Below are 57,671 nucleotides of genomic sequence, written 5' to 3' on the forward strand. Positions count from 1 at the left end.
GAATGGGGTTTTTTGTTTTTTATCTCTTCGAAGGCTTCGCAAAATATAGCATCAATCGCTTCAATCCCAAAACCTATGGGCAGCCATAATTAGGCGAATTACTGTGTTACCCGAGTCTAGTCTGCTACTAAATTCCAATCTTTATAGACGACCTGCCCAGTTTCTTCAATGAACCACCTTCTGCGTGGGATATGAAGATCTACTTGGTGTGCGCGAATTGAAAAATCTTGAACGGCTATTTCATCAAAAAATCCTTTAGGGCTTAATTTATTTGTAGATACTCTTTAGGAATCGAATTAATTTCTTTTAAACACAAATGAAGTTTTTCTTCTGCTTTTTTATAAGAAGTCAAATCAAAATAATCCACAATAATCTCTGGTATTACTATTTTGATAAGTTCGCTATACGAATCTTGCATGCGTTTTATTTTAAAATGCAAAGGCCGAAATTTAATATTTCCCTATAACTTTTTGTCTTGATTCGTTTTTTTGCCATTGTAGTCAAACATAATCGAATGTAGAATTCCTATTTTAAGCCAAAATTTATTTTATCTACAAGCCAATTAGTCATCGGTTATTTGGTGTGGTGGCAAGTATTGCAAGCTCTTTTATAATCTTTTCGAATTTAACTTGTAGTAGAGCTAGAATTTTATACATACTACTTTTCAATTGATGATTTTTTCGTATTCTATTCGCAAAAGCCTGATCACTATTAAATTGTTTAGCAAATTTTATAGGTCTTGACTATTAAATATTTTTATTTTTTGCATGCCTCTTATAAATTTCCTTATATTATTTTCAATAGTGACTTTGGGATATTTTACATTTATAACACGCAATCGTTTTAGATTGTATTCTAGTAAAAAGTGATTATATAATTTTTTAATAATCGATATAGTAGATATTTGGGATAAGTATAATATGTTTATCGGTATAAGTACTATTTGTTTTTGCTATCAGTTAATTTTTAATCAATATTTTAGTGATTAATCAATTTAAATATATATTTTTAGATTTTAAATTTACACTCTTTTTTTTTAATTATAACCATTTTATTTGGTCACAACTTGCAGCTTATGAGGAAAAAAATACTTTTATTTTTACTATTTCATTCATTATTTAGTTTTAGTTCAAGAGCCGAGAATTTAAATATTAATGTAGTAGTCCATGATTTTGATTTGAAATTAATTTCGTGTTCTATTTCGTTGGAAACTAATATTAATCGGATAAAGAAAATTAATTATCTACAGAATTTAAAAGCAGTAGTTGCATTACCACCTCCTAATACTATCGCAGGGAGTACATGCGGTGATGGATTGAATTCAGTACAAGTTAATATTTCTGCTTTTGGATCTAATGGTACAGAAACCATTGAATGGTATACATCTCAAACGGCTGGTATACCAATTTACACGGGTAATGTTTATAGTCCTAACATCAATACCACTCGTACTTATTATGTGCAAAGTAGATTAGGGGCTGATGTTAGTATTCGCGTGCCTGTCGTCGCTTCTGTTTACGTTATTCCTCCTGATGTTACTCTGGCTGTTTCCCCTGCTCATTATGGTTCGTTGACTTTATGTCTAGGAACAGCAGTAACTTTCACTGCTACTGGTGGTGGTGATTTGTTTGAGTTTTCAGTAGACGGGGTCGTAAAACAAAGTATGTCAACAAATAAAGTGTTTGTTACTAATACATTAACAGACGGTCAAGTTGTTAGGGTAAGAACAAGATATGCTGTAAGTTTTGATGGTAATGTTACAGAAAAAGCATGGGGCACAGGGTCATTAGAAGATAATTTTCTTAGTGCTCCATTGTCTGCTGGCGCATCTACAGGATATATTAATTCATTAAAAATAAGCCCTACAGAAGATAAATTAACATTTGGTGTACTAGGGAAAGTGCTCAGTAACAGAAGAATTTTAGTCTTTTTGGATACTAAAGCTGGTGGATTTAATGTTACTGATTACGGTGATGAAAATGGGACAATACCTTTGGTTAATGCATTTAATTTCTTTAACAATACTCTTAGTTTTTTTGACTCTTATTTTCAGGCAGATTATTGTTTAGCTATTGGAACGGATTTAGGTGAAAGTAATTATACTGCAGATTTAATTGAATTAAAAACAGGTACTTCAATTAAGACTAATATAAGTACCGTTGCAACAGGAAGCCCCTCTTCAGTGATGGGAGTGAACAAAAACAACACTGGTATTAATGATTATAGTTTGGGCTTTGAAGTTGAAATTTTAAAATCTCTTATCGGTTATACCACAGGTGATATTAAATTCTTCGCTATGACTATGGCTGATCAAGATGAAACAAATTATTTGGTTACAAATTCTTTTTTAAGTCCTGAAAGAACCAGTAATTTAGATTATGGCAATGGTGCTATAGATTTTAATGTTAAAGATTCGAATCCAGTCGTAGTTGCTTCATCTGCATTAACACCTTGTTATGCTGAAGCAAATATTACTATGAGTTTTGTTGAAAACCCTTCGATTGCTACCGTTGGAGGAAATCAGTCTAAATGTATTTTAACCAGCGATTCTTTGGGAGGGAATACCCCAGCTGTTGGTACAGGTTCTTGGTCTAAAAAATCCGGTCCTGGTGACGTTACGTTTAGTGATATTACAAATGGATCTTCAACAGCAACAGTTAATGCTGAGGGTATTTATGTGTTTACTTGGACGATTTCAAATGGTCAGTGTACTCCTTCAACCGCTGATATCACTGTAGATTACAAAATAACTCTTCCCCCTGTTGTTGTTTCTATAACTCAGCCAACTTGTGCAGATAATTCAGGTAGTGTTGTATTGAATGACTTGCCTTCGGTTGGTAATTGGACAATCACTCCATCCATAGGTAGTCCTGTTACAGGATCGGGAAGTAGTTATGAATTCAGTAATTTAACAGCATCCACAACTTATACGTTTACTGTAACGGGTTTAAATAATTGCCCTTCGGTTCCATCAGCTGCTGTGACAATTAATGCGATTCCACTTCCTCCAGTAGTTCCAGCAACGGCTAGCGTAGTGCAACCAACTTGTGCAATCCCATCAGGAGGTATTTCCATCACGGCACAATCTGGAGTTGAATACAGTTTGGATGGTACAACGTATCAATCTTCGAATACTTTTTCAGGATTGGCTCCAAATAATTATACTTTGTATGTAAGAAACACAGCAGATAATACTTGTGTTACGCCTTCATCATCTGTAATTACCATTAACGCGGTTCCACTTCCTCCAATTGTTCCGATAACGGCTAGCGTAGTGCAACCAACTTGTGCGACTCCATCTGGAAGTATTTCCATCGCGACGCAAACAGGAGTAGAATATAGTTTAGATGGAACAACGTACCAATCTTCGAATACCTTTTCAGGATTGGCTCCAAATAATTATACGTTGTATGTAAGAAACACAGCGGATAATACGTGTGTTACACCTTCATCATCACTAATTACAATTAATGCGGTTCCACTTCCTCCGGTGGTTCCAACAACGGCGAGCGTAGTGCAACCAACTTGTGCAACTCCATCAGGAAGTATTTCCATCACGAAGCAATCGGGAGTAGAATACAGTTTGGATGGCACAACGTATCAATCTTCGAATACTTTTTCAGGATTGACATCAAATAATTATACTATGTATGTAAGAAACACAGCAGATAATACGTGTGTTACGCCTTCTTCATCAGTAATTACAATTAATGCGGTTCCGCTTCCTCCAGTAGTTCCGACAACGGCTAGCGTAGTGCAACCAACTTGTGCAATACCATCGGGAAGTATTTCCATCACGACACAATCGGGAGTAGAATACAGTTTGGATGGTACAACGTATCAATCTTCAAATACTTTTTCAGGATTGGCTCCAAATAATTATACTTTGTATGCAAGAAACACAGCGGATAATACGTGTGTTACACCTTCATCATCTGTAATTATAATTAATGCAGTTCCACTTCCTCCAGTTGTTCCGACAACGGCTAATGTAGTGCAACCAACTTGTGCAATACCATCGGGAAGCATTTCCATCACGACACAAACAGGAGTAGAATACAGTTTGGATGGCACAACGTATCAATCTTCGAATACTTTTTCAGGATTGGCTCCAAATAATTATACTTTGTATGTAAGAAACACAGCGGATAATACGTGTGTTACGCCTTCATCATTAGTAATTACGATTAATGCTATTCCACTTCCTCCAGTTGTTCCGACAACAGCTAGCGTAGTGCAACCAACTTGCGCGACTCCATCAGGAAGTATTTCAATTGCTACACAATCAGGAGTAGAATATAGTTTGGATGGCACAACGTATAAATCGTCGAATGCCTTTTCAGGATTGGCTCCAAATAATTATACGTTGTATGTAAGAAACACAGCAGATAATACGTGTGTTACACCTTCATCTGCTGCAATTACAATTAATGCGGTTCCACTTCCTCCAATTGTTCCGACAACGGCTAGCGTAGTGCAACCAACTTGTGCAATCCCATCAGGAAGTATTTCCATCACAACACAATCGGGAGTAGAATACAGTTTGGATGGAACAACATATCAATCTTCGAATACTTTTTCAGGATTGACACCAAATAATTATACTTTGTATGTAAGAAACACAGCAGATAATACGTGTGTTACGCCTTCTTCATCAGTAATTACAATTAATGCTATTCCGCTTCCTCCAGTTGTTCCGACAACGGCTAGCGTAGTGCAACCAACTTGTGCAATTCCATCCGGAAGTATTTCCATCACGACACAATCGGGAGTAGAATACAGTTTGGATGGAACAACATATCAATCTTCGAATACTTTTTCAGGATTGGCTCCAAATAATTATACTCTGTACGTAAGAAACACAGCAGATAATACGTGTGTTACGCCTTCGTTATCAGTAATTACCATTAATGCGGTTCCACTTCCTCCGATTGTTCCGACAACGGCGAGCGTGGTGCAACCAACTTGCGCGACTCCATCAGGAAGTATTTCCATCACAACACAATCGGGAGTAGAATACAGCTTGGATGGCACAACATATCAATCTTCGAATACATTTTCAGGATTGGCTCCAAATAATTATACTTGGTATGTGAGAAACACAGCAGATAATACGTGTGTTACGCCTTCATCAGCAGTTATCACAATTAATGCTATTTCACTTCCTCCAATTGTTCCGACAACGGCGAGCGTGGTGCAACCAACTTGTGCAACTCCATCAGGAAGTATTTCCATCACGACACAATCGGGAGTTGAATACAGTTTGGATGGCACAACATATCAATCTTCGAATACTTTTTCAGGATTGGCTCCAAATAACTATACTTTGTATGTAAGAAACACAGCGGATAATACTTGTGTTACACCTTCATCTGCTGCAATTACAATTAATGCGGTTCCACTTCCACCAATTGTTCCGACAACGGTTAGCGTAGTGCAACCAACTTGTGCGACTCCATCAGGAAGTATTTCCATCACAACACAATCGGGAGTAGAATACAGTTTGGATGGTACAACGTATCAATCTTCGAATACTTTTTCAGGATTGCCTCCAAATAATTATACTTTGTATGTAAGAAATACAGTGGATAATACGTGTGCAGCTCAATCAGTATCAACAATTACTATTAAAGCTATTCCACTTCCTCCTGTCGTACCAACAACGGTTAGCGTGGTGCAACCAACTTGCGCGACTCCATCAGGAAGTATTTCCATTTCCACACAATCGGGAGTAGAATACAGTTTGGATGGAACAACATATCAATCTTCGAATATCTTTTCAGGATTGGCTCCAAATACTTATACTTTGTATGTAAGAAACACAGCGGATAATACTTGTGTAACGCCTTCATCTGTTGCAATTACAATTAATGCTATTCCACTTCCTCCAATTGTTCCGACAACGGCTAGCGTGGTGCAACCTACTTGTGCGATTCCATCGGGAAGTATTTCCATCACGACGCAATCGGGAGTTGAATACAGTTTGGATGGTACTACGTATCAATCTTCGAATACTTTTTCAGGATTGGTTCCAAATAATTATACTTTGTATGTAAGAAACACAGCAGATAATACTTGTGTTACACCTTCATCTGCTGCAATTACAATTAATGCTATTCCACTTCCTCCAATTGTTCCGACAACGGCTAGCGTAGTGCAACCAACTTGTGCGACTCCATCAGGAAGTATTGCAATAACAACACAACTTGGCGTAGAGTACAGTTTGAACGGGGTAACGTACCAATCTTCGAATACTTTTTCAGGATTGGTTCCAAATAATTACACATTGTATGTAAGAAATACAGTGGATAATACTTGTGCAGCTCAATCGGTATCAGTAATTATTATTAATGCTATTCCACTTCTTCCTGTCGTACCAACTGCGACAACTGTGATTCAACCAACTTGTGCGATTCCTTCGGGAACTATTACCATAGTTGCTCAATCTGGAGTTGAGTATAGTTTGAATGGTTCAACCTATCAAACCTCAAATACATTTTCAGGATTAGCACCAAATAATTACCTATTGTATGTTAGAAATATTGCTGACAATACATGTTCTGTTATAAGTATGGCGGGTGTAACTGTTAATCCACTTCCGTTATTGCCGTCAACTCCAACTTTGGTACAAGTTACACAACCAACTTGCTTGGTACGTTCTGGAAGTATTACAATTAGTACACAAGCAGATGTTCAATACAGTATAGGTAGTGGTTATCAAAACAGTCCTGTTTTTAATAATTTGGCTTCAGGTAAATACATCATGAGTGTACGATTTACTGCTAGTATTGCGTGTATAACTGTCGGTTCTGAAATAACTATAAATGCGATTCCTCCACAAATACAATTTGAAACGATAGGTGACTGTGAAAATAAGGAATATATTTTAACAGCAAATCCTATGTCAAGTTCATACGATTCAAATGAGGTTTCTTATCAATGGAAAGATAAAGATGGAAATCTTGTTGGAACAAATTCAAATGTTTTAAATGTTACTGACGTCATCGCTTCAACTCCTACTGGAGAAATAGTTTTTCCTGCAGTCTATTCGCTCACAGTGACTTCTGTAGCTACAGGTTGTGAAACATCTGCGAATGTGATAGTTGAATCTGCTTATTGTAATATTCAAAAAGGAATTTCTCCAGATGGAAACGGTTCAAATGATTTCTTCGATTTAAGTTTGATGGACGTCAAAAAACTGGAAATATTTAACAGATACGGTATTAAGGTTTATAGTCAGCAGAATTATACAGACCAATGGAAAGGCCAGTCAAATAAAGGAGAAGATCTTCCAGGTGCTACTTATTATTATGTGATTGAATTTAATAGCGGCGAGCCAAAAACAGGTTGGATTTATTTGATTAGAGAAAAACAGTAATTAATGTATTTATTAGTCCACAGCAATTTTTAGTCGACTCATAAACTGAAAAATATATAGATATGAACAAAATACTATTGATGTCGCTTTTAACACTCTTCACTTGTATAGATGTAAAAGCACAACAAGATCCACATTATACTCAATATATGTATAATATGAATGTTATCAATCCAGCCTATGCAGGTTCAAAAGAGAACCTCTCTCTAGGACTTTTATATAGAAAACAATGGGTTAATATTGAAGGTTCTCCAGCTTCATTTACTTTTTCTGGCCATGCTCCAGCGGGTAAAAATGTTGGAATTGGTATCTCTTTTATTTCAGATAAAATAGGACCGGTAACTGAGCAAAACGTATTTGGAGATTTCTCCTATACATTGAAATTAGGAGATACGCAGCGATTGGCATTTGGTCTAAAAGCTGGAGTTTCTTTCCATAAAGTGGGACTTAGAGATATTCAATCGAGCTTGCCGGACCCAACAGAAGGTATCTTTGGAGAAGATATTAATGACACTTCACTGAATTTAGGGACAGGTTTGTTTTATTATACAGACAAATATTATGTGGCATTATCACTTCCTAATATGTTAAAAGCAGCGCATTTAGATTATAACGGGCGTGAATATGGCTCAGATGTATCGCATTATTTTTTAACGGCAGGTTATGTTTTTGATGTTAATTATGAACTGAAATTTAAGCCTTCATTTATGCTGAAATCAGCCTTTGATGTGACTCCCTCCTTAGACTTGTCAGCTAATTTTTTATATCAGGAAAAGTTCGAGATTGGGGCAACATACAGATTGCAAGACAGTTTTGGCGGAATGATTAATTTTGCAGTGACTCCAGAATTAAGAATCGGATACGCTTATGATCATATCGTTTCGGATTTAAAAGTTACTGCGCCTTCGTCACATGAATTCATATTGTTATATGATTTATTTGAATCGAAAAAAGTGTCCCGTTCCCCTAGATTTTTCTAAAATTTAATTACTCAACGTAATGAAAAAAAATACAATATTATTGTTTTTTGTGTTAGCGAGTTTTTCACTTTGCGCACAAAATAAAGAGACTAAGAATGCTGATAAATTATTTGAAAGCTACGATTATGTTGAAGCGGCCAAAGAATATATCGAATTAGTCGAAAAAGGGAATTCCGATGCCTATTTGAGCAAACAACTCGGCGATAGTTATTTTTATATGCAAAATACTACAGAATCTGAAAGGTGGTATGCTAAAGCGATACAATCGCAGCAAGATGCGGAAACCTATTATAGATATGCTCAAATGCTTAAATCTAACGGTAAATATGCAGAATCAAATGCACAAATGAAAGCATTTTCTAAGGTTGCGCCTAATGATCAGCGGGCAATTACGTTTAATAAAAATCCAAATTACCAAATGGATTTAAATGCTATAGAAAAACGATTTGACGTCAATAGAATTGCAGTGAATTCAGAACGGTCTGATTTTGGTGCCGTTCTTTATAGCGATGCTCTTTATTTTGCAAGTGCCAGAAATGAAAGTAACAAACTATACGGTTGGAATAACGAACCGTATTTGGATATTTACCAATCTACTTATAATGCTGATGGGAGTTACTCAGAACCAATTCCTGTTAATGAATTAAATAGTAGGTTTCATGAAGGTCCGTTGACTATGACTAAAGACGGTACAGTTGTTTACTTTTCAAGTGAAAGTTTCAAGGATAAATTATTTGAAAAAGATAAAACACATAAGCTAAAGTTTGGTCAAGTCAATCTTTATAAAGCAGTGAAAGAAAATGGGAAATGGAGCAACATAATCCCGTTACCATTCAATAGTAAAAGTTATTCTACGGGCAATCCATCGGTAGATAAAGAGGGTAAAGTCCTTTATTTTGCTTCTAATATGCCTGGCTCTTTAGGGGGAACTGACATTTGGAAAGTAATGGTGAACAATGATGGAACATTTGGAATACCAGAAAATTTGGGAAGTAAAATCAACACAATGGGTGATGAGAATTTTCCTTTTGTAACAGATGATTCTATTTTGTACTTTTCATCAAATGGACTAACGGGTTTTGGAGGTTTAGATGTTTTTTCGGTGGATTTAAATAAAGATTTGGAACCCAATAATCTTGGAAAACCAGTAAATACGGAGAAAGATGATTTCGCTTTTACTTTTAATACAGATAAAAATTTAGGATATGTTTCCAGTAACCGTTCCGGTAAAGATCATATTTATAGCGCGACTCCAATCTGTAATGCTCAAATTTTTGTTGCGGTTAAAAATGCTAAAACAGGTGAATTATTAGAAAATTCCAGAGTTGTTATTTTGGATGCCAACAAAACTATTTTAGAAACCCAAATATCTGACAGTAGTGGTGAAGTTCTATATAACGCAGAATGTAAAAAGCCGTATACGTTAGAAGTTTATAAAGACGGCTATATTACTAAATCATTTTCTACCTCAAGTATTCAGGGCAAAATGAGTATCGAAGCTACATTAGAGCCTATTGATGTTATTGTTACAGAAACAGAAATCATACTAAATCCTATTTATTTTTATTCTAATAAAAGCGATATTACAGATCGTGGTGCAGTAGAACTTGATAAATTGGTTTATGTTATGTCGCAAAACGATGCAATTAAAATTCATGTAAAAGCGCATACTGATTCCAGAGGAACGAATGAATATAATTTAGATTTATCCGAGAGAAGAGCGCAATCTACTGGTGCATATATTATTTCTAAAGGTATCAATTCGATTAGGATTTTAGGAACCGGATACGGTGAATCACTACCAAAAATTGATTGTCAAGATAAGTGCACTGAATTAGAATATGCCTTAAACAGACGATCTGAGTTTATGATTGTAAAATAATGTACTTGATTTTAAGTATACAAAAAACAGGATGCTTATTGGCATCCTGTTTTTGTTTAATGTGATATTATTTTTTTTATCTAACCGTGGATAGTTTCTTGTTTACCATAGTTTGTGATAATCGAGGTTTCAAATTCGATCCATTCCTTCCAGCGTTTGTCTACATCTATATTGTCAGCATATTTGCGTGCAAATCCCAGAAAAGTAGTGTAATGCCCCGCTTCGGAAATCATTAAATCTCTATAGAAAGTAGCCAATTCAACATCTTTTATGTTTTCTGATAAAACTTTAAATCGTTCACAGCTTCTGGCTTCAATCATTGCAGAAAACAACAATCGGTCACAAAGTGCATCTTTTCGGCTGCCATCTTTTTTCATGAATTTAAAAAGTTCATTTACATAATGATCTTTCCTTTCTCTGCCTAAGGTCAATCCTTTGCTTTTTATTAAATTATGAACCAATTGCAAATGGTCTAATTCTTCTTTTGCAATGATTAACATTTCGGTCACTAATTCCTCATGTTCCGAATTATAAGTAACTAAACTTATCGCATTAGAAGCAGCTTTTTGCTCGCACCAAGCATGATCCGTTAATATTTCTTCTATATTTGATTCAACTATATTTACCCAACGTGGGTCTGTGGCTAATTTTAATCCTAACATGATGATGAAATTTATTTGCTACAAAATTAGTGTTTTATAATCTATTTTTGGTTCTAATGACCGTATTGAACTCAAAATAGCATTATTTTGCAAATGAAATTTTATAATAATATGAATCAAGTTCAAAAGCTTTTAATTATCGGTTTTGTATGGCCAGAGCCTAATTCGTCAGCAGCAGGAGGAAGGATGATGCAACTGATTTCACTTTTTAAAGCGCAAGGTTTTAGTATTATGTTTGCCAGTCCAGCGCAAGACAGCGATTTCATGGTTGATTTAGGTGAATATGTAGTTGATAAAAAATCTATAGAACTTAATAATTCTAGTTTTGATGTTTTTATAAAAGAACTGAATCCGGATGTGGTTTTGTTTGACCGTTTTATGATGGAAGAACAATTTGGTTGGCGCGTTGCCGAAAATTGTCCTGATGCGTTACGATTATTGGATACTGAAGACTTACATTGTTTGCGTTTGGCTCGTCAGAAAGCTTTCAAAGAAAACCGTTCTTTTATTGCAACCGATTTATTTGTTGAAGACGTCGCCAAACGGGAAATTGCCAGTATTTTGCGTTGTGATTTGTCTTTGATGATTTCAGAATTTGAGATGGAACTACTAGAATCTACTTTTAAAATTGATAAATCCTTATTATATTATTTACCTTTTTTATTGGAGCCAATTGACGATACTGAAATTCAGGAATTACCAATTTTCGAAGATCGGAAAGACTTTATTTTTATCGGAAATTTTCTTCATGAGCCTAATTGGAATGCCGTTCAATATTTAAAAGATACAATTTGGCCTATGATTAAAAAACGTTTGCCAGAAGCCGTTTTGAATGTTTATGGTGCTTATCCCTCGCAAAAAGTAATGCAACTGCATAATAAGAAAGAAGGCTTTTTGATTAAGGGCCGAGCTATTGATGCGCAAGAAGTAGTTAAGCAAGCACGAGTGGTTTTGGCTCCTTTGCGTTTTGGTGCAGGGATTAAAGGAAAATTATTGGAAGCGATGCAATGCGGAACGCCAAGTGTTACGACTTTCATTGGTTCAGAATCCATGCATGGTGATTTGCCTTGGAATGGTTTTAGTACGGATGATGTAGCTGATTTTGTATATAGCGCAATACATTTGTATCAAGACAAAACAATTTGGCTTGAAGCCCAACAAAATGGATTGGAAATTATCAATCAACGCTATTTAAAAGTTTTGTTCGAGAGTAATTTTAGTGTTAAAATAGAATTTTTACGCTCTAATTTACCGCAGCATCGATTGAATAATTTTATGGGTTCCATGTTACAACACCATACTTTAAAAAGCACAAAATATATGTCGCGTTGGATTGAGGAGAAGAACAAATAAAAAATCCCGTCAAGTTTTAGAAACAAGACGGGATTTGTATTTTAAGAACCGAGTTATTATGCAAGCATCGTAACTGGGTTTTCTATAAATTGTTTCAATGTTTGTAAAAATTGAGCTCCCGTTGCGCCATCAATTGTTCTGTGGTCGCAAGCTAAAGATAACATCATTGTATTTCCTACAACAATTTGGCCATTTTTCACCACTGGTTTTTCTACAATAGCTCCTACGGATAAGATAGCAGAATTTGGTTGGTTAATGATAGAGTTGAATTCAGTAATACCAAACATTCCAAGATTAGAAACTGTAAAAGTACTTCCTTCCATTTCTGTAGGTAATAATTTTTTGTTTTTAGCTCTTCCTGCAAGATCTCTTACGCTTCCGCCAATTTGAGATAAACTCATAGCATCTGTAAAACGTAATACTGGAACTACTAATCCGTCTTCGACCGCTACAGCAACCCCAATATTCACATGATGGTTAATAAGAATTGAGTCTTCTCTCCATTGTGAATTCACTTTTGGATGTTTTTTCAAAGCCATTGCACACGCTTTGATCACCATATCGTTAAACGATACTTTTGTGTCCGGAACGCTGTTAATGATGACTCTTGATTTCATTGCTTCATCCATAGCCACTTCTATAACTAAGTTGTAATGTGGAGCTGTGAATAAAGACTCTGCTAAACGTTTGGCTATGATTTTTCGCATTTGCGAATTCTTGATTTCTTCTGTGAAAACTTCTCCTGCCGGTACAAATGGTTTTGTAGCAGCTGCAGTTTCTGTTTTCGCTGGGGCAGTTGCAGTTGCTGGTGCAGCAGCAGCAGCTTGTGGGGTAAAGTTTTCAATATCGCTTTTTACAATACGTCCGTTTTCACCAGAACCTTTTACTTGAGTCAATTGAATTCCTTTATCACTTGCAATTTTCTTTGCTAATGGTGATGCTAAAATTCGTTGACCATCAGTTGATGCTTCCTGAGCAACTGGTTCTGCTGTTTTTTCTGTCGGAGTAACTTTTTTTTCTTCCTCTTTTTCTTCCTCTTTTTCGACTTTTGGAGCTGCTTCTGGCGCTCCTCCAGTTTTATAATTTTCAGCAACTCCGCTAATATCCGTACCTGCTGGTCCGATAATTGCTAAAAGGCTGTCTACTGGTGCTGAATTTCCTTCCTCGATTCCGATATACAATAAAGATCCTTCATTGAAAGATTCGAATTCCATTGTTGCTTTGTCTGTCTCGATTTCAGCAAGGATGTCACCTTCGGCAACTGCATCGCCTACTTTTTTTAACCAGGTAGCCACGGTACCTTCGGTCATGGTGTCGCTTAAACGAGGCATAGTGACAACTATGACTCCTTCTGGTAAAGCGGCAGATTTGGGTTTTGTTTCTTGTTTTTCAGCTTCAGGAGTTGCTTCCGCTGTTTCTTCAGTATCTTTTGATTCTTCTTTTTCCTTTGGAGCAGCATCATCTGTTTTTCCAGCGATTAAAGCAGAAACATCTTCGCCTTCATCTCCTATAATTGCTAATAGAGAATCTACCGGTGCCGTGTCTCCTTCCGGAATGCCTATGTATAAGAGCGTTCCTTCATTGAAGGATTCGAATTCCATTGTAGCTTTGTCCGTTTCAATTTCGGCAAGGATATCTCCTTCGCTGATTTTATCACCTACTTTTTTAATCCAAGTTGCTACCGTCCCTTCGGTCATTGTATCGCTCAAACGAGGCATTGTAATTATTGTTGCCATAATTTATTTATAATTTATGAGGTAAAAATGGATAGTTTTCTTGATCGTATACTACATCGTAAAGTTGTTGAATTTCTGGATAATCAGATTCTTCTGCAAATTTTACACATTCTTCTACTAAACTTTTTACTCTCTTTTCTATTGCTCCAATTTCTTCATCGGTAGCGTATTCCTTCTCTTTAATTATATCTAAAACTTGCGTTATAGGATCTATTTTTTTGTATTCTTCTACTTCTTCTTTCGAACGATATAATTGTGCATCTGACATCGAGTGGCCTCTGTATCGGTACGTTTTCATCTCCAGAAAAGTAGGTCCGTCCCCACGACGAGCTCTGTCAATTGCTTCTGTCATTGCTTCAGCAACTTTTACGGGATTCATTCCATCAACTGGTCCACAAGGCATTTCGTATCCTAAACCAAGTTTCCAAATATCAGTATGATTGGCTGTTCTTTCTACAGAAGTTCCCATTGCATATCCATTGTTCTCCACAATAAACACAACTGGAAGTTTCCATAACATCGCCATGTTGAAGGCTTCATGTAATGACCCTTGTCGAGCTGCACCATCGCCAAAATACGTTAAGGTTACCCCGCCTGTTTCAAAATATTTATCTGCAAACGCTAATCCTGCACCTACGGGAATTTGTCCGCCTACAATCCCGTGACCACCATAAAAACGGTGTTCTTTTGAGAAAATATGCATTGAGCCTCCCATTCCTTTTGATGTTCCGGTAACTTTTCCTAAAAGTTCTGCCATCACACGTCTAGGATCAACCCCCATACCTATTGGCTGAACGTGATTTCTGTAAGCCGTGATCATTTTGTCTTTTGTCAAATCCATAGCGTGCAATGCACCAGCTAAAACTGCTTCTTGACCATTGTATAAATGCAAAAAACCTCTAACTTTTTGTTGAATATATAATGCTGCGAGTTTGTCCTCAAACTTTCTCCAAAGCAGCATCTCTTCATACCAATTTAAATATACTTCTTTTGTAACTTCTTTCATCTGAATTTTTCTTTTGCTAAAGTGTTATTGTATTATCAATGTGTACCTATAACGCAAAATAGTTTCCTCCCACAAATTTGCGCCCCGAAAGGGTCGGGATGCAAAAATAAGACATTCCAACTTAGAACTAAAATTTAATAGCTAGTTTTTAAATATTTTACAAATATTTTTTGTCGAACATAAAAGGGAGTAGATTTTTTAGGGATTCTGATTTGTAAATTGAACCAACTTCTCCCATGAAATAGATTTCAATTGGGAATTCTTGTCGGATTTCATATTCTGCTATAGATTGTCTGCAAGAACCACAAGGCGGTATGGGGGTTGATGTCGTATTCGTATCTGAGGCGGCGGTAATTGCCATTTTCAAAATTTTTGCATCTGGATAGACTGCGCCTGCATGGAAAACTGCTACCCGCTCTGCACAAAGTCCAGATGGATAAGCGGCATTTTCTTGGTTTGAACCTAAAACTATTTTACCGTTATCTAAAAGAAGGGCTGCGCCTACTCTGAATTTCGAATATGGTGCGTAAGCATTTTTTCTAACTTCAACAGCTTGTTCCATCAAATTCTGAATGTCAGTAGGTAAATCTTTGATCGCATCAAATGCTTGGAATTGTGTGGTAATTGATATTTCTTTCATAATTATGTAAAGGAAAAAAAATCCAAACTTCATCGCGAGCCTTCGAGATTGAAATTTGGATTGTTATTTGTGGATTTAATTTAAATTTAATATTCTTCGTATTTGTCTCCAAAATTGAAGGTCAGTGAAAAACGAAGGGTGTTTTCTAATGGGTTTTTTACTTTTGAAGCTGAGAATAAATAAGAGACATCTACTTTGACTACATTGTATTTGAAACCTGCTCCAAGAGATAAAAATTGTCTAGCCCCTTTCAACGGACTTTCGTGAAAATATCCTAAGCGCATTGCAAAAGAATCTTGGTATAAATATTCGGCACCTACCGCATACGTTACTTCTTTTACTTCTTCTCCAAATCCATCAGGCGCATCACCAAATGATTTGAAAACACCGGATGTCCAGCCAATAGAACGGTAATTATCATTGTTTTGATTGCGTTCTTCGGGCGTTACTGTGCCATCACTATTCAAATCTGGATTCTGAGGAGTTGGAACTAATAATTTATTAAATTCAACATTTAGGGAAACCTTGTTGTAATCGTCTAAAATAAAGTCAAAACCAGTTCCTACTTTTAAATTAGCGGGTAAAAAATTATTGTTAAAATCATCATTGTCATAACTAATCTTTGGACCTAGATTTTGAATGTTAAATCCAGCTCTCCATCTTCCGTTGAATTCGTTATACGCCAATTCTTCAGACTGATAAAAACCGGCTACATCTACAGCAAAAGAACTTGCAGATGTGGCGTCATTATTTTCAGAAGCAACTTTTAAATTAGAATTTATGAATCTTCCTGCAATTGCCATCGAGAATTTCTCACTTAATTTTAAGGAGTAAGAACCGTCAACAGCAAATTCATTAGGGGATACGGTAGGAAAGGCTTCTGTAGGTTCGCCTGTTTTGCGTAAAGGAATTTCGCCCCATCCAAAATAACGAATGCTTCCCGCAAAAGCACTTCGATCATTCAGTTTTTGATAATAGGTCAGTTGTGCTAATGCGATATCATTTGCCAGATCAGCAAGGTATGGCGTGTAACTTATTGAAAACCCTTGCGCATCTGTAGCAAATGCATATTTAGCCGGATTCCATTGTTGGGAAAAAGCATCTGCTGATGTGGCAACTCCCATATCTCCCATACCTGCAGCTCTTGCATCGGCAGCGACTAATAAAAATGGAACCCCAGGGTTTATGACCCTACTCTCCTGAGCCTTTGCAAAGGAAATCATTAATAAAAGAGTAAAAATCAGTATTGTTTTTTTCATTATCTCAGAAGGTTTGTTAAACAAATATAGTATTTAATTAAAGGATTACAAGTTTTTCATATTTTTCGGATTTCTTGTTGGTCAGGCTTGATTTCACAGTAAGTTTGTATATATAAACGCCTTTTCCTATTCGGTCTCCAAAATCATCTTTGCCATCCCAAGTGATTTCTTTGGATAAAAAACCATCTGTCGTGACGATTTGATTCCTTGTCCAAACTATTTTTCCTGTTATTGTCATTACCTGAACCTGTACTTCTAATGGTTCAAATGGTCTGTTGTGCGTAAACCAAAACTCCGTATAACTTACGAATGGATTGGGGTAATTTAACACATGCGTTAGTGTTATCGCATCATCACCCACCACGATAAATTGAATTTCGGTAGTTATCGGATTGTTGTATACATCCCATGCTTTGAATGTGATAGTATGCAGTCCTGGGGCTAGATTGCGCAACGGAAACCGAAGTGTTCCGCTTGTATAATCATCTAGTTTGGTCTGGTAATAGTCATTCAACACAAAAGGATTGCTAACATCCCCATCTAAAACAGCAACAATATCATGGCCTATTCCGCTGGCTGTATTTATGCCGTTTTCATCTTCAAGAAACGCAACAAGAAATGGGGATTCATTTGTTATTCCGCCAGAAACAAAAGTTTCGTCATTCATGTATAACTTCACAGTTGGACTAATATTGTCGGTGGCTGCATTTTCGTTAATTCCGCCTATTTTTATAGTGCTGTCATATCCAGTTTCGTTTTGTAATATCTCATTTTTTTTGGCATAAAAGCTAATTCTTCCGTTTGCCAAAGGGATTCTGATGTCTCGCGGAACAACAAAGCTAAATTCAAATTCGCCATTTTTAACAGATGCATTTCCTCTAAAAATGGTTTCTCCTAAAACATTAAAATTCATGACAGGACTATTTCCATCATTATTATAGGTTGCTCTTGAAATGGTTTTGTCAAATATAGTGGTAGAAACTTCACCATTATAGTTAGTCAAAGGATTGTTGTTCTCATCGGTAATTTCGCCGGTCAACTTGATTTTAGATAGTGATTTGAAATCCTCAATACTTTGAGTAACGGCAATGTCATTCACTTTTGTTAATCTAATTTTTGGTCTGGGAACCGCAAGCATTAATGCGGGATCACCAATGTAAAAGACCACGTTGGTTGCCGAGTTTGGATTGTTATTTTTGGAAATTCTAAGTGCTTCTGCAATTGTAGTGTATTGGTTTGAGCCATACGACAACAGGTTTTTAGTAAAAGTGTCATTGAAATTTTCGGCGCTAAATTGACCTATAGAGCGAATTGTTGTAATCATGGCTATTGCTCCGCCTTTTGGGTTCCAGTATGTATATTCCCCGGCAGTGGGTCTGAAGGGATTATCAAAGCGTGAAAATTCACAGGTAATAGTGATGAATAATGGATATTTGAATTGATTGCTTAAATTTTGGCCATCTGATTTTTCCCAAATTCGCTCGCTTGATAAACCATCTTCGCCGCCATGTCCTAAATAATTAAACACTAAAGCGCCTTTTTCGAAGGCATTAAAGAAATCGGTTCGTGCTTTAGGATATCTGGATCCTCCGGCTGTGGCTTCCTGAACATAGGAATCCAACAGAATTTTATTGACATTCAAAAAAGGTTTTTCAGTAGTAATGGTGTTTGCCAATGAATTTTGTCTTTTTTGCAAAGTGGCATCAGAGGCAATATCTGAATCATCGGAAATTAAAACAAAATTATTTCTCCAGCTTCCGTAGGACTTTAGATCATGGTATTCAAGCACTTTATTCACCATTTCGTCTGCCTGCTTGGCATCGTTCACGAGCATTCGGCCTACTGCAATATCGATTCCGCCAAAATAGGAAATTATATTTCCTTCAGAAGGATCCATTAATCCAAAAAAGTCATCGGAGGCAAAAGAAGATTCTCCTGTTGTGCTGCTGTTTAAGGAATGATATATTGGTACAATATTAGAATTATTGATGATTCTATTTTTAAAATCATAGGATGCATCTCCAAAAAGATTAACAAATTGTATTCTTTTTTGAGATGTTGAAGCATTTTCATAAATATATTTAATACAGTTCCTTATGGCAGCCACATCTTGTTTACCTGACGAGAATTCATGATAAATCAATTCTAAGGGAATTACTTTTACATTTAAATTAGAATAATTGCGGTGAAAAGTAGCTAGTTTTTCAGCTTGAGAAACTAAAAAAGCAGGTGAAATAATTACATAATCGATGTCCTGAAATTGACCCAAACTGTTTTTGAACAAGGTTCCTTTTATGTTTTGATTGGGTACTGTTGACTTGCTCTCTTTTAAAGGGTTGTAATAATCTGAAGCATCTACTGCAACATATTTTTTGAGTTCACCCAAACTCGCTTTAAAATTGATCGTACTCTGACGTTCATTCTCGATTTTAGTTGTGTTGTAGCTGTCGGTAACATCCCATATTTGGTTTATTCCACCTGCATTGGAAATGACATAATTGACAATTCCGGTATTTGCAATGGATTGATCGTATTGAAAATGAAACTGTTTCCCGTAACCTTGCAGTTTTCTTTTAGCAATAAGCTTAATGTTATCTAGAAAACCTTTAGAACCGGGAACGCCGTTGTTGTTGTATTTGAGTTTTATTTTGACTGATTCAGCTCCGGTGAAAGATGTGTTTTGAGGTAAAGCACCCAAAACGAATTCGGTTTCTGAATTATTGCTCAGCGCGGGAAACGAGATGTTTCCGGCTGAAATTCCATTTGCAGTCACAGTAAGTGAAGTAGGTGTAAAGGCGGCTGATGCTGCTGTCAACATAATTTTAACGGGTGATGTAGTATCAAAATTAGGGAAGGTAAAGTCAAATTCCTGCTCGTTTTTAACCTCAAATGATTCTCCAAACCATTGGCGTCCCAATCGGGCAATATTTATAAGGTCCACTTCATGGTGCTGGTGATCATCAAAGGAGGTTAAGGTCAAAGTACTGTTTCCGGCAGGTTGACTTATAGGTGTCATTCTTTTTCCATCGGCACCTTGTGTTGATATGTAGTAATACGATTTTGTATCATATAAGTTAAGGTGTGTTTTGCTTTCCTCATTCCAAGTGTCAACTCCCTCGCCATAAAAAAGAATGTAATCGTCATTGTTGAAAACGCCATCACTTTCGCCATCTATTTGAATTGCATTTTCTGTTAAATCAGTTGGATAATATACGTTGTTTGATAGCGGTACCATTCTCCCACCATTACCATAAATTTTTATTTTTCGAGGGTCAATGGCGTTAACATCAAGGCCAAGTTGTTGCAGGAAGTTTTTAGAGATTTTATAAACACCTGATTTTTCGATGTAAAAGCGAAACCATGTACCGGTCGCTAAAACAGAATTAGAAACGCTGCTAGATATCTTGCGGGATTGTGAAATTCGAGAAGTGTTGCTCTCTACTGTGTATGAAAAGGATTTGATTCGTTTAAATCCAAAAGCATCTTTAATAATAGGTGTTAGTTCAATAAATGCACTCGTAAGATCTCTCGAATTGCGAATTTGTAATGACGAATTTGGAGTTTGCGGAAGGTTAATGGCATCTAAGTCTCCAAGTTCAGACGAGGTTATCGATTCGTAAATTATATTTGTCAGTTGAATTTTTCCTTCATCAAAAGAAATAGCGGCGTTTATTTTTAAAGTAAAAAGCAACGTTTTATTGGAAGCATTATAATGAAAACTGCTTCCTGTAAAAGTGGGAATCATGACTTTGAAATCGCCGTAATACATTTCTTTTTTTTCGGTCCAATCAATGGAGACATCGCCTTTGATTTGGGCAAAAGAAACAAATGGAATCAGGGCTAAGCAAGTCAAAATGATTTTTCTCATTATTTTTTTAACGTGATTAATAGACGGTTATTATTTATCCGTAAAAATAAATCATTTCATGTAATACTAAATAATAAATATTATAAATTTGCGTTTACAGATAAGAATTAATGTTGAAATTTGTTTTTTAAAAATAGTACAAAGAACGATGTTGATTAATTGATAATTATTACATTGCGTCACTAAAATTATTACCCCTTAAAGAGTATGAAAGCAAACAGAATTATGGGTTTAAGATTGTTAATATCAATCCTGTTTATTATTGGTTTTTCAAGTTGCAGTAAAAAATCCAGTTCCAAAAACACTTCAAGAGCGACGGGTTGGAATATGGACAGTAAAAAAGGTTCAAGCAATAAAAAGCAAGAAGCGGGACCAGGTTTGGTTTTTGTGGAAGGCGGAACTTTTACCATGGGTAGAGTTCAAGACGACGTGATGCACGATTGGAATAATTCCCCAACCCAGCAACATGTTCAGTCTTTTTATATGGATGAAACGGAAGTTACCAATTCAATGTATCTTGATTATTTAGATTGGTTGAAAAATGTTTATCCGCCAACAGAAGAAAATTACAAAAATATATATGAAGGTGCTTCGCCAGACACGCTAGTTTGGAGAAACAGATTGGGATACAACGAAACAATGACCAATAATTACTTAAGACATCCTTCTTATGCAGAATATCCCGTGGTTGGGGTCAATTGGATTCAAGCGGTTGAATTTAGTTATTGGAGAACCCAACGGGTAAATGAAGCAATGTTAGAAAAGAACGGTTACCTCAAAAAAAATGCAAAAACACTGGATGTAACAGCTGACAGTAATTTTGATACAGAGACATACTTAAATTCTCCTACTTTAGCTTACGGAGGAAATGAAGATATTGTGTTAAAAGGAGGAAAAGGAGCAAGAAAAAATCCAAAAACAGCAAAAGACGGTTCAGTTGTAGAAGCCAAAAATGTTTATGCACAACGCTCTTCAGGAATTCTTCTTCCTGAATATAGACTTCCTACCGAGGCCGAATGGGAGTATGCAGCAGCAGCAGATGTAGGACAAAGAGAGTATAACATATATAAAGGGCAGAAAAAATACCCGTGGTCAGGCGGTTACACACGTTCTGGTAAAAGACAAAGCAAGGGAGATCAATTGGCCAATTTCAAGCAAGGAAATGGAGATTATGGAGGAATTGCAGGCTGGTCTGATGACGGTGCTGATATTACTAATGAAGTTAAGCAATATCCAGCTAATGATTTTGGATTGTATGACATGGCAGGAAACGTAGCAGAATGGGTTTTAGATGTCTACAGGCCAGTTATTGATAATGAAGCGAACGATTTTAATTATTTTAGAGGAAATAAATACACTAAAAATAAAATTGGTCCTGATGGTAAAGTGGCGATTGTTACTACAGACAATATGAAATTTGATACGCTGAGCAACGGAAAAATTATTGCTAGAAACTTTCCTGGACAAATAGCACAAGTGCCAGTAGACGAACAAGAGACTTATTTGAGACAAAATTTCAACAAAAGTGACAATACTAATTATAGAGACGGTGACAAACAATCAACCAGATATTATGACTTTGGAAACTCAGAAGTTGCTGATGAAGAAGGCAAACAAGATAGAAAAATGTATAATTCTCCAAAACACAATGTTACTACTGATAGTTTAGGGAATATGGTTAGAAAGTATGATAAATCCAGTAGTAGAACAACTTTGATAAATGATGATGTTAGAGTTTATAAAGGAGGGTCGTGGAGAGATAGAGCATATTGGTTAGATCCTGCACAAAGAAGGTACTTTCCACAAGATATGGCAACGGATTATATTGGTTTCAGATGCGCAATGTCAAGAGTAGGTGCAAAGGCAAATGAAAAAAGGTCAGCTAGAAATTAAAATTTTATACAAATACAAATAAAAGCCCTTTGATTAGGGCTTTTATTTTTTTAAATCGTTTCAACATGGATATTAATTACATTCATAATTTGTTTTTAAAATGCAGCTCAGTTTCAATAGATACCCGAAAAATTGAAACAAATTCGTTATTTGTTGCCATAAAAGGGGAACGTTTTGATGCTAATACATTCGCTAGAGAGGCTCTAGAAAAAGGCGCTTCCTATGTAATAATTGATGATGAATCATACTTTATTGATCAAAGAACTATTTTGGTACAGGACAGTTTAACAACGCTGCAGAATCTGGCAAAATTTCATCGTGAATATTTGAAATTGCCAATAATTGCACTTACGGGAAGTAACGGAAAAACAACAACTAAAGAACTTATCAATGTTGTTCTTTCTAAAAAATTCAATACTAAAGCTACTGTTGGAAACTTCAATAACCACATTGGTGTTCCATTGACATTGCTTTCTTTTACCTCAGAAACTGAAATTGGAATAGTTGAAATGGGAGCAAATCACAAAAAAGAAATTGAATTTCTGTGTGAATTGGCAACACCTGATTACGGATATATCACTAATTTTGGCAAAGCCCATTTAGAAGGTTTTGGTGGTGTTGAAGGAGTTATTGAGGGCAAAAGTGAAATGTATAATTTCCTTTCGGCAAATGATAAACTCGCTTTTATTAATTTAGAAGATCCAATTCAGGTTGAGAAATCAATAGCGTTCAAGAATTACTCTTTTGGAATAAATAAAACTAATGCTGATGTTACTATTACATCAGTTAAAGCAAATCCATTTGTTGAGGTACAATATTCTAATGTGACTATTTCAACGCAATTAATAGGGCTATATAATGCGAATAACATCAACGCGGCGCTGACTATAGGGAAATATTTTAATGTTGATGATGTCGCAATAAAAGAAGCTTTAGAGAGCTATGTTCCTGAAAATAACAGATCGCAGTTGTTGACAAAAGGAACTAACCAAATCATACTGGACGCCTACAACGCAAATCCGAGCAGTATGGCTGTTGCAATTGAAAATTTCCTGCAGTTAGATAATTCTAATAAAGTTATGATTTTGGGTGACATGTTTGAACTTGGAGATGAAAGTTTAACAGAGCACAAAGCAATTGTTACTATGTTATCCGAGAATGAAAATGTAATGTGTTATTTTATTGGGTTTGCATTTTATACCAATAAACTTGAAAAAAGTAACTTCTTGTTTTATAAGACATTTGAGGAATTTTCGAATAATTTTTCAAAAACTAATATAAATAATTCCTCAATTTTGATCAAGGGTTCTCGAGGAATGGCCTTAGAACGGACTTTAGAATTTATGTCGTAAATCTATTAAATTATTTTAGCTACAAATGGCATCACAATTTATTTTGATGGCATTTTTAGTTAGGTCAAATATTCATCAGAAATTCAGTCAAATTTTCTTTTTTATCATTTGGGTTTGTTTCTTTAGATGCAGATTTCTGGCTTAATTCGAAATAAATCAGGCTAACTTTTTCAAAATTAATTGTTCTTTATTTTGTTCCTAAAAATAAACTAAATTGCACCGCTATTAAATCATTATTTAATTTATCAGAAAATAAGCACATGCTAAAAAATATTTTGGATAATAAGGAATCCTACCAACCGGGTTTGTCAATAGATTGTGTGATTTTTGGATTTCATGATAACCAACTAAAAGTATTATTGATCAAAACAAGATACAGCGACAAATGGGCTTTGCCAGGGGGTTTTGTACCCATGAATGAAGATATTGACCAAGCTGCTGTCACAGTTTTACATGGTAGAACAGGATTGAAAGGAATTTTTCTGAGGCAGTTTTCTACTTTTGGATCAGCCAAGAGGTGTAATGTAGATGTTAGTAATGCTGTTTTGGATTTTTACGGAATACCTTTAGAGGAAGGAAAATGGTTTGCCAGTCGTTTTGTAACGGTGGGATATTATGCTCTAGTTGATTTTTTACAAACGGTTCCACAGCCTGAAGGCAAAAATGAAATTGTAGAGTGGATTGATCACAATGCAGTACCGGATTTGGTTTTGGACCACAAGGAAATTTTAGACAAAGCATTAGAAACACTTAGGATGGAATTAAATTTAATGCCGGTAGGTTATAATTTACTCCCTGAAAAATTTACTATTCCGGAATTACAAAAATTATACGAAACCATATTAGGCAGAAAACTGGACCGTAGAAATTTTTTACGTAAAATAACGGCAATCGGGATTTTAATAAAGTTGGATGAGAAGAAAAGTAATGTCGCGCATAAAGCGCCTAATTTGTATAGTTTTGATAAAGAAAAATACGAGGAAGTCGTTAAGAACGGGCTGACGCAGGGCTGGTAAAAGACATAATTTAAATCAATTGGTAGAATAAATTAGACCACGATTGCAGTCATTTTTACTAATACGAATAATTATCAAAACATAATATCTTTAGAAGAAAAGCTGCTTCAAAATCTAGGATATTTATTTTTTGGGGGTAAAACGATAGTGTTTCGAAAAAAGACAATTTAAAACCAGTAAAATGCTACTTCAAGAAATTAAAAATGGTTTTAAGTATGATCAAAGTGGATTGTTTTTGTAATGTTTGTAGTTTTATAAATTAGTTAAAAGCACTTCTGGAGTTGTTTAGTTTGTTTATTTACTATCGGTTCAGGCCCAATATTATATAGAGAATCCTCATAAACCTTGATTTATGAGGATTCTTTTATTTATTTCGTATGCTAATAGTTGCTAACTATTCCTTACGCATTTGCCGTTGTTACTTCTTTATCTATTTTTCCAATTAATCCTGCTAATACTTTTCCCGGCCCAACTTCAGTAAATAAAGTTGCACCATCCTTGATCATTTGCTGTACGGATTGTGTCCATTTTACTGGAGCTGTCAATTGAATTATTAGGTTTTTCTTGATTTCGGCCGGATCTGAAACGGCGCTTGCCGTTACGTTTTGATATACAGGACAAGTGGGAGTAGAGAAAGTTGTTGCTTCTATTGCGGCGGCCAGTTCTTCTCGCGCCGGCTCCATCATAGGCGAGTGAAAAGCACCACCAACGGGCAGTATCAATGCGCGTTTCGCTCCCGCTACTTTCATGGCTTCGCAGGCTGTTTCGACTGCTGATGTTTCCCCTGAAATCACTAATTGTCCTGGGCAGTTATAATTTGCAGCTACAACAATTCCATTAATTGAAGCGCAAACTTCTTCGACAATATGATCAGCCAATCCTAATACGGCTGCCATAGTTGATGGTTTTATTTCGCAGGCTTTTTGCATGGCTAAAGCTCTTTGAGAAACTAATTTTAATCCGTCTTCAAAAGACAAAGTGCCATTGGCTACTAAAGCCGAGAATTCACCTAAAGAATGTCCGGCTACCATTTCTGGTTTGAAATCCTTGCCTAATGTTTGTGCTAAAATCACAGAATGCAAGAAAACGGCTGGTTGCGTCACTTTAGTTTCTTTTAATTCCTCGGCTGTTCCGTCAAACATGATGTCTGTGATGCGGAAACCTAAAATTGCGTTGGCCTTTTCGAATAATTCTTTTGCAAGAGCAGAATTTTCATATAAGTCTTTACCCATTCCTGTGAATTGTGCCCCCTGACCTGGAAATACGTATGCTTTCATGTGTCTAATTTAAAGATTGAAAAATAAAAAGATTGAAAAATCAGTTTCAATCGAGATGCAAAAATACTGTTTTTTACTGTATTGCAAATTAGGTTGGTATTTTCTTTATAATTAAACTTTCTTGTAACATTTGGTACTATTAAAGACTAATCTTTAAAACTTAATACTATGAAAAAGATTTTCTTAATAGCTTTATTACTCCTTTTTGGGTTTGTATTGTTTTATAGCAACCTTCCGGTACTTAATTATGGATTTACGGGTTTTGCTTTTATTTTGTTGCTTTTAGTAATTCTGGCGATTGTATTTTCTCTTGGATTGACAGTTTCGCAGCAAGCAAAAGAAGTAAAGCTTAGCTCTAAGCCGAACAAGATTTTAGTCGTTTTAGCAGGGGTGCTTTTGGTGTATTGCTTGGTGCTTCCTTTTGTAACTAGCCTAAAAATGTTCCGAAGCGATTTGTATCAAAAATTAATAGGGGAAGTGGCCAATGGAGGAAAAATTGAAAATCATATTGCGCCGATTTCTATTGATGAAATCCGTGTGGTTGATGAGAATTTAGCCAATCTATTGGGCGAAAAAGTATTAGGGTCTCAGCCAGCTTTAGGGAGTCAAGTTGAATTGGGAGAGTTTTTTATTCAAAAAGTTAACAATGACTTGTATTGGGTAGCCCCTTTACTGCATTCTGGTTTTTTTAAATGGATGAACAACAAAGAAGGAACCGCGGGTTACGTGATGGTGTCCGCTACTAACGAGAGAGATGTAAAATTAGTTCAGCAAATTGAAGGAAAGGATGTAAAGATTAAGTACCAACAAGAAGCTTATTTTGGGAGTAATATCGAAAGGCATTTATACATAAATGGCTATGCCACTGTTGGATTATTTGATTATAGTTTTGAAATTAACGATAAAGGAAATCCGTTTTGGGTAGTAACTAAGTATTTGAAAAAAATTGGATTCAGCGGAAATGAGGCAGTAGGGGTCGTCGTTGTTGATGCGCAAACGGGCACCATCTCTGAATATTCCATAAAAGACACACCGCAATGGATTGACAGAATCCAACCCATCGCTTTTGTAGAAGACCAATTGAATGATTGGGGAGAATATGTGCATGGATATTGGAATTTTTCTAATGCAAATAAACTTCAAATTACAGAAGGATTAACGTTAGTTTATGGTCAAGATAATAAATCGTATTGGTACACGGGATTGACATCTGTGGGGAAAGATGAGTCTGCCGTAGGTTTTGTTTTGGTGGACACCAGAACAAAAGAAACTACTTTTTACAAGCAAGGCGGAGCAACAGAATATGCTGCACAAAGTTCAGCGCAAGGAAAGGTTCAAGAAAAAGGATATCGCGCGTCATTACCTATACCGTACAACATCAATAACATTCCAACTTATGTAATGACCCTGAAAGATGAAGGTGGATTGGTAAAAATGTTTGCTATGGTTGCTATCTCAGATTACACAATTGTAGGAGTGGGTAATACGTTGCGAGAAACATTGACCTCGTTTAAAAACGTCTACAATATGGCTGATAATAAAATAAATCCCAATAGTGTTTCCAATAAAAAAGCGATTAAAACTACAGTCACCAGAATTGAGAACGATGTAAAAAACGGAAATAGTTTTTATTATTTTAAGGTTAAAGATTATCCAAATATATTTGTAGGCTCCTCTCAAATATCGAGTCAGCTTCCAATAACTATGGTTGGGGACACCGTGAAAATTTCTTTTGATATAGATCTGGAGGAGATCGTTGATGTCTCCACCTTTGACAATATAAGTTTGAAGAAATCCAAGTAATACAAAAACCTTTTAAGCTAATTAAGAGGGCTTGCCATTGAGTACAAAGTAAGCAGTATTTTCTTGCTTTGTAACTTCTGTTTTTTTTTAATTGATTGATCAGTAGTTGCATATTCGTTACAATATTCATGAGTCATTTGAATCAGAGTTTTTGATGGATTTGGAAACGGATACTATAGACGTATTAGTTGGTTTGTTTTTGAAACATATCTCGCATACGAAGAGCCATTTTTTCGACAAGAAAAAATGCAGTAGCAATAGTGGTTACTAATGAGATTGTAAACCAGTCTAGTAAACCTCTTAAGCCAAAAGGGAGAAATTGGAGAACCAGCGTTTGGCTGCTCAAAAAAAAGCTCCATCTTAAATAGAATGGAGTTTTGTTAGTTTATTTTTCTTTCTTTTCTGGGAGCAATTTAAAGGAAGTCGCCTTAAATCGACCGTCAACTACTTTGCCCACAACTTCTGCTTTTCGTATGCTACTACAAAAACCGTTATTAGCATGTGCATCACCGTGGGAGTCAATGGATGTGCCATCGACAAGATAGGGTTTTCCATCAATTCTAACGGCTAGTTCACATCCGTATCCTTCCATACCAAACTGGCATTGTCCGCAGGAAGCTTCGATCGTTTCAGGTTTTGGCGCTTCTTTTTTATCTTGCGCATTTGCTAGTGTCGTTGCAAATAAAAGAGATAAGTATAATAGCTTTTTCATAATAATTTTTGCTGGTGCTAATGTACTCGTTTTTTACATAGAATAATTTTTAAACATATAAATCCATAATAATCTGGAAAGCCGAATATTTATAGAGGACATTACAACAATCACTGCGGCAATAATAGGAATTATTCGTAAATCAAAATTTTCAGCAAAGAAAAACTGAGCAATGCTAAAGGTGGCAATACTTTGCGCGACTGTCAGGCCATAATTCACATACATGGCACCGTAAAAGTAGCCGGGTTCTTTTTCGAATTTATTATGACAATGAGGACAATATTCATTCATTTTAGGAAATCCAAAATGTAAGAAAATATTTTTTTCTTTGAAGACTTTGCCTTTAAGACAGTGAGGACAATCATTATTCAGGATGTGTTTGATCGAATTTGACATCGTTAGTATTTTTATCAAAGGTATTTCTTATTCTTTTCCTAGATGTTTTCTATCTTCGCTATTTATAGCATAATAAAGACATTTATTTCAAAATGAGAAAATATCCTATTTATAATATTCAGCGGTTTAACTGTAATTCAGTGAACAGTAATTTGTATATTAACACCTTCAAAAATCACCTAATTGATCATCATTTTATCGAGGGCCCGCACCGACATAATTCATATGTTTTGTTATTTTTCACCAAAGGTTCGGGGATACATGAAATAGATTTTGACGTATTTTCGATTCAGCCGGGAAGTATGTTTTTCTTTCAACCCGGGCAAATGCATCATTGGAATTTATCGGATGATGTAGAAGGCTTTGTGATTTTTTATTCGCAGGAGATTTACAATCTTTATTTTGGACAAAAGGCTGTTGGGGATTATCCCTTTTATTCTTCGTTGGACAATAAGCCTGAAATGCTTTTTGACTTGGCTGAATCGAAAGCGATTCTCCCTTATTTTGAGGGCTTGATATCAGAAACCGATAACAACTACCTGTTAAAGCAGGATAAAATTATGAACCTTTTGGATGTTATTCACATTGAAATTACCAGAAAGTACAATGAAACCTATTTCCATGAGGCGCATTCTTATAATGTGAAAATTAAAAATTTTGAATTGCTTTTAGAACAAAACTTTAAAACAGAAAAAGCACCTTCTTTCTATGCATCAAAGCTTACGATTACGTTAAAACACTTGAATAGGATTTGCAATGAAATCCTGCAAAAAACAACTACCGAAGTAATTACAGACAGAATTATTCTTGAAGCCAAACGCATGTTAATGGATAAAGAACTGACAGTTAATGAGATTGCAACGAAATTGGGATTCGATGATTATTCTTATTTTACACGGTTGTTTAAAAAAAAATCAGGAATAACTCCAACGAACTTTCGAGTCAGTAAAAAGTGAGTCAGGGAGCTGTTTGATGACAGTTTAAAATGGAATAAAAAAAAGATAGCCACGAATTTCATTACAATGAAAACGGATTAGTTCGTGACTATTTGTGGCAAAAATATAGCCTATCTTATTGTGAAATGCAATTATGAATGCACGGTAACCAACCTTGCTGCACTCTTTGCTTTTTCTACTACTTCTTCAATAGGGGTTTCCAGAGTATCATGGACTAACGCCACACCCATTCTTCGGTACGGTCTTGAAGTTGGTTTACCAAAAATTCTAAAATCAGTTTTGGGTAAAGCAGCAATTTTTTCGATACCGGCATACGTTGGGTTTGTGGCGTTTCTTGAAGCTGAAATAACGGCGCTCGCTCCGGCTTTTTCTAAGGTGATCTCGAAAATAGGCAAACTCAAAATCGCTCGCAAATGCAATTCGAATTCATTGAAATTTTGTGTTCCGGCTAAGGTTACCATTCCGGTATCATGCGGCCGAGGCGATAATTCAGAAAAATAAACACCATCATCAGTTAAGAAAAATTCGACTCCAAAAAGTCCTGCGCCACCCAACGCCTCAGTTACCTGCTCAGCCATGTCTTGCGCTTCGTATAAATCCTTGTCAGATATTCTGGCGGGCTGCCAGCTTTCCTGATAATCGCCACGTTCTTGGCGGTGACCTATTGGCGCACAAAAAAGAGTGGGATTGTTATTTTGAACTACGGTTAATAAAGTAATCTCCGAATTGAATTTTACAAAGGCTTCAACGATAACTTCTACCACATCACCGCGGGAACCTTCAACTGCATAATTCCATGCTTTTTCGATATCGGCTTCGGTTTTTATGGTAGATTGTCCTTTTCCAGAGGAAGACATTAATGGTTTTACCACGCAGGGCATTCCTACGGCTTTGACGCCTAATTGTAATTCCTCGGCAGTGGTGGCGTAGCGATAATTGGCTGTTTTTAACCCTAATTCTTTGGATGCCAAATCACGAATTGCTCTTCTATTCATCGTGAAGTTTGCTGCTTTGGCTGATGGAACCACGGTGATGCCTTGCTTTTCGTAATCATAAAAACGTTCTGTTCGTATTGCCTCAATTTCTGGAACAATGAAATCAGGGTTGTGTTTTGCGACGATTCGGTCTAATGCTTCACCGTCCAGCATATTGATGACTTCAAAATCATGAGCAACTTGCATTGCCGGAGCATTTTCATAACTGTCAACCGCAATTATGGTTTGCCCGATGCGTTGGGCAGCAATTGTAAATTCTTTTCCTAATTCGCCTGATCCGAGAAGTAGTATTTTCATGTGTATAGTATTAGGTATTGCTAAGGACAGCTCGACAGCTTTACGTACTTTGAGAAATGTAGTTAAAATTCTTTTATTTCTGCTATGATTACAAAGTTCCTATAAATTATTTGGGAATTCTAATTCGGAGAAAGGTTTTTTGAGATAATTATATCCAAATAAAAACGGCGATTGAAAAGGAAGGATTCGATTGATTTTTTTTTTTTTTTTTTTTCTTACTTTTGTCTGCGGACACAACCGGAACGCCAGTGATAGCTAGGTTTTTCTAATTTTGGATATACCTCTACTTTATTGGAACCTGAAATTGAGTATTAAATTAAAGATAATAAAGGTTAAGGTTGGGAATCTGTCGAAAGTTTTCCAATTTTTTTTTCATCTATTATAATGAATCGATAAATGAGATAAAACGAAGTGAAATGCAATACTCTATCAAAAGTGTTCAAAACTACATCTTCAATAAAATAAGTTCCAATAGCGGCAAAAATATCGTTAAAAATTAAAGCAAATGCACCAAAAAAGTAAAAGTACGCTTTTTTATCCCCAAATTTCCCTAGATATATAACTGCTGTAACACCTAGAAATACAGCGACTATCACATTAAAAATTAAAATGATGTTGAGGAAATTGTCGTCAATGGCAGACATTAAAAAACATAAGATTGCTATTAAAAATACACAATTTATGACTAATATAAAAAGTGAAAATCCCTGTGGGATGGTATAAAGTTTTTCAGTTTTGATTGAATTGTTTCCTAAATTTATTAGTGCTAAATAACAAAAGAAGGATGCTACGAATGCGGTTCTGTACAGAGGTATTGCATCTTCCCAAAACAAAAGTAATATTTCATTTAAATAAAAGAAAAAAACATATAAATAATAATTTAGAGTAAGTTTCTCAAAATTACTTTTTACGGCATAAATTATAAAAGTTGGAATTATAAAAGGTTTAATATAAATCACATGTGACGGATCATAAAAAACTCCAGCACAAAAATAGACTATTAAGAGAGTAATAGGTATAAATAGTAATGATCTTCTATTATTGATTGTGTACATAAATGTTAAGTTTGACGACATTGTTGATAGCGTTTCTCCCCGCTGCTGTCCACGATTTTTTCTATTTAGTTTGTTTTAATGCTACTTTTTGGTTGTCAATAAATAATCTTCAGCTTACAAAAAAGAAACCTGAAATATTTGTTTTAATATTCAGCTTTTCTCCTACCTTGTTAATTAGATTTCCATTCATATTACTGGGTGTAATAAAACTTAATTGTTCATCTTGTAATTCATTATTTACATAAAATTTTTCACCACTAAACCGATTATTAGTTATTTTTATTTCGGTTTCTTCGTATTTGGCAATCCATGCACTTTTCATTGCTTACTATTTTTTTGATTTTGTTTGCAGGCACGAGCGGGACGCTAGCGCTAGCGGGGGTCCCAATAACCAAAGTCCCCAAAGCCAAGATTCTCTGGGCCAAATAAATCCGAACAAACCGCCGGCAACTAGGAACGCTCCAAAAGTAATCAACAGTGCTTCCTGTGAAGTAAGGTAGAAAGTACCCATTCCGTATAGTACAGCTAGAATGTATTGGAATTGAAAAGAGCCTTTTTTCATTTATATTTTTTGCATTATGTATTGAAAAGGAGTAGGGTCAGATTAGAAAGTTTGTGTTATCTTATAAATCGTCAGGTCACTTAGTTGTTCCAAAGAATATGGTAGTAAAATAATTTTCTGTATTCACAATTTAGAAATTTGCTAGATCAAATAGAATTATTTAATGCGCCCCGCTGATTGCAAAGGAGACATATCCAGCAGTTAGGTATTTTGTCAAGGCCACCTTTGCTGCCTCAGCGATGAATATGTTTTTATACAATTCGGCCCCATCAACACCTCTGAGATTCATCGTCTGCCCGCAAAGAACAAAATGTACCCCAACTTTTTGCATCTGATTTATCAAATCAGCATTGGGATTCGAACAGTTGAATTTTTTCTCATAGGCTGCGCTATTTAAAACGGATAAAATAGCAGCTGAATGCACAATTACAACAGATTTTAGGTTTTTTGGCTGAATGCCGGCCGCCGCATGTAGATTTAAGATCCGTGCAATTTCCTCCAGCCCTTCGTTTGGTTTGTTAACCATGCCTGTGGCCGTACCGTTTTGGGTAAGGTCAAAAAGTAACTTGTATACCGTATTGGCTTCGGGTTTATCAGTTACATTTTTTACCGGTATTACGCCAGTCCACTTGGATCCTTTTATTAATGGATATTCTAATACTGCAATAAAAGGATCCATTTTAGCCGCTGCGCTTTCACGAGCCGCTGTTTGTGCATTGGAGAAAAGTGAAGAAAGAATGAAACAGAGTGGCAACAAATAGTTTTTTATGAATTTCATTTTAAAAGGTTTTTTGAAGAATTGAATAGGTTAGCAAATGATACAACTGAATTTTAAATTACTACTGCTAAGATAGTTTTTTACCGCAAAGAATCACTTTTTTTGTTTCTATTGGATTAGCTGTGTAGTCGGGAGGCTATCGTAACTTAAATAATTGGTTGTTTGTTTTGGAATGCTGCGGAAAGATAGGATTGTCTAACCCTTGAATTTAATCCTCCGCTAGCAAGAGCGCAATGTCATTAAGTTAAGGCTTCATTCAGTTATTTTAAAATAGAAGGCCCATCAGCGAACGACTTTTGGTCCTCCCATGTTTTAAAGGAATAGCCAAAAGTGTACATATCCGAATCGGAACGGATTCCGTGATTTTGAAATAAACTCCAGGTACCTCCAAGTGCTGCCCTTGTTTCTAAAATAACATAGGTTTTGTCTGGATTTTTACGGGGCAAATGACAGGCAGCGCCTATGCCGGATCGTCCTGCTCCTATTATGATATTATCGGTTTGCTTTTTATTCGTGTTTTTATTTTAGAATTAAATGCTGTTGCAAAATACAAAAAACATCATAGGATTTTCTTAAATAGTGGTGTTTTAAAGTGATAGGAAAACCTTTTGAAAGTGAAAAGGAATTGAATCTTGTGAAACTAGAGCTTCAAAACTTATTTGTGAATCACCACATCAATCTTTTTTATCTTGCTGTTCTGTTTGATTTTGATTTCCGTGAATCATGTTGTCTCCCACGTTCATTCCGTTTGACATTCCGATCATAAAAGCAGTAATGATTAGCATAATTTTTCTTTTTGCCCAAAGAAGAGGGCTTTTGGATTTCTCCAAATGGGATTTGTTAGTGTGTTTATACATTTTGTAAATGATAAATGATTAGATATTTGGTATCATCTTTATGCATGGAATTGCATAAATGCGAAGAAAGAAATTTCTAGGCTGTGTATAAACTTTTATAGGAGTTTCGGGAAGTAATCATCTCATTTATGAAGATGTGTTGCATTGCAAATAACTTTACTTTTTGATAAAGCAGTGTCTGTAATTTTAGAAGAACCGGAATTTGAAGACTGTAACTATCTTGAAAGTGTAGGAAGGCTAACTGAAATAGGAATGAAGTTTTTTCAGCCGAATTTATCGTATTGAATGCATATAATTTCGAACCCTTACCGTTTAATTCTCTTCTTAGAATTACGTTCGAGAATTGATAATAATCTGCTGAATTTGATGGAGAATCTAAAGTACCGTCATTCACCATCAGGCCAAAAGCCAGAAAGAGTGAAAGGAGATATTTAAAATACGTTGTCATCTATTTCGTTTAATTACTACTGTGTTGCATAACGAGACTAGTTTTCGTTAGATTTTTGTGGCTAAAATAATATTTGTTTTTAGATTAGGACTATGGTATAGATTCGAGTTCTTGGTTGATTTCTTTCGAATCATTATATTCCATCCAAGATTTTATTCTTCCGATATACATTTTTAAGTAATTTTCAGTTAGAAATATATTGGACCAATCAAATCGTTGCGAATGTACGCCAAGATAAAAAATCCAAATGGCTGCTCCGGCATCAGGAATCATTTTTATTTCTTCTTCGGAGAGTGTTCTTATGCTTTGATATCCACTTAAAAAACTTTGAACTTTTAGTTCGTATTCGTCTTTGTTGGTTTCAATATGGAACAGTTGTTTGCAGAAATAAGCAACATCAAATATTAACAGGCCGTTTCCACAAAAATCAAAATCAAAAATGGTTGCTTCGTTTTGGTCTGTAACGTTCATATTGTCATACCAAATATCCAAATGAACAATTCCTTTTGTGACCTTTGTGAAGTCTATTTCTTCAAAGTTTTTGCTTATTTTTTTACTTTGCTTTTTTACGAATTGCATTTCCGTTAGTGACTCAGAAAAATGGCTTTTGGCATATTCATACGGCAATTGAACCAAGGTTTCCGCATCGTAATCGATACGCTCAATACTTTTGCCGGCAGTTATTGTGTGGATTTTTGCAATGAGTGAACCAATAGAAAAACAAGTTGCTGCATTCATGAATCGTGTTTTTTCTCCTTCGGCAAAGGAGAAAAGTACGGCGTGACGCATTCCTTCTGGTGCGTTTATGTCTTGTATGAATTCGCCTTTTTTGTCTGCAATAGGAAAAGAGATGCTGATATTATTTTCTTTTAGAAGAAGCAACAGCTTGATTTCTTACTCGATTTGGGATCTAGAACGCCAGTTGTAAAAGTAAACCCGCAATACATATTTTGTTTTGTTGTCCGTAATAAAATAGGTGTGATTTATCCCTGTTCGAAACAATTGGCACGTACAGTTTTTATTCAGATTGTATTGTTCTGAAATAAAATGCCCTAATGCTGTGGCTGAAAGTGTTGAGGTTGTAACGTGGAATTGTGTCATTTTTATTAATTGAATGCGCGGATTACAAAGCTACGTTATCCTTTAGATTTGCAAAATAGAATCGATAATAAATATGCTAAATTTTGGATTGGTAATGGAGTTTGTTGTTTGTAAGATGATTTTTTAAAAAGAGTAAAGTCAAAGGTATTTGCGCAGTATTAATAAGAAATTTATTCTTTGAAGAATACTTTTGGGTTCACAAGTGGCACCTTATCATTAGCTTTTGGATTTGTTCTTTGAAAAATCATCTTGTTTTAAAAAAAAGAACTTATTTGTGGTAGCTGCTAGTTCTGAACTGATTACAATTTGCGGATGCAATAGAGACTATTTTTATTGGAAGGTTTTTAGGTTTGACTTTGTGCATCTCAAAAATAGCACTATTTTTGCACCCGAAACAATTAAAATGGCCCGTTCGTCTATCGGTTAGGACGCATGGTTTTCATCCATGTAAGAGCGGTTCGATTCCGCTACGGGCTACAACTCATAAACAATTATCTTAAAAAGCCTCGAAAAGAAATTTTTGAGGCTTTTTTTATTGTGGGTTTTGTCTTTGCCTATTGTAGATGAGATAATAGTCAGAGACGTTTGCGCAGCATTTATGATCAATTTATTTTTTAAATGAACACTTTGTGGAGTAAAGTATTAATCAACAGTTCCACATTTAAAATTTTCATGTTCTATATTTAATTTTTTAAACATCATTTCGAAGTCCTGTATTTTAGTATTATATTCTGTTTTTCCGTATTTGAGGTAAATAGTTGTTTTTAAGTCACCTCTGATTATAAATTTCTTTTTATATGGTTTGCATTTCCTTCCATAAAATTTCATGTAAATTCTATTATCGACAATGTCTTTAGGATTAATATAAAAAATGTCAATTCCATCAAAATCAGTACAACATTTTGCTTCGATTCTTTTATTGCCGGAGTATATTTCAGTAAATGTTCCAATTAAAGTGTCTTTAGTGTTTTTCTCAACAGTTAATAAATCAACTCTGAAGTTCTTTTTTATGTTTTCAGTTTGCCCGATTATAGATAGACTAAAAAGCAAGAATAATATGTAAATAATCTTTTCCATTTCAACTGTTTTACAACTTATTATTTTCCTCCGCTATCGCGAGCGTCCCGCTCGTGCCCACTATCAAAATCAATTCAAATCAATTTCTAAAATCGTTTGGTCATTGTTTCCATAATTTCTTGCACTGCTATACTTCCAATCTATTGGATCAGTTATAAAGCCAGATTCTATGGGATTGTAATGTATATATTCAAGTTTTTGTTCAAAAACCTTTAAAGACCAAATTTCTATTGGATGATTATCTTGTTGCCAAAATTGTCTATTCGTCACATTACTATTCTTTTTACCTGCTCGTTCCATCATCCAGAGCATCCATTCTCTTCGGCTTTCTTGAGTATTTTCTTCAATTGTTTGGAGCATTTTTTTTGATGTAAATCCTTTGAAATCTCTCATCAATCCTGAAGGATCGCCATTTCCGGAACGAAATATTAAATGAATATGGCTTGGCATAATGCAATACCCGTAAATTTCCATTGCTTTATTTTTTCTGCAAAAGTCTAATGATTCAATAATATTCCCAAAATATGCATCTCTTGTAAATACATCTATCCAATTTACTGTGGCAAAGCTTACGAAATAAGCTCCATTACTTTCTCCGAATATATATTTTGTGCTCATAGATTTAGCTTTTTGTTTTTCTAACTCTTGTTTGCGGGCACGAGCGGAGTTTAGATTGGTTGGCTTACGCTTGCGCGAGCGTCCCGCTCGTGTCACGTATGCAATTTGTTCTTTTGTTTTTCGTGATTTTGTTTGCGGGCACGAGCGGGACGCTCGCGCTAGCCTTTAGATTTGTTCTTTAAATAAACACTTTGCGGAGCTAGAGGCTAGCTTTGTTAACCACAGTTATTTTGCGATACTATCACCTCTGTCTTGTGTGTAAATTTCGAATTTATTTTTCAAGGATTTAAGATAGCCTTCAATGTCAGGAAATAATGTTGCAGAAGAAATATTCATGCTAAATAAATCTCTTATAATTTCTGCTTTCCATTCATGCTTAATTTTTATTTTATAATATGGGTTTGGATTTTCTAAACTTGATAAAAATTCATAGTTTGATTTTAAGTTTTCTTCAAAACTATTATTTATATCTCCTTGACATAGAAAAGCCCCGTTCTGCTGAATCATTCTGTCAAATAGAAAAAATGGTTGAACTAGTTCTACAAATTTTCTTTGCTCACTACCTAAAACTAATACTTTGAATACATCATCATTACTTATTCCGTCGGTTTTTTTTAAATTGTTCATTTCATCACTTCCATCATCATATTTTGTTCCAAACAGATAGTTTGTTGTGGATAATAATTCGAAGGAGTTTATTGCATATATTGAACCATCGTTTTCTGAATTGTTTGCCGCAAAAAAAGCTGCAACATATGGTGACGTGGAAAAATCTAGTAATCTGGTAGGGCTTCCATAATGTTGCAATAATGATAAAACTTGAAAATCACTTTGTGTATTAAATTTTTCAGAATAAAGATGTGGATTTCTTTTAAAATGTATAATGCAAAATTGCTCGAAAAGATATTTTTGGTTGGGTAATTCTGTATTAAATGATACTCTGTCAATTGCAGATTCCAACTTCCATTTATAATCAGTTTGACCTCTAAAAATCCAATTTGAATTGAAAGAAGATAGGAAATTTTTTAGTTCTCTCCAACTTTTGAAATTTCGTTCTTTATACATTTTTTTTAAATTATGGCTAACTTGTATTAATATGCAACAAACGCAAGTCTATGCACTTAAATATGGGTAGATTGGTGAAGGTTTGTATGACATTATATTTCAAATATATAAAAATATACTTATAAAATAGAATTTATGGTTTAATAGGTTCGTCTTGTAATCTGGATTTTGCGTGAAGGATGGCAGTGAAAATCCTTTTATGAAGCGCAGCGGAATAAAAGATTGCAACGAACAGCCTGACCCAAAGTTGCAAGGAGGAACGACGAAGCAATCTGTAGGGACACGCCCAAATTATTTTCCTTTTCCATCCTGTGATTTTGTCAAATAACTGCCTAAAATTCAAAATGGTAAAATACTTGTTTGGGTTGTAAAAATTTTATAATTTTGCAGTCCAATTTTATTATGTAAATTAAAGAAGAAGATGGATATCAAAAGAGTAGCAATAGACGCTGTGACCGAAACAATTGTAATGACTGTTGTTCACATGGATTACAAAGGACAAGTTGCAAAAAGAATAAATGAAAAAATGCCTTTGGCAACTGTTAAAGGATTTAGAAAAGGAGCGGTGCCTAAAGATCTTGTTGAAAAACAATACGGGAAAGCGATCAAACAAGAAGAAGTTCAGAAAGTTGTTGATTTGGCTTTGGAGCGTTTCGTTCAATCAGAACGATTAAACCTTCTTGGAACGCCACTTGCTAACGTAAACGAAGACTTTGATTGGAGTGCTGAAGAATTGGTTTTTGAATATGAAATAGGATTGGTTCCTAATTTCGAATTGGATCTTGAAGCTAAAAACGACATCGTGAAATATGTGGTTACAGCTGACGACAAATTAATAGAAGGCCAGTTGGAAAGAATCCAAAAACAATTTGGAACTGCAATTCCTCAAGAAGTTGTTGCTGCAGATTCAGATGTAACAGGAACTTTCACTAACGAAGAGAAAGGAATTAATAACGCTACCACTATTGCTGCTGATCTTTTCAAAGACAAAGCGACTTTTGACTTGTTCATAGGTAAAAAAGTAGGTGATGTAGTGACTGTAAATACGAAAGGTTTATTTGAAGACGACCACCAATTGATGGACGTGATGAAAGTAAGTCATGATGACGTTCACGGTTTAGAGGTTGATGTAAACTTCACAATCGAAGCAATCAACACTGCTGAATTAGCGGAATTGAACCAAGATTTGTTTGACAAATTGTTTGGTGCTGGAACTGTTTCTTCACTTGAAGAATTGAAAGCGAAGATCAAAGAAGATGCTGAGACGCAATTTGCAACTCAAGCAGACCAAAAATTATTAGGTGATGTAACGGAATTTTTGATCGAAAGTACAAAATTTGATTTACCTACTGAATTCCTAAAAAAATGGTTGCAAACTGTAGGGGAGAAAAAATTATCTCCTGAGGAAGCTGAAGTAGAGTATGCACGTTCTGAAAAAGGATTGCGTTTTCAATTGATCGAAGGTAGAGCGATGGCTCAATCGGATATCAAAATCACTTTTGAAGATTTGAAAACATTCACTACAAAAAATATCCGTCAACAAATGGCGCAATTCGGGCAAACGAATCCTACTGACGAAGAAGTTCAAGGAATTGTAGCTAGAGTTTTGTCTAACCAAGACGAAGTAAAAAGACTTTCTGACCAAGTTGTTGCAGAGAAATTATTGGAATTGTTCAAAGAAAAAGCAAATCCTACCACTAAAGAAGTAACCTATGACGAATTTATTGCTGCTTCTTACGGAGAATAAATAGTGGTTTGTACTGTCGTAAAGTTGAAAGTCAAAAGCCCTAAGAGCGCAAGAGATTATTAAAATTTTATGAATTTATTACAGATACTAAACAATAAAAAATAAGTATATTTGAGCGTCAGAAAATATTTTTCTGGCGCTTTTTTGTTTTCTGATCGTTCAGGAGCTAATCCAGCTATCCGTTACAAGTTTTTTTATGGCCTCCTTTTTTGTTTGGCAAAAAAAGAGCTTCCTGTGGTCGCTTTTTTTTACCAACAAAAAATAGTCAGCCATTGCAAAAAGCTTTTCACTGCTATCTGGGCTAGAAATAAGACATATTGACATTATTTAGAATTAGGTATGACCTTTGCATTAAAGGAAACAGACAAGGTAAAATGTAAAACTTAGAATAAAAAAATATGAACTACGGTAAAGAATTTAAAAAATTTGCTACAAAGGACCACGGTGTAAACTCCATGTATTACGATAAAATCGTAGGTGCAATGACTCCTAAAAACATGACTCCCTATATCATTGAAGAACGTCAGTTGAATATTTCACAATTAGACGTTTTCTCCAGATTGATGATGGATAGAATTATATTCCTTGGAACAGGAATTGATGACCAAATTGCAAACATCGTTCAAGCACAGTTGTTGTTTCTTGAAAGCGCCGATGCTTCTAAGGACATTCAGATTTACTTGAATTCTCCAGGAGGAAGCGTTTACGCAGGATTGGGGATTTATGACACGATGCAATACATCAAACCAGATGTAGCAACAATTTGTACAGGAATGGCAGCTTCTATGGGAGCGGTATTATTATGTGCAGGAGCAGCAGGAAAACGTTCGGCATTGCCACATTCAAGAGTAATGATTCATCAACCATCAGGAGGAGCACAAGGAGTTGCTACTGATATGGAAATCAACTTACGTGAAATGTTGAAACTGAAAGATGAATTATACAAAATTATCTCTCACCACTCCGGACAAACTTTCGATAAAGTTCATACTGATAGCGAACGTGATTATTGGATGATTGCTGAAGAAGCAAAAGCATACGGAATGATTGATGAGGTTTTAATAAGAGGATAAAAATAGTTACAAGTTTAAGGTTTAAGGTTTAAGGTTGCTTCGGGAACTTTAAACCTTAAACCTTTGACTTTAAACAAAAAAAGAATGGCAAAAGTAGTATTAGAGTGTTCGTTTTGTGGAAGAAAAAAACCGGAAACCAACTTATTGATTGCTGGTATTAATGCACATATTTGTGATAAATGTATCGAGCAAGCACACGGAATTGTTTTAGAAGAATTGAAATCCAGCGGAAGTTCCAAGCTGGCTGCAGATTTGGTTTTGAAAAAACCAAAAGAAATCAGAGCGTTCCTGGATCAATATGTAATTGGACAGGACCAAACTAAAAAAGTAATGGCAGTGGCGGTTTACAATCACTACAAACGTTTGATGCAACAGCAACTAGACGATGAAGTTGAGATTGAAAAAAGTAACATCATCATGGTGGGACAAACAGGAACAGGAAAAACATTGGTGGCTAAAACTATTGCAAAAATGTTGGATGTGCCTTTAGCTATTGTTGATGCGACTGTTCTTACAGAAGCTGGTTATGTTGGGGAAGATGTCGAAAGTATTTTGACGCGTCTTTTGCAAGCTGCTGATTATGATGTTGCCAAAGCAGAACGCGGAATTGTATTCATTGACGAAATAGATAAAATTGCACGTAAAAGTGACAACCCGTCTATTACTCGTGACGTTTCCGGTGAAGGAGTGCAACAAGCATTATTGAAATTATTGGAAGGAACCGTTGTGAATGTACCACCAAAAGGAGGACGCAAGCACCCGGATCAAAAATTTGTTGAGGTCAATACACAAAATATTTTGTTTATCGCCGGTGGTGCTTTTGATGGAATCGAACGTATCATTTCAAAACGATTGAACCGTCAGGCCGTGGGGTATTCGACTTCAAAAAATGTGGATAACATTGACAAAGACAATTTGTTGCAATACATTATCCCAAAGGATATCAAAGATTTTGGATTGATTCCGGAGATTATTGGTCGTTTGCCAGTTTTGACACACATGGATCCTTTAGACAGAGAAACCTTGCGTGCAATTTTGACACAGCCTAAAAATGCGTTGATCAAACAATACGAGAAATTGTTTTTGATGGATGAGGTAGCCTTCACCATCACAGACGAGGCTTTAGATTTTATTGTGGATAAAGCATTAGAATACAAATTAGGAGCTCGTGGATTGCGTTCTTTATGCGAAGCTGTTTTAACCGATGCGATGTATGAACTGCCAAGTTCGGATGATAAAATATTAGAAATTGACGTAGCTTATGCTAAAGAAACGTTGAATAAAAATTTATTGAAGCGTTTGGAGATAGCATCGTAAAAATACATTTTTCTTAAAAATATAAACCTGTTCATTCATTTGAACAGGTTTTTTTATGGGTAAATTACACTATTTGTTATTGTTTGAAAAAAGGAGTATTATTTTTTTTTATCTACTTCAGAATGCCGATTTTTGTCTATTCTTAATCATATAAACATAGCATGCATACAGACGAAATAGAAGTAATTTTACTAAAAGTTTCAGGTCAGGACAAACCCGGAGTTACTGCTGGTTTAACATCCATTTTGGCGACTTACGATGCCATTATTTTGGATATTGGTCAAGCAGATATCCATGATACGCTTTCTCTAGGTATTTTATTTGAAATAAAAGCGGGATCCTCTTCAGGGCCTGTTCTAAAAGATTTATTGTTTAAGGCCTATGAGCTGGGCGTGAAAGTGAAGTTTATACCAATTTCTATTGCTGATTATGAAATATGGGTCAAAGCGCAACGCAAACAGCGCTACACTATAAATGTTTTAGGAGAAACGCTGACCGCGGTTCAATTAGCGGCTGTAACCAAAATACTGTCCAACCAAAATTTGAATATTGACGCCATCAAAAGATTAACGGGGCGGGTATCTATTCTTGATAAAGAAGAATTTCCGCGTTCTTGCATACAATTGTCGGTTACAGGAACTATTGTAGATAAAACTTTTATGACCGCTAGTTTTATGGAAATTTCCAGAACATTGGATGTGGATATTTCGTTTCAAGAAGACAATATGTATCGCAGAAACCGCCGTTTGGTGTGTTTTGATATGGATTCGACCTTGATTCAAACCGAGGTGATTGATGAATTGGCTGATTTAGCCGGTGTTGGTGAGCAAGTTCGGGCCATTACAGAATCAGCGATGAACGGTGAAATTGATTTTAGCGAAAGCTTCAAGCAACGGATGGCTTTGTTAGAAGGGTTGAGCGAGGAGGTGCTGCAAAATGTTGCTGAAAATCTGCCCATTACAAAAGGAGCGCATCGCCTGATGAAAGCCTTGAAATATTACGGGTATAAAACAGCTATTTTGTCCGGAGGGTTTACCTTTTTTGGAAAATACCTGCAAAAGGAATTAGGAATTGATTATGTTCATGCCAATGAATTGGAAATTAAAAACGGGAAATTGACAGGTAATTATCTTGGCGAAATTGTTGATGGTAAAAAGAAAGCAGAATACCTTCGGGCCATTGCCGATAAAGAAGGCATTCACATTAATCAAACTATTGCAGTTGGTGATGGTGCCAATGATTTACCAATGTTGAATTTGGCAGGTTTAGGAATTGCTTTTCATGCTAAACCTACGGTAAAAGAAAAAGCAGAAAGTTCTATTTCCAGCTTAGGACTCGACGGTGTTTTATACCTTTTAGGATACCACGACAGGCATATTGATATGATGGAGGAGGAGTAAATAGTTCAATAATTATAAAAAGAGGCTATCTATAAAGTGATTTTGGATAGCTTTTTTATGCTTTAACGGTAAACACTTTTTCAGGTTTTTCCTGTGTTTGTTTTTCGGGAGATTTACAAATTCCTCTGGCACCACAACTCATTCTGTGTGGTCCGCAGGAATTCAAGATAAAAAGTGTTATCAAGATGTAGAAGGTATTTTTCATCTTATCATTTTATACGGTTTGAAACTGCATACTCTTCAACTGCTCTAAATAATCTCTTTGGTTGGATAATCTTGGAATTTTATGTTGTCCACCCAATTTGTCTCTATCTTTTAACCAATCATAAAACAAGTTTTTTCGCGCTACATTGATTACTAACTGATTTAATGTCATGTTGTTGTAACGTTTCGCTTCGTAATCCGAGTTTAAGGATTGTATCGCTTCATCTAATGCTTTCTGGAATTGTGATACATCAGCAGGAGGGTTTTTAAATTCAATCATCCATTCATGGGCACCTTTTTCTTTGCCTTCCATGAATATAGGAGCAACCGTGTAATCAACTACTTCCGTGTGGGTTAGTTTGCACGCTTTGGCAATAGCCTGATCGGTATTTTCGACCATTAATTCTTCGCCAAAAACATTAATATGATGCTTGGTTCTCCCCGTAACCCGTATCCGGTACGGATTCAATGAGGTGAAACGAACGGTGTCACCTATCAAATAACGCCACAAACCAGAATTAGTGGTTATGACCAAAGCATAATTTTTGAATAATTCTACATCTGCCAGTCGAATTACTTTTTGATCGGGAGTCCCAAAAGTATCCATTGGAATGAATTCATAGAAAATTCCGTAATCCAACATCAATAATAAATCACTGGAATAATTTAAATCCTGAATGGCAAAAAAGCCTTCGGAAGCATTGTATATTTCGTAATATTTGAAATCTTTTTTAGGGAGTATTTTTTTGTATTGTTCGCGGTATGGTTCAAAATTCACACCACCATGAAAGTAAACTTCTAAGTTTGGCCAAAGATCAAATAAATTTCCTTTTCCTGTTTCTTCTAATGTTTTATTCATCAAAACTAGCATCCACGAGGGAACTCCAGCAAAACTGGTTACATTTTCGTTTTTTGTTTCGTTTATAATTGCGGCAATTTTAGTTTCCCATTCGCTCATCAAGGAAATTTTGTTGCTAGGTGTACTGCTGTATTCCGCCCAAATAGGCATGTTTTCGATTAATATCGCGGATAAATCTCCAAAGAAAGTATTGTTGTCTTGATAAATTTGAGAGCTTCCGCCAAGACGCAGGCTTTTTCCAAGAAACAGTTCTGAATCTTCATTGTTATTCAAATACAAACACAATAAATCTTTAGTCCCTTTATAATGACATCCTTCCAGGGCTTCGCTGCTCACGGGTATGAATTTGCTTTTGGCATTTGTGGTTCCACTGGATTTAGCAAACCATTTTATCGGTGTTTCCCAAAAAACATTCTGTTCACATTTGCGGGTTCTCTCAATCAATGGTTGTAATTCTTCGTAAGTAGAGATCGGAATTCTTTCGGCAAAAGTAGCGTAGGATTGAATCGAAGCATACTCATATTGCTTGCCTAAAACTGTATTTTTAGAGGACTGAATTAAATTCATGAGCAATTCTTCCTGAACTTCATTTGGATATTTCAGAAAAAGTTCAATCTGATGAATTCTTTGTTTTAGAACCCAAGAGGCAAACGAATTGATTATGGTTAGCGGCATTTTTAAATTATGAATTATGAATTATGAGTTATAACTTTACCAAAAATAACAAAATTAGTTTAACTAGATGCCTTAAACGGGAAACTTTAATCACAATGACATACGAGGGTGTACTTAAAAAAATGCAAACTGAATTTGGAAATCCAATTCAATATTATTTAGTTTTTGAAAATAGTTTTTTAAATGTGAATCAACTACTCAATAAAGAATTGGAAATCAATTTTGTGGGATATCAATGTTTGAATTGTGGCAAGAAGAAAAAAATATTTCGTCAAGGATTTTGTTACGATTGTTTCTATTCTAGCGCAGCTGTTGGAAATTGGATTATGAAACCGGAATTGAGTACTGCCCATCTTGGAATTCAGGATAGGGATTTAGCGTATGAAGAAAAAGTGCAATTGCAACCGCATATTGTATATTTAGCGTTGTCCAGCGAAGTCAAAGTAGGTGTAACACGAAAAACACAAATGCCAACCCGATGGATTGATCAGGGCGCAACCCAAGCAATTTCCATTGTAGAGGTTCCTAATAGATACTTAGCCGGAATTACGGAGGTGGCGCTGAAACATCATTATGCCGATAAAACCAATTGGAGAAAAATGCTGACTAACAACGTGGAGCAAATTGACTTAATTGCCGAACGATTGAAAGTTGAGAATCTTATTCCAACTGAAGTTCAGGAATATTTTTATTCGCAAAAAAACGATTTGTATGAAATGCACTTCCCCGTTTTGCACTATCCAACTAAAGTGAACAGTTTGAGCTTAGATAAAACACCACATTTTCAGGGAAAACTTACCGGAATAAAAGGGCAATACCTGCTTTTTGAAGACGGAACAGTCTTTAATATCCGTGGATCAGAAGGATATATAGTGACAATTGCAGTTTAAGTAATATGACTTTGGGCGTATCCTTTTTTTAAAATAAAAATTTTAAAAAAAGGTCAGGCTGTCCGCTGTATCTTTTATTCCGCTGCGCTACATAAAAGGATGCCGCTACCATCCTTTACGCACGTGAAACTATGCAACTACATCATTTTGAAATAATTACAAATAACATACATAATATTACTAGCCCCAAAAAAAAAGAGGAATTCTATCACCTAAAATTCCTCTTTTTTATATTTTGTAAAGTTGCTTTAGTTCACTTTTGTCGTATCTGCCGCTTTACTTTTCTTATTAAACAATCCGTTTAGTAATGCTGCAGCCTTAGATTTTACTTCTTGCTTTATTGCAGGAGTAGCCGTTGTTGTAGTATCACTTGGTTTCTTGTTTTTATTGATATAATCCGTCAAAGCCGACGTTCCTTGTTTTACCAGTCTGTCCTTTTGCTGGTTTACTAATTGAGTGGTCAATTTAGTTACCGCGCTATTAATATCAGTTGTGATTTTTGGATTTGTAAAATTACCCACCAATACCGCATTTATAGGAAAGCTTTCTAATTTAGCAGCATCAGCAGCTGATAATTTTGCTATCAATGCATTTGCCTCTGAACCTAAATATTTCGCGGGAACATCAAATTTTAGATTGTAATTCATACTTTGGTCAAAACCGTGCGTTCCGCCAATAGTGGCTTTGATGTCTTTGTACTTGATGTCAAATGGTTTTACATTTACTTTTCCATCTTTGAATGTGATTGCCGCTTTCAAATCATTCAAATTGATTTTACTCACATCAATGAATTTCAAGTTAGCACCTAAAGCAGTCAGTAAAGTCGAATTAGTTGAGTTTACTGTCGTAGAAAGCAGTTGACCTAACAAATCTCCAGTAAGTGTTTTTAAGTTAGGCGTTAGAGCTGTTGCATCAAGGTTTCCGTTCAATTTTATGCTTGAATTTAATTTTCCGTTGATGATTCCTGCTAGTGGAGCAATTTTTTTCAACAGATCAAGTTGGGTAAACGACTGTGCAATATCAACTTGATTTAATTTTAAATCCATATTAAAAACAGGCGTTTTTCCTTTTGTGGAAACAGCGCCATTTACTCCAATTGTTCCTCCAAAAATAGATGTTTTTACATTTTCTAAAGTCACTTTCTCGTCATTTACGATTAGTTTTCCTGAAACATCTTTCAGAGTCAAATTGTCATATAATACCGTAGTTGCTTTGGCGGTAAGCGTACAATTTAAGAAAGCAGGAATCTTCATAGTATCTGCTTTTTTAGTTGTCGTTTTAGTGGTTTCGCCAGTTGTCATAAAATCATCAACGGCCAATTGTTTAGAATTCATGTTGAAGTTTCCTTTCAATTCTTGGTTTCTAAATATAAATCCGTAAAAATTCTCTAAAACTCCCGTTACACTAATATCGCTTTTTCCGGTAGTGGCATTCAGTTCTTTCAAATTGATTTGACTGGGATTAAACTGAACCAACGCATTGCTGATGTTCATTGTTTTACCATTCTCATCCTCATAGTTGAAACCGGATAAACTCATGGTTCCCGCATTATTGATATTTTGGTACTGACTTTTCTCTACTGATTGCATATCAAATTTTGTAGTCACATCAGCATTTAAAATCCCTGATAATGGCTTGTCTAGCTTTATTGGATACGCTTGAGAAAGATTGGCTAAGTTGATAGTTCCTTTTAAAGCGGCATCAACAATCGCATTTTGTGTGATGTTTCTAATATTTGCTTTAGCATTAAAAACATCTTGATCAATTTTGAAAGAGAGCTTGTCCAAATTAACGTAGGTATCATTTAGAATTCCTGTTTCGTTGATGATTTTAGTGTCAATAACAATGTTTTGAACGGTCTTAGGCAAGTTAGGATACTTAAAAGAGGCGTTATTTGAAGCAATTTTAATGTTGAATTTTGGCACCGTTGTCTCAGAATACAGTCCTTTTGCAAATCCTGCCACAGTAAAATCTCCAGTTGTTTTCACGTTGTCCAAACTTGCGGCATACGCTGCAGGAATAATACCTAAGAAGTTTTTGAAAGAAGAAGTTGGTGTTTTAAATTTCAAATCATATTCTTGTCCGGATTCCACCATTTGAATAAATCCATCAAATTCTAGCGGCAATTGATTGATCAACGCCTTGTTTTCTTTAAAAGTGTATTTGCTTTTTTCTAAATCAATTCCCAAAACTGCGTCTAAAGTCAAGGCAACATCATTCATATAATTAACTTTGTCCATGTCTAGCGTAATTTTAGCAGTTGACTTGGTAACTAAATCTAATTTTTGTGCTGCAAAATCTCCTACACCTTCATGATTAATGCTGTCAATTACCATTTTGATTTTCGATTTTTCGTCAAAGTAGCGAAACTTGAAATTTTCAATTGAATAATTCTTGATCGTTAGCGATAAAGGATCACTTTTACCAGCCTTTTCTGTTTCTTTATTTTTTATGGCGATATCATAATTCCCGATTCTATCTTTATTAAAAATGATATTAATCAATCCGTTTTTTGAAGTAATTCCGTCAATATTGATGGCTTCCTCTTTTCCTTTGAATAATTCTTTGATAGACATTTTCAAATCTAATTCGCCTAGTGAAACTAAAGTATCGCCTTCAAAAGGTGCTTTGTTCACAATAACGAGTTGATCCAGCGAAACATTTGCATTTGGAAAACTTTTGATTAAACTTAAATCTACAGCTGAAAAAGTAACTGTAGCATCCACTTTTTCATTGATAGCTTCGGCAATTTTAGCTTTTATTTGATCCTCAAAAAAGTAAGGAATAGTAAATAAAGCGACCAAAAATAGGATAATCAGGATTCCAATAATTTTTAAAATTGTTTTTAGCATAATTCGATTCTCTTTAGATTTATAAGTTAAGCAAAAATGGTGCCTTCTACAACTTTTACAAAAATAGTGTTTTTATAATGTAGTATTTTCTGAGTTTTTTTCAACTACTAAGTGGTTGGACCTATTTAATATCATACTAAAAAAGGAGTGAAATAATATTTAACATATAAGTCATATAAGAATTAAACCTTAAATGACCTTATAATTGTTATAGTTACATCAGGCTAACACAATCGAAACTTAAACTCACATGACTTATATGGTAAAAAAATGCAACATTGTTTTATTCTTATTGCTTAATTTAATTTTTGATGAAAAAAAATCCGTTTAAATAATTGATTAAACGGATTTTTCAGTGAATTTTATATAGCTCTTAATGCATGTTAATTTCAAACGGCATGATGGCTTGAATGCCTTTTCGTGCTTTCAGTTTTTTTATTTCTTGCATGATACGATAATTTTCCTCACCAATTTCTTCTTTTATGAAATCAGCTTTTGATTGGGCAAAAGGAAGATTAGCTAAAATATCATCAAAATTTTTCTCATATTCCGGATAATTTTGCGTGCTGTAACTTTTTGTTTTTGCTAAAGCAGCGGCATTAATAATAGCGTCATCTAAACCGCCAATTTTATCTACAAGTCCAATTTTCAGTGCTTCAGCACCAGTCCAAACTCTGCCTTGAGCAATAGCATCTACCTGTGCAAATGTCATTTTTCGCCCCTGTGCTACGTGTGTGACAAAGGTTTTGTAAATGTGTTCTACCCCTTCTAAAGTAACAGCTCTGAATTTTTCATCTAATGGTACAAACGGGCTGTAGTTAGCTGAATTGTCATGTGTCATCACTTGTTCTGTGTATATTCCTATTTTAGTAGCTAATGGTGTAAAATTTGGTAATATTCCAAAAACCCCAATAGAACCGGTAATTGTGTTCTTTTCTGCAAAAATAGTATTGGCGTTACAAGCAATGTAGTATCCGCCTGAAGCGGCATAATTCCCCATAGAAACGACTACTGGTTTTACTTTTTTAGTTAATTCAACTTCTCTCCAGATCAGGTCTGAGGTCAATGCGCTTCCGCCGGGACTGTCAATACGAAGTACAATTGCTTTTACGTTTTTATTTTTTCTGGCTTCTTGCAAAGAGCGGCGCATTGAACCTTCACCAATAACGTTTACGTCACCTTCTCCTCCTAGGATTTCTCCTTGGGCATAAATAATGGCAATTTCGTCTTTGCTGTCGAAAGTTTTGGATGTTGTTGCTATTTTTTGCGCATAATCTACAATAGAGACCTTATTGTATGCCTCGTCATTATCTACCTTAAGTGCTTTCTTTATCGCGTTGTGATACACATCTTCGTAGGCAATGATGTCTACTAATTTTTGGGATTTTGCCATTTCAGGAGTTCGAGCAAGAAGACCGTTGGCGATTTCATTCAATTTAGTTATTGATATATTTCTGCTTTTAGAAATGTCAGCGGTGATCGAACTCCAAACTGAATTTAATAATGCTGTAGTTTGTTCTCTGTTGGCATCGCTCATTTTATTTTCTAAAAATGGCTCAACAGCGCTTTTGTATTTTCCGTGACGAATTACTTCCATTTTCAATCCTGATTTTTCCTGAAAATCTTTAAAAAACATAATCTCAGATGACAATCCCTTGAAATCCATTTCTCCAACCGGATTGATGTAAATAGGACTAGCAACAGAATTCAGGTAATATTCCTTTTGAGAATAGGCATTGGCATAAGCCATAACGAATTTTCCTGATTTTTTAAAGCTTTCCAGTGCATCTCTCAGTGCTTTGCTTTGTGCCATGCCTAGTGATGACGCATTGTTTAGGATAGAAATCCCTTTGATGTCCTTGTCTGTTTTAGCTTCCTCGACAGCATTAATAATATCTGTTAAACCTACTTTCTTGTTTTCTGAAAAAATGGACATCCACGGATCTTTGTACTTTCCCGCGTAATCGTAGGTAATACTTTCTAGATTTAATTCAATAACAGAATTGTTTTTTACCGTCACTCCTTCAGATTCACCACCAAAAATAGCTCCAACGAGAATTATTCCAAAAAAGAACAGCATAAAAAAAACAAAAAGACCTATGATGGTTGCTAATACGTTTCCTAAAAATTTCATAATTATATTTTTTTAATAAGTCGCAAAAAGATTAAAAATGTTACAAACAATTGCTTGAGAAATATCTAAGTTTTATTGTCAAAACAGTGTGCAAATATATTGCTAATTTTAAAATTGTTTTAGTTAATTTGCATGGAATTATGAAATCACAACATCAGATTATTTTATCGTTAGGGAGCAATCAGGGCAATCGCTTAGAAAATATTGAGCGTTGCTTGCAATTGATACATCAGGAAATTGGAACAGTGATCAAAGTTTCTAAATTATATGAGTCGCCGGCTTGGGGTTTTACAAGTGATGCTTTTTATAATTGTGCGCTGGTTTTACATACTTTTTCCTCTGCGCACAAAATTTTGGCTCAGGTTTTGAAAATCGAAAAACGCTTAGGTCGTTTGCGTAATAAATCAAATCAATACCAGTCGCGTACAATTGACATTGATTTGATTGCTTTTGATTCAGAAATTATTGCTACCGAAAAACTCCAAATTCCACATCCTTTGATGCAAAACAGGAATTTTGTTTTGTTGCCAATTCAAGATTTGAAGTTAGACTGGCAACATCCCATTCTTCAAAAAAATATTTCGGAATTAGTGGCTTTGTCTCCTGATGAAAGTGTTTGTACAATTATTCAAGATTTAAGTAATCCATTACAGAGTATTCCACTGGAACAATTTAATTATGTTGCTTTCGAAGGAAATATTGGAGCAGGAAAAACAACTTTGGCCACAAAAATTTCCGAGGATTTTAATGCAAAAACTGTATTAGAGCGTTTTGCTGACAACCCTTTTTTACCTAAATTTTACAAAGATCAAAACCGATACGCATTTCCGCTTGAAATGTCATTTCTTGCGGATAGATACCAGCAATTGTCGGATGATTTAGCGCAATTTGATTTGTTTAAAGACTTCCTGGTGGCTGATTACCATATTTTTAAGTCTTTAATTTTTGCCAAAATAACTTTGGCTGAAGACGAATACCGTTTGTACCGAAATCTTTTTGATATCATTTATAGAGAAATGCCAAAACCAGATTTGTATGTTTATTTATATCAAAATTCAGAAAGGCTTTTACAAAATATTAAAAAACGCGGTCGAAGTTACGAACAAAATATTCCAGCCGAATATTTGGACAAAATCAATAGCGGTTATCTGGATTATATTAAATCACAAACTGATTTGAATGTTTTAATTATTGACGTTTCGGATCGAGATTTCGTGAAAAACCAAGCGGATTATTTATATATTTTAGATGAAATCCAAAAGAAGATTAAGGCTTAAAATTTATAAATTATCTTTTTAATGAAAAGTGACCTTTTTTTTCTCTGCCATCTTCCAGTTTTAGAGTGAACCAATAATCATCTGCAGGTAAGGGGATTCCGTTAAAAGTGCCATCCCAACCCAAACTTGCAGCGGGAATCCACTGTTTTATTAGTTTTCCGTATCTGTCATAAATATAGATGATGGATTTTGAATTAAAAGTTTCATTCACCCCTTTTATACTCCAATAATCATTTTGGCCATCGCCGTTTGGCGTGAAAAATTTTGGCACACCTACAATTACAATTTCTTGATAAACAGGGCCACATCCATTCTTGTCATTTATATAAACAATATGAATTCCGGCGGGAACACTGGTAAAGACGTTGGAGTCTTGCCAAAATCCATTGGGTTCATCAATGCTGTATTCATAACTTCCTGATCCGTTTACGTTGACTGTTACAGTATTTGCATCAGTTAAATCTTCAATATTGACAGCGCTAATGGTTGCACTACTTGATGCGGTGACAGTTATGGTTCTTATTCTGCTACAACCTGAATTGTTTATTACTTCAACGGTGTAAACTCCTATGATATTTACGGCTAAAGTTGGTGAATTAGTACCTGTATTTATTCCATCTCTTGTCCATATATAATCATAATCAATCGTTGGCGAACCGTCCGTTATCCCAGCATCAAGAGTTACAAAAAAAGTTGAAAGATTTAAACATACCAATTGATTGGAAAGACCGTCTAGATTTAAGTCAATATTTGGAACAGGATGAACAACAAATTTTAATATCGTCGATGCAGTGCAAGTTGTATTTATTGGATTTTCAACAATTGCAGTAATGTTTTGAGTACTCGTTATAAAGGGATTAGGCAAAGGGCTTGGTAAAAGGACATTATTTTGGTCATAATATTTGATAATCATTCCTGCTTGTCCGCCAAGAATGGTGGTTTCGAATGATGAGGTGTCAAAGGCAAACTTACCATCTTGATTTATTGGGTTCGCTTCGTCATCACAAGCTGTTATCAAAGATGTAGGAACAGAAAATGCTTTTGAAGAAGCATCTACGACAAAATTTATAATAGTTTCGTCAAAACATTGTTGCAGCGTATTATTAGTTACCACTGCTGTAATAGTTTGCGAAGTGGAAAGAAAATTTACCGGAAATGGACTCGCGATCATAACTCCATTAGCATCTTTCAAAGGATTATTGGCTTGATCGAAATAAGTAACCGCTACGTTGTTTTGTCCTTGTAATAAATCAGATTCCAATGAAGAAGTGTTGAATGTAAATATTCCATCGTTGTTGTCGTCGCATTGTCTAGGAATGATAACTGTATTAGCAACTGGTAAAGCTTGAACATTTAAAGTTAGATACGGGCCTAGACCATAACAGGCATTATCTAAGTCACTGTCAATCCGTATCCAGATATCTTGAGAATTAGGGTAACCAATATTTCTATAATTCGAAATATCTGTAATTACATTAGTTTCTGCCAAGGCATCCGCTTCGTTTTTGTAGTAATTGATAGTGTAAGTATCCGAAGTAGGCAAAAGATTTTGTAGTTCGGCTCTAGACGTTGTCATATCGAAAGTAGTGATTCCATCTCTTTTGTTGTTATTTTCGTTATTATTTCCGTTGACATCCAAAAAGTCATCACAAATGGGAGGAAAAGTAATTTTGTAGTTTGGACTAATGTTCGTAGCGGGAACTTTCAAAGTGATTTTTGCAACACTATAACAACCTGTTATTTTGTTACTGACTCTCGACCAAATATCCATTACTGTTGGAGTTGTATTTTCAAAAGCCAATTCATTTAAAATCAAATCAGCTGGAACGGCATTATTTGCTCCGTTTAGCGAAGTATAATAAGTAAAATTTTCATTAGTAGAGTTTGCTGAAATTTCAGTGTTATTTACGGTTAAATTAAAAAATGTCTTTCCGTTAACAATTAAGTCGGTGTCACATTGAATGATTTCGACGTCTTTTACTATCGGTAATGGATTGATGATTACTGATATTTCAGATCTCGGTCCTTCACATCCAGTAGCTGTGATGGTTTGACTTACGTAATATTTTGTTGTGCCTACAGTGGCTGTCGATGGAGTGGGACTTGTTGCGCGTGATGTTCCGCCTGTAGGAATTGTGTACCAATTAAGAGAAGAATTAGCCGAAGCAGTTGCTGTTATAGGAATGGCCGTTTCGTTATGACAATAGACAATGTCACTTACTATTGGAGCCGTCGGTAATGGATTTACAATTACAATGATTTCAGCTCTTGGTCCTTCACAACCTGTAGAAGTTATGGTTTGACTCACATAGTATTTTGTTGACCCTAAAGTTGTAGTAGAAGGGGTCGAGCTTGTTGGGCTAGATGTACCACCCAGAGCTGTTGTGTACCAATTTAAAGTACAATTTGCAGAAGCTGTTGCTACTAAAGGTACAGCAGTTTCATCACTGCAATAGTTTTTATTACTAACAATTGGTGCAGTAGGCAATGGATTTACAGTTACTATAATTGCAGCTCGAGGACTTTCGCAACCGTTTACTGTGTTCGTCTGGCTTACATAATAAGTGGTGGAGCCTGCAACTGTTGTAATGGGTGTAGGACTTGTAGTTGAAGCAACTCCTCCATTTGGCAAAGTGTACCATTTTAAAAAGCAGTCTGTCGAGGCGGTTGCAGCTAAAGGAATAGCTGGTGCACTCAGGCAATATAGAACGGGGGTTATAGAAGATGTTGCGATTTGAGGTAAACTAGGCAAAGCTTTTATAGTGGCGACAATTTCAGTCCTTGGACCATTTGGGCAACTTCCATTTGAGGCATCAACATAATAAGAAGTTGTAGTGGAAAGAGTGGGTGTTGTAAATGAATTTCCTGTAAATAGTTTTGTTCCTCCAGTTGGAGTGGCATACCAATTCACGGCACCATTAGTTGCAGTTGCTTGCAGGGTAACAACTCCCGATCCACAAATAGAACTGGAAGTTTTGTTGGTTATTTGAGGAATTGTAATTGTCGTACTTGCCGATATTTGAAGAGTTGGATCTCCAGGCATTCCGCCATATTCTACAATATATCCTTTAGGTTGGTAATCTCCACTTTCATCACCGTTTAATTTTAAGTCATTCCAAGAGCCAAGTATTCCTACACCGGAAGCAGTAATGTGAGCATAGTTTTCATTTCCAGACTGGTTGGGTTCGTTCTTATTCCAATAGGCAAAATTTGGTGTTGTTCCATTAACTCCGCCATTCCAAAAAACAACTCCGTTTCCAGCATTTGCCAAACCTTCAGGACCTGTAACCCATTTCCAAACCCCTTCATTCTGAAAGTCACTACCCCCAATCCATCCCGCTCCTTTAGCTTGCTCTCCAGAAATTTGTACTTCTTCTAACGAAGAAATTGTGGCGAGATATCCTTTTAAACCATAATAATTAAGTGCTTTTGCCGCTGATCTTGCCGCAGTCCAACTAATCCCTATTTCAGGAACAAATTGGTAATAGTGACCTGTAGATGGAAGATAATTGGCCTGGCCAATTGTAATAGCAAAGTTTCTAGTTCCCGAAGGATTCGAAGATGAATTGCTGTATACAATATCTTTTATGGCTGCTTCAAAATCTGTGTAGGGAATTTTTACGCCTGTCGGACTGTATAGCATGAGTTTACCTGCAACTGAATCCCAAGCAGTAATTATTTTTGGATGTGCCGCTGAATTAGAAAGTGTTAAATTATCTTGATTAGAAACATATCCCGCAGCTATTTGAATGTAAATAGCATCGGTATCGGGTTCAGCAGGGTCGCTTGTTATGGAAATAGTTTTTACAATTTTTAAGGATGTTCCCGCACAGTAGGTTTGATTTCCTGTTGCGGTAATTACGGGTGGGGTAATTGTAGCTAAGGTTTTGCTGCAATCTTCAGAATAACGGGCGGCGGCATCTTTTTTAGAAGGATCCCAAGAATTTGAGACTGCTTCATTATCTACTTGAATACAACTTAGATTTGGATTATTAAATGCATTTAAAGCAAATAAATCGCTATTGTTGCCGTTCTTTAAATTTAGGCTAGTAAGTTCATTCCAACTACAAATTAGGTAACTCATAAGGGAGTTTTTGCTGATATCTAAACTTGTTAATTGATTTTGAAAACAAGACAAGTAGGTCAGTTTGGTATTTCTTGTAAGATCTAAATTGGTTAAGTTGTTACCCCAACAATTTAATTGAGTTAATGAGATGTTGT

At 35.4% G+C, this 57,671-nt stretch carries 43 protein-coding genes and 1 tRNA gene (1 of these 44 running past the window's edge); 16 read left to right on the top strand and 28 right to left on the bottom strand.

The window, feature by feature from the left end; translation table 11 throughout:
• Nucleotides 1-116 precede the first annotated feature (116 nt).
• A complete protein-coding gene (locus ACEN2F_RS11100) occupies nt 117-239 on the bottom strand; it encodes a hypothetical protein (protein WP_441739300.1) in 123 nt (40 codons plus the stop codon).
• A 23-nt stretch (nt 240-262) separates the two neighbouring features.
• Nucleotides 263-418: a hypothetical protein gene (locus ACEN2F_RS11105; RefSeq protein ID WP_441739077.1), complete on the bottom strand. Its 156-nt coding sequence runs from the start codon at nt 416-418 to the stop codon at nt 263-265.
• Nucleotides 419-1,075: 657 nt separating this feature from the next.
• Here ACEN2F_RS11105 and ACEN2F_RS11110 point away from each other — a divergent pair.
• The 3 genes from ACEN2F_RS11110 (at nt 1,076) to ACEN2F_RS11120 (ending at nt 10,240) form a co-directional block, all read left to right on the top strand.
• The gene (locus tag ACEN2F_RS11110) at nt 1,076-7,378 is read left to right on the top strand and encodes a gliding motility-associated C-terminal domain-containing protein (RefSeq protein ID WP_441739079.1); all 6,303 of its coding nucleotides are present in this window, start codon (nt 1,076-1,078) and stop codon (nt 7,376-7,378) included.
• 62 nt (nt 7,379-7,440) lie between these two features.
• Entirely contained in the window at nt 7,441-8,358 is a 918-nt protein-coding gene (locus ACEN2F_RS11115; protein WP_441739081.1) for a PorP/SprF family type IX secretion system membrane protein, read from the top strand.
• 19 nt (nt 8,359-8,377) lie between these two features.
• Entirely contained in the window at nt 8,378-10,240 is a 1,863-nt protein-coding gene (locus tag ACEN2F_RS11120) for an OmpA family protein (protein ID WP_441739083.1), read from the top strand.
• 80 nt (nt 10,241-10,320) lie between these two features.
• Here ACEN2F_RS11120 and ACEN2F_RS11125 read toward each other — a convergent pair whose 3' ends face one another.
• The gene (locus ACEN2F_RS11125; RefSeq protein ID WP_441739085.1) at nt 10,321-10,902 is read right to left on the bottom strand and encodes a tRNA-(ms[2]io[6]A)-hydroxylase; all 582 of its coding nucleotides are present in this window, start codon (nt 10,900-10,902) and stop codon (nt 10,321-10,323) included.
• Between the two features lie 111 nt (nt 10,903-11,013).
• Between ACEN2F_RS11125 and ACEN2F_RS11130 the strand changes: the two genes are divergently transcribed.
• Complete coding sequence (locus tag ACEN2F_RS11130) at nt 11,014-12,255, top strand: glycosyltransferase family 4 protein (protein WP_441739086.1); 1,242 nt, start codon at nt 11,014-11,016, stop codon at nt 12,253-12,255.
• Nucleotides 12,256-12,311: 56 nt separating this feature from the next.
• On the opposite strand, the gene ACEN2F_RS11135 is transcribed toward ACEN2F_RS11130, so the two are convergent.
• The 5 genes from ACEN2F_RS11135 to porU all read right to left on the bottom strand — a co-directional run bounded on the left by ACEN2F_RS11135 (nt 12,312) and on the right by porU (nt 20,764).
• Nucleotides 12,312-13,991, bottom strand: coding sequence for a pyruvate dehydrogenase complex dihydrolipoamide acetyltransferase (locus ACEN2F_RS11135; RefSeq protein WP_441739088.1), 1,680 nt, complete (start codon nt 13,989-13,991; stop codon nt 12,312-12,314).
• A gap of 7 nt (nt 13,992-13,998) precedes the next feature.
• The gene (gene pdhA / locus ACEN2F_RS11140) at nt 13,999-14,997 is read right to left on the bottom strand and encodes a pyruvate dehydrogenase (acetyl-transferring) E1 component subunit alpha (RefSeq protein ID WP_441739090.1); all 999 of its coding nucleotides are present in this window, start codon (nt 14,995-14,997) and stop codon (nt 13,999-14,001) included.
• A 157-nt stretch (nt 14,998-15,154) separates the two neighbouring features.
• The gene (cdd, locus tag ACEN2F_RS11145; protein ID WP_441739092.1) at nt 15,155-15,637 is read right to left on the bottom strand and encodes a cytidine deaminase; all 483 of its coding nucleotides are present in this window, start codon (nt 15,635-15,637) and stop codon (nt 15,155-15,157) included.
• A gap of 86 nt (nt 15,638-15,723) precedes the next feature.
• Nucleotides 15,724-16,896, bottom strand: coding sequence for a type IX secretion system outer membrane channel protein PorV (porV, locus tag ACEN2F_RS11150; RefSeq protein WP_441739094.1), 1,173 nt, complete (start codon nt 16,894-16,896; stop codon nt 15,724-15,726).
• Between the two features lie 37 nt (nt 16,897-16,933).
• Nucleotides 16,934-20,764 carry a type IX secretion system sortase PorU gene (gene porU / locus ACEN2F_RS11155; RefSeq protein ID WP_441739096.1) on the bottom strand — a complete coding sequence of 1,277 codons (3,831 nt, stop codon included), beginning with the start codon at nt 20,762-20,764 and terminating at the stop codon, nt 16,934-16,936.
• Between the two features lie 207 nt (nt 20,765-20,971).
• Here porU and gldJ point away from each other — a divergent pair, with 207 nt between their 5' ends.
• The 3 genes from gldJ (at nt 20,972) to ACEN2F_RS11170 (ending at nt 25,025) form a co-directional block, all read left to right on the top strand.
• Nucleotides 20,972-22,657 carry a gliding motility lipoprotein GldJ gene (gene gldJ / locus ACEN2F_RS11160; protein WP_441739097.1) on the top strand — a complete coding sequence of 562 codons (1,686 nt, stop codon included), beginning with the start codon at nt 20,972-20,974 and terminating at the stop codon, nt 22,655-22,657.
• A gap of 65 nt (nt 22,658-22,722) precedes the next feature.
• Nucleotides 22,723-24,009: a UDP-N-acetylmuramoyl-tripeptide--D-alanyl-D-alanine ligase gene (locus tag ACEN2F_RS11165; RefSeq protein ID WP_441739099.1), complete on the top strand. Its 1,287-nt coding sequence runs from the start codon at nt 22,723-22,725 to the stop codon at nt 24,007-24,009.
• Between the two features lie 260 nt (nt 24,010-24,269).
• Nucleotides 24,270-25,025 carry an NUDIX hydrolase gene (locus ACEN2F_RS11170; protein WP_441739100.1) on the top strand — a complete coding sequence of 252 codons (756 nt, stop codon included), beginning with the start codon at nt 24,270-24,272 and terminating at the stop codon, nt 25,023-25,025.
• 401 nt (nt 25,026-25,426) lie between these two features.
• Here ACEN2F_RS11170 and fabD read toward each other — a convergent pair whose 3' ends face one another.
• The gene (gene fabD, locus ACEN2F_RS11175) at nt 25,427-26,302 is read right to left on the bottom strand and encodes an ACP S-malonyltransferase (protein ID WP_441739101.1); all 876 of its coding nucleotides are present in this window, start codon (nt 26,300-26,302) and stop codon (nt 25,427-25,429) included.
• 168 nt (nt 26,303-26,470) lie between these two features.
• Between fabD and ACEN2F_RS11180 the strand changes: the two genes are divergently transcribed.
• The gene (locus ACEN2F_RS11180) at nt 26,471-28,105 is read left to right on the top strand and encodes a hypothetical protein (RefSeq protein ID WP_441739103.1); all 1,635 of its coding nucleotides are present in this window, start codon (nt 26,471-26,473) and stop codon (nt 28,103-28,105) included.
• A gap of 385 nt (nt 28,106-28,490) precedes the next feature.
• Here the strand turns inward: ACEN2F_RS11180 and ACEN2F_RS11185 are convergent, their stop codons facing one another.
• Nucleotides 28,491-28,817 (bottom strand): DUF6370 family protein, encoded by a 327-nt coding sequence (locus ACEN2F_RS11185; RefSeq protein WP_441739105.1) that lies wholly within the window; start codon nt 28,815-28,817, stop codon nt 28,491-28,493.
• A 33-nt stretch (nt 28,818-28,850) separates the two neighbouring features.
• Nucleotides 28,851-29,213, bottom strand: a complete 363-nt coding sequence (locus tag ACEN2F_RS11190; RefSeq protein WP_441739107.1) for a DUF983 domain-containing protein — start codon at nt 29,211-29,213, stop codon at nt 28,851-28,853.
• A gap of 92 nt (nt 29,214-29,305) precedes the next feature.
• On the opposite strand from ACEN2F_RS11190, the gene ACEN2F_RS11195 reads away from it, so the two are divergent.
• The gene (locus ACEN2F_RS11195) at nt 29,306-30,169 is read left to right on the top strand and encodes an AraC family transcriptional regulator (RefSeq protein WP_441739108.1); all 864 of its coding nucleotides are present in this window, start codon (nt 29,306-29,308) and stop codon (nt 30,167-30,169) included.
• A gap of 131 nt (nt 30,170-30,300) precedes the next feature.
• Here ACEN2F_RS11195 and purT read toward each other — a convergent pair whose 3' ends face one another.
• From purT to ACEN2F_RS11240, 9 genes are all read right to left on the bottom strand, one after another.
• A complete protein-coding gene (gene purT / locus ACEN2F_RS11200; protein WP_441739110.1) occupies nt 30,301-31,461 on the bottom strand; it encodes a formate-dependent phosphoribosylglycinamide formyltransferase in 1,161 nt (386 codons plus the stop codon).
• Nucleotides 31,462-31,793: 332 nt separating this feature from the next.
• Nucleotides 31,794-32,105 carry a hypothetical protein gene (locus tag ACEN2F_RS11205; protein ID WP_441739112.1) on the bottom strand — a complete coding sequence of 104 codons (312 nt, stop codon included), beginning with the start codon at nt 32,103-32,105 and terminating at the stop codon, nt 31,794-31,796.
• Nucleotides 32,106-32,625: 520 nt separating this feature from the next.
• Complete coding sequence (locus ACEN2F_RS11210; RefSeq protein WP_441739114.1) at nt 32,626-32,838, bottom strand: hypothetical protein; 213 nt, start codon at nt 32,836-32,838, stop codon at nt 32,626-32,628.
• Between the two features lie 6 nt (nt 32,839-32,844).
• On the bottom strand, nt 32,845-33,078 hold the full coding sequence (locus ACEN2F_RS11215; RefSeq protein ID WP_441739116.1) for a hypothetical protein: 234 nt from the start codon (nt 33,076-33,078) through the stop codon (nt 32,845-32,847).
• A gap of 160 nt (nt 33,079-33,238) precedes the next feature.
• Nucleotides 33,239-33,832 carry a DsrE family protein gene (locus ACEN2F_RS11220; RefSeq protein WP_441739117.1) on the bottom strand — a complete coding sequence of 198 codons (594 nt, stop codon included), beginning with the start codon at nt 33,830-33,832 and terminating at the stop codon, nt 33,239-33,241.
• A 284-nt stretch (nt 33,833-34,116) separates the two neighbouring features.
• On the bottom strand, nt 34,117-34,347 hold the full coding sequence (locus ACEN2F_RS11225; RefSeq protein ID WP_441739302.1) for an NAD(P)-binding protein: 231 nt from the start codon (nt 34,345-34,347) through the stop codon (nt 34,117-34,119).
• Between the two features lie 442 nt (nt 34,348-34,789).
• Nucleotides 34,790-35,161 (bottom strand): hypothetical protein, encoded by a 372-nt coding sequence (locus ACEN2F_RS11230; RefSeq protein WP_441739119.1) that lies wholly within the window; start codon nt 35,159-35,161, stop codon nt 34,790-34,792.
• Between the two features lie 90 nt (nt 35,162-35,251).
• Nucleotides 35,252-36,043 carry a phosphotransferase gene (locus tag ACEN2F_RS11235; protein WP_441739121.1) on the bottom strand — a complete coding sequence of 264 codons (792 nt, stop codon included), beginning with the start codon at nt 36,041-36,043 and terminating at the stop codon, nt 35,252-35,254.
• 12 nt (nt 36,044-36,055) lie between these two features.
• The gene (locus ACEN2F_RS11240; protein WP_441739123.1) at nt 36,056-36,262 is read right to left on the bottom strand and encodes a hypothetical protein; all 207 of its coding nucleotides are present in this window, start codon (nt 36,260-36,262) and stop codon (nt 36,056-36,058) included.
• A gap of 405 nt (nt 36,263-36,667) precedes the next feature.
• On the opposite strand from ACEN2F_RS11240, the gene ACEN2F_RS11245 reads away from it, so the two are divergent.
• Nucleotides 36,668-36,739, top strand: a tRNA-Glu gene (locus ACEN2F_RS11245).
• A 165-nt stretch (nt 36,740-36,904) separates the two neighbouring features.
• Here the strand turns inward: ACEN2F_RS11245 and ACEN2F_RS11250 are convergent.
• From ACEN2F_RS11250 to ACEN2F_RS11260, 3 genes are all read right to left on the bottom strand, one after another.
• Complete coding sequence (locus ACEN2F_RS11250; RefSeq protein ID WP_441739125.1) at nt 36,905-37,339, bottom strand: hypothetical protein; 435 nt, start codon at nt 37,337-37,339, stop codon at nt 36,905-36,907.
• A gap of 69 nt (nt 37,340-37,408) precedes the next feature.
• Complete coding sequence (locus ACEN2F_RS11255; RefSeq protein ID WP_441739126.1) at nt 37,409-37,957, bottom strand: REP-associated tyrosine transposase; 549 nt, start codon at nt 37,955-37,957, stop codon at nt 37,409-37,411.
• Nucleotides 37,958-38,182: 225 nt separating this feature from the next.
• The gene (locus tag ACEN2F_RS11260; RefSeq protein WP_441739127.1) at nt 38,183-39,022 is read right to left on the bottom strand and encodes an FRG domain-containing protein; all 840 of its coding nucleotides are present in this window, start codon (nt 39,020-39,022) and stop codon (nt 38,183-38,185) included.
• Nucleotides 39,023-39,443: 421 nt separating this feature from the next.
• Here ACEN2F_RS11260 and ACEN2F_RS11265 point away from each other — a divergent pair, with 421 nt between their 5' ends.
• The 4 genes from ACEN2F_RS11265 (at nt 39,444) to serB (ending at nt 44,559) form a co-directional block, all read left to right on the top strand.
• Nucleotides 39,444-40,769: a trigger factor gene (locus ACEN2F_RS11265; protein WP_441739129.1), complete on the top strand. Its 1,326-nt coding sequence runs from the start codon at nt 39,444-39,446 to the stop codon at nt 40,767-40,769.
• A 398-nt stretch (nt 40,770-41,167) separates the two neighbouring features.
• Nucleotides 41,168-41,842, top strand: coding sequence for an ATP-dependent Clp endopeptidase proteolytic subunit ClpP (gene clpP / locus ACEN2F_RS11270; RefSeq protein WP_073351820.1), 675 nt, complete (start codon nt 41,168-41,170; stop codon nt 41,840-41,842).
• 84 nt (nt 41,843-41,926) lie between these two features.
• The gene (gene clpX, locus ACEN2F_RS11275; RefSeq protein WP_441739131.1) at nt 41,927-43,159 is read left to right on the top strand and encodes an ATP-dependent Clp protease ATP-binding subunit ClpX; all 1,233 of its coding nucleotides are present in this window, start codon (nt 41,927-41,929) and stop codon (nt 43,157-43,159) included.
• Nucleotides 43,160-43,320: 161 nt separating this feature from the next.
• Entirely contained in the window at nt 43,321-44,559 is a 1,239-nt protein-coding gene (serB, locus tag ACEN2F_RS11280) for a phosphoserine phosphatase SerB (RefSeq protein ID WP_441739133.1), read from the top strand.
• A 55-nt stretch (nt 44,560-44,614) separates the two neighbouring features.
• On the opposite strand, the gene ACEN2F_RS11285 is transcribed toward serB, so the two are convergent.
• Together ACEN2F_RS11285 and ACEN2F_RS11290 are read right to left on the bottom strand one after the other, a co-directional pair.
• Complete coding sequence (locus ACEN2F_RS11285; protein WP_441739135.1) at nt 44,615-44,764, bottom strand: hypothetical protein; 150 nt, start codon at nt 44,762-44,764, stop codon at nt 44,615-44,617.
• A gap of 9 nt (nt 44,765-44,773) precedes the next feature.
• Nucleotides 44,774-46,297, bottom strand: coding sequence for a GH3 auxin-responsive promoter family protein (locus tag ACEN2F_RS11290; protein WP_441739137.1), 1,524 nt, complete (start codon nt 46,295-46,297; stop codon nt 44,774-44,776).
• Nucleotides 46,298-46,392: 95 nt separating this feature from the next.
• Between ACEN2F_RS11290 and ACEN2F_RS11295 the strand changes: the two genes are divergently transcribed.
• Entirely contained in the window at nt 46,393-47,187 is a 795-nt protein-coding gene (locus tag ACEN2F_RS11295; protein ID WP_441739138.1) for a DUF2797 domain-containing protein, read from the top strand.
• 248 nt (nt 47,188-47,435) lie between these two features.
• Here the strand turns inward: ACEN2F_RS11295 and ACEN2F_RS11300 are convergent, their stop codons facing one another.
• Together ACEN2F_RS11300 and sppA are read right to left on the bottom strand one after the other, a co-directional pair.
• Nucleotides 47,436-50,039: an AsmA family protein gene (locus ACEN2F_RS11300; protein ID WP_441739139.1), complete on the bottom strand. Its 2,604-nt coding sequence runs from the start codon at nt 50,037-50,039 to the stop codon at nt 47,436-47,438.
• Nucleotides 50,040-50,412: 373 nt separating this feature from the next.
• Nucleotides 50,413-52,173 (bottom strand): signal peptide peptidase SppA, encoded by a 1,761-nt coding sequence (sppA, locus tag ACEN2F_RS11305; protein WP_441739140.1) that lies wholly within the window; start codon nt 52,171-52,173, stop codon nt 50,413-50,415.
• A 140-nt stretch (nt 52,174-52,313) separates the two neighbouring features.
• Here sppA and folK point away from each other — a divergent pair, with 140 nt between their 5' ends.
• Nucleotides 52,314-53,450: a 2-amino-4-hydroxy-6-hydroxymethyldihydropteridine diphosphokinase gene (gene folK, locus ACEN2F_RS11310; RefSeq protein ID WP_441739141.1), complete on the top strand. Its 1,137-nt coding sequence runs from the start codon at nt 52,314-52,316 to the stop codon at nt 53,448-53,450.
• Nucleotides 53,451-53,460: 10 nt separating this feature from the next.
• On the opposite strand, the gene ACEN2F_RS11315 is transcribed toward folK, so the two are convergent.
• Nucleotides 53,461-57,671, bottom strand: partial view of a T9SS type B sorting domain-containing protein gene (locus ACEN2F_RS11315; protein ID WP_441739143.1) — the 3' portion only. Its footprint extends 277 nt past the window's final position; the window shows 4,211 of its 4,488 coding nt (coding positions 278-4,488); its start codon lies beyond the right edge, outside the window — the gene reads right to left on this strand; it ends in the stop codon at nt 53,461-53,463.

It is taken from the genome of Flavobacterium sp. W20_MBD1_R3, from assembly GCF_052119725.1.
Lineage (GTDB): Bacteria > Bacteroidota > Bacteroidia > Flavobacteriales > Flavobacteriaceae > Flavobacterium.

Coding starts and splice junctions, on each gene's coding strand:
- porV (WP_441739094.1), bottom strand. CDS start 16,896: ATGAAAAAAACAATACTGATTTTTACTCTTTTATTAATGATTTCCTTT.
- ACEN2F_RS11210 (WP_441739114.1), bottom strand. CDS start 32,838: ATGAAAAGTGCATGGATTGCCAAATACGAAGAAACCGAAATAAAAATA.
- porU (WP_441739096.1), bottom strand. CDS start 20,764: ATGAGAAAAATCATTTTGACTTGCTTAGCCCTGATTCCATTTGTTTCT.
- ACEN2F_RS11165 (WP_441739099.1), top strand. CDS start 22,723: ATGGATATTAATTACATTCATAATTTGTTTTTAAAATGCAGCTCAGTT.
- ACEN2F_RS11170 (WP_441739100.1), top strand. CDS start 24,270: ATGCTAAAAAATATTTTGGATAATAAGGAATCCTACCAACCGGGTTTG.
- ACEN2F_RS11130 (WP_441739086.1), top strand. CDS start 11,014: ATGAATCAAGTTCAAAAGCTTTTAATTATCGGTTTTGTATGGCCAGAG.
- serB (WP_441739133.1), top strand. CDS start 43,321: ATGCATACAGACGAAATAGAAGTAATTTTACTAAAAGTTTCAGGTCAG.
- ACEN2F_RS11230 (WP_441739119.1), bottom strand. CDS start 35,161: ATGACAACGTATTTTAAATATCTCCTTTCACTCTTTCTGGCTTTTGGC.
- pdhA (WP_441739090.1), bottom strand. CDS start 14,997: ATGAAAGAAGTTACAAAAGAAGTATATTTAAATTGGTATGAAGAGATG.
- ACEN2F_RS11125 (WP_441739085.1), bottom strand. CDS start 10,902: ATGTTAGGATTAAAATTAGCCACAGACCCACGTTGGGTAAATATAGTT.
- ACEN2F_RS11285 (WP_441739135.1), bottom strand. CDS start 44,764: ATGAAAAATACCTTCTACATCTTGATAACACTTTTTATCTTGAATTCC.
- ACEN2F_RS11195 (WP_441739108.1), top strand. CDS start 29,306: ATGAGAAAATATCCTATTTATAATATTCAGCGGTTTAACTGTAATTCA.
- ACEN2F_RS11185 (WP_441739105.1), bottom strand. CDS start 28,817: ATGAAAAAGCTATTATACTTATCTCTTTTATTTGCAACGACACTAGCA.
- ACEN2F_RS11295 (WP_441739138.1), top strand. CDS start 46,393: ATGACATACGAGGGTGTACTTAAAAAAATGCAAACTGAATTTGGAAAT.
- purT (WP_441739110.1), bottom strand. CDS start 31,461: ATGAAAATACTACTTCTCGGATCAGGCGAATTAGGAAAAGAATTTACA.
- ACEN2F_RS11120 (WP_441739083.1), top strand. CDS start 8,378: ATGAAAAAAAATACAATATTATTGTTTTTTGTGTTAGCGAGTTTTTCA.
- ACEN2F_RS11260 (WP_441739127.1), bottom strand. CDS start 39,022: ATGTATAAAGAACGAAATTTCAAAAGTTGGAGAGAACTAAAAAATTTC.
- ACEN2F_RS11300 (WP_441739139.1), bottom strand. CDS start 50,039: ATGCTAAAAACAATTTTAAAAATTATTGGAATCCTGATTATCCTATTT.
- ACEN2F_RS11240 (WP_441739123.1), bottom strand. CDS start 36,262: ATGACACAATTCCACGTTACAACCTCAACACTTTCAGCCACAGCATTA.
- ACEN2F_RS11215 (WP_441739116.1), bottom strand. CDS start 33,078: ATGAAAAAAGGCTCTTTTCAATTCCAATACATTCTAGCTGTACTATAC.
- gldJ (WP_441739097.1), top strand. CDS start 20,972: ATGAAAGCAAACAGAATTATGGGTTTAAGATTGTTAATATCAATCCTG.
- ACEN2F_RS11135 (WP_441739088.1), bottom strand. CDS start 13,991: ATGGCAACAATAATTACAATGCCTCGTTTGAGCGATACAATGACCGAA.
- ACEN2F_RS11290 (WP_441739137.1), bottom strand. CDS start 46,297: ATGCCGCTAACCATAATCAATTCGTTTGCCTCTTGGGTTCTAAAACAA.
- ACEN2F_RS11205 (WP_441739112.1), bottom strand. CDS start 32,105: ATGTCTGCCATTGACGACAATTTCCTCAACATCATTTTAATTTTTAAT.
- sppA (WP_441739140.1), bottom strand. CDS start 52,173: ATGAAATTTTTAGGAAACGTATTAGCAACCATCATAGGTCTTTTTGTT.
- ACEN2F_RS11250 (WP_441739125.1), bottom strand. CDS start 37,339: ATGGAAAAGATTATTTACATATTATTCTTGCTTTTTAGTCTATCTATA.
- folK (WP_441739141.1), top strand. CDS start 52,314: ATGAAATCACAACATCAGATTATTTTATCGTTAGGGAGCAATCAGGGC.
- fabD (WP_441739101.1), bottom strand. CDS start 26,302: ATGAAAGCATACGTATTTCCAGGTCAGGGGGCACAATTCACAGGAATG.
- ACEN2F_RS11265 (WP_441739129.1), top strand. CDS start 39,444: ATGGATATCAAAAGAGTAGCAATAGACGCTGTGACCGAAACAATTGTA.
- clpX (WP_441739131.1), top strand. CDS start 41,927: ATGGCAAAAGTAGTATTAGAGTGTTCGTTTTGTGGAAGAAAAAAACCG.
- ACEN2F_RS11110 (WP_441739079.1), top strand. CDS start 1,076: ATGAGGAAAAAAATACTTTTATTTTTACTATTTCATTCATTATTTAGT.
- ACEN2F_RS11180 (WP_441739103.1), top strand. CDS start 26,471: ATGAAAAAGATTTTCTTAATAGCTTTATTACTCCTTTTTGGGTTTGTA.
- ACEN2F_RS11115 (WP_441739081.1), top strand. CDS start 7,441: ATGAACAAAATACTATTGATGTCGCTTTTAACACTCTTCACTTGTATA.
- ACEN2F_RS11255 (WP_441739126.1), bottom strand. CDS start 37,957: ATGAGCACAAAATATATATTCGGAGAAAGTAATGGAGCTTATTTCGTA.
- ACEN2F_RS11190 (WP_441739107.1), bottom strand. CDS start 29,213: ATGTCAAATTCGATCAAACACATCCTGAATAATGATTGTCCTCACTGT.
- clpP (WP_073351820.1), top strand. CDS start 41,168: ATGAACTACGGTAAAGAATTTAAAAAATTTGCTACAAAGGACCACGGT.
- ACEN2F_RS11105 (WP_441739077.1), bottom strand. CDS start 418: ATGCAAGATTCGTATAGCGAACTTATCAAAATAGTAATACCAGAGATT.
- cdd (WP_441739092.1), bottom strand. CDS start 15,637: ATGAAAGAAATATCAATTACCACACAATTCCAAGCATTTGATGCGATC.